Source organism: Streptomyces albiaxialis (assembly GCF_039530985.1).
Classification (GTDB): domain Bacteria; phylum Actinomycetota; class Actinomycetes; order Streptomycetales; family Streptomycetaceae; genus Streptomyces; species Streptomyces albiaxialis.
In genome coordinates, this window is record NZ_BAAAPE010000013.1 from 1 (window position 1) to 57,671 (window position 57,671).

The following is a 57,671-nucleotide window of genomic DNA, read 5'->3' on the forward strand; positions in this document are numbered from 1 at the left end:
GGCGCAGCCCGCGCCCGCGGCCCCGGCGCCGCCCGCGCAGCCCGCTCCGGCGCAGCCCGCTCCGGCTCCGGCTGCCACGGCCCCGGCGGCTCCGGCCGCCCCGGCCCCGGCGCAGGCCCCGGAGGGCGACGGCGCGTACGTCACCCCGCTGGTCCGCAAGCTCGCGTCCGAGCAGGGCGTGAACCTGGCCTCGGTCAAGGGCAGCGGCGTCGGCGGCCGTATCCGCAAGCAGGACGTCATCGCCGCGGCCGAGGCGGCCAAGGCGCAGGCTCCGGCGGCCCCGGCGGCCTCCTCCGCGCCGAAGACGCCGAAGCTGGAGGCCTCGCCGCTGCGCGGCCAGACCGTCAAGATGCCGCGCATCCGCAAGGTCATCGCGGACAACATGATGAAGGCCCTGCACAGCCAGGCGCAGCTCTCCACGGTCGTCGAGGTCGACGTCACGCGGATCATGCAGCTCCGGGCCCGTGCCAAGGAGTCCTTCGCGGCCCGCGAGGGCGTCAAGCTCTCCCCGATGCCGTTCTTCGTCCAGGCCGCGGCGGAGGCGCTGAAGGCGCACCCGTCGATTAACGCCCGGCTGAACGACGACGGCACCATCACGTACCACGACGTGGAGAACGTCGGCATCGCGGTGGACTCGGAGAAGGGCCTGATGGTCCCGGTCATCAAGGAGGCCGGGAACCTCAACCTGGCGGGCATCGCCCGCAAGACCGCCGAGCTGGCCAAGAAGGTCCGCGAGGGCGGTCTGGGCCCGGACGACATGTCGGGCGGCACGTTCACGATCAGCAACACCGGGTCGAGGGGCGCGCTCTTCGACACGATCATCGTGAACTTCCCGCAGGTCGCCGAGCTGGGCATCGGCGCCACCGTGCGCCGCCCGATGGTCGTCAACCACCCGGACCTGGGCGAGACCATCGCCATCCGCGACATGGTCTACCTGACCCTGTCCTACGACCACCAGCTCGTGGACGGCGCGGACGCGGCCCGGTACCTGAACGACGTCAAGGCCCGCCTGGAGGCCGGCGAGTTCGAGGGCGAGCTGGGGCTCTGAGCACCCCCGGCGACCTCTGAGCGGGAAACACAGCCCCGCCCGGTGCGAACCGGGCGGGGCGCCCTTCGTTCGTAGGGATTCCCTGAGCCGTACGGCCGATCCCCCCGGCATGTCTGCCGGGGGGATTTTCGTACTTACCGGTTCGTGGTCATATGACGACCACACGATTCAGACGGACTCGACGCGCCCGGGGCGTCGCCGCGGTGCTCATCGCCGCCGCGCTCCTCGGCTCCCTCGCGAGCTGCGGCGACGGCGGCGACGGTGAAGGTGACGGCGGCACCGTGCGCTCCTCCGGGGAGCACGGCCGGGCCGGGGACGCGGACCGCAGCAAGGGCAAGTCCCCGGCGGCGGCGCGGGCGGCGGAGGACGACGACGAGGACGACGAGGACGAGAAGCTGCGCCCCTTCTCGCTCGTCGCCACCGGTGACCTGCTCGTCCACGACTCGATCATCCGCCAGGCCAGGGCCGACTCGGGCGGCTCCGGCTACGACTTCCGCACGATGCTCGCGGCGGCCAAGCCCGTGGCGAGCAAGGCCGACCTCGCGATCTGCCACATGGAGACGGTCTACGGCGAGGATGACGGGCCCTTCAGCGGCTACCCGGCGTTCGTGACGCCGCCGCAGCTCGCGCGGGCCGTCAAGGACACGGGCTACGACTCGTGCTCCACGGCCTCCAACCACACCCTGGACGACGGCTCCGACGGCGTGGAGCGCACCCTCGACGCGATGGACGAGGCCGGGCTGCGGCACGCGGGCTCCGCCCGCTCGGAGGCCGAGTCCACCCGTCCGGCGATGTTGCGCGCGGGCGGCGCGAACGTCGCGCAGCTCGCGTACACGTACGGCACCAACGGCATCCCGCTCCCCGAGGACAAGCCGTGGACGGTCAACATGATCGACCGGGACCGGATCATCGCCGACGCGCGCGCCGCCCGTAAGGCCGGGGCCGACGTGGTGGTCGTCAGCCTGCACTGGGGCACCGAGTGGCAGGAGGCGCCCGATGCGACGCAGAAGTCGCTCTCGCGGAAGCTCACCGCGTCCCGGAGCGGCGGCCGCAAGGACATCGACCTGATCCTCGGCACCCACGCGCACGTCCCGCAGGCGTACGAGAAGGTCAACGGGACCTGGGTCGTCCACGGGATGGGCGACCAGATCGCCGGGAAGATGGACGACCCGCGCGGCACGATGGGGTCGGCGGCCCGCTTCACCTTCGCGCCGCCCCGCACCCGGGACGGCTCGTGGACCGTCCGCAAGGCCGAGTATCTGCCCTTCCTGATGGAGACCACGCCGCGTCACACGCTGGTGAACCTCGCGGCGCCCGCCGCCCGGAAGGCCGGTTACGAGCGGCAGCGCGCGTTTTCCACCATCACCGAGGCCGTGCTGAGCCGGGGCGCCGCGAAGGACGGCCTGCGGCTGGGCCGGTAGGTCAGCACGTCTCCCGGTACGGGACGTCCGGGAGCGAGGCCTTCCACTGGGCGGGCGTGAGGCCGCCGTGGGCGCGGGCGCAGACCCGGGGCGCGGCCTGTTCGGGGCTCGCGGGGAAGCGGCGTACGGGGGTGTGGGTCCCCGCGGCGTGGAGCGTGGCGCCGTCGGGGCTGAAGCCGAGGGCCGTCAGCGGGTCGCGGCCGGTGGGCATCGCGGTGCCCAGCGGCTGGTGGGAGGCGGTGTCCCAGAGGCGGAGGGTGCCCTCGTCGCCCGCGACGGCGAGGGTCGCCCCGTCCGGGGAGAAGGCGAGGGCGCTGACGGGCTCGGGGGTGGCGCCGCCGATGTCGCGGGAGGTGCCGGTGAGGAGGCCGAGGCTGCGGCGGCCCCGGCCGTCCCAGAGGGTGACGCGGCCGGACTCGTCGCCCGCGGCGAGGTAGCGGCCGTCGGGGCTGTAGGCGACGGTGCTCGTCTGGTCCTGGGTGAGGGCCCGGCGGAAGCGGCGGCCCGTGGCGGGGTCGAGGATGTGGCCCTGGGTGGTGGCGACCTCGTTCCGCAGCGGGTGCGGGGCGAGTCCGGAGCCGCCGGTGTGCCGCAGGACGCGCAGCCGCTCGCCGCCGCGGGTGTCCCACACCTCGACGGCCTCGTTCTCGGGGATGCGGGAGACGAGCAGGGTGTGGCCGTCGCGGGCGAAGGCCATGCCCTCCGCCTCGTTGAGCCGGTGGCGGTCCCTGCCGCGCGGGGTGAGGTCGAGGGCGCGGACGCGGCGCTGGCGCTGGCTGTCCCACAGCTCGACGCGGTCCCTGGAGCCGCCGGTCTCCTGGGGGCTGCTGACGCCGTAGGCGAGGGTGCGGCTGCCGCCGTTGAAGGCGAGCAGGGGTGTGCAGTCCAGGGCGGGTTCGCCGGGGGCGGTGCGGCTCCCGGCGGGCGGGTGGCAGCCGGGGGACGGCAGGCGGTCGACGACCTGGCCCGTGCGGCCGTCGCGCATCTCGAAGACCACGTCGTTCCCGGTGTGCCGGGCGGTGGCGAGGCGGCGCCCGTCGGGGCTGAAGACGGCGTACGGGGCGCCCTTGCCCCGGTGCCGGTCCCGGTGGACCCCGGCGAGCGAGAGGGAGCGGACGATCTGGCCCTTCCCGGCGAGGTAGCGGATGACGCCGTGCTCGGCGTCGATGCCGATGTCGCCGACGAACTCGCTGACCAGCGGGTAGCGCAGGATCGCCCGCCTGGGCCCGGCGCGGCGCCAGACGACCAGTTCCTCGGTGTCGGTGGCGGCGATCAGCTCGCCGTCGGTGCTGACGGCCATGGAGCTGAGGCCGCGCAGCCCGTACGAGCGTCCCGCGCGGCCGGTGCGCGCGTCGCGGGCGTGGATTCCCTCGCCGTCGAGGGAGAGCAGGTCGCGGCCGTCGGGCGTGAACTCGACGGTGGTGCCGCGGCAGGCGGCGCGCCGGGCCTTCTCCGGCCAGCGGGACCCGGCGCGGGCGGGCTCGGCCGGGGAGTCCGGCCCGGCGCCGGGGTCCAGGTGCCACAGTTCGAGCGGGCGGCCCTCCGCGCAGACGGCCGCCAGCGCGCCGTCCCGGGAGAGCGCGGCGGTGGGGCCGTCCTGCCGGGTGGGGAACCGTCGTTCGAAGAGCTTGCGGCCCCGGCGTACGTCCCAGAAGGCGAGGGCGTCGTGGTCGGGCGTGTCGTCGCTCAGGGCCAGGACGCGGCCGTCGTGGCTGAGCCCGACGGGCCTGCCCCGGGCGCCGCGCAGGTGCCGTGCGGGCGCGCGGCGGGTGAGGTCGCGGGCGCTGATCCGCATCTCCTCGTCGCTGGTGACCAGCGTGCGGCCGTCGCGGCTGAGCAGGGAGCCGCCGGAGGAGGTGGGGTCGGCGCCGGTGCCGGGGCGGGCGGAGATCCGGCGGTGGTCCGGCACGTTCCAGCGCTCCAGCCTGCGGCGGTCGGTGCTGACGACGGTCCTGCCGTCGGCGCTGAGGAACCGCTCGGTCTCGCCCGCCGAGTCGCCGCCCTGCGTGCCGCCGGGCAGGGTCAGCGCGTCGGACTCGGGCTGGGAGAGCGCGCCGAGCAGCGCGGAACGGGTCTCGGGGGTGTCCGCGAGGCGCCAGGCGGCGACGGACAGCCGCATGGCGCGCCGGGGTTCGGAGATCCGCATGCTGTCGGCGACGGCCGCGATACGGCGGGCCTCGGCCTCGATGTGCTGGCGGTCGTTGGTGCGGGTCTGCTGCCAGGCGACGACGCCCGCGAGCATGGCGAGGACGAGCAGCGCGCACAGCGCGGCGGCCCCGCCGCGCAGCCGCCGCCGTTCGCGGAGCCGGGCGCCCTGGCTGGCGGTGAGGAACTCGCGCTCCAGGCGGCTGAGTTCGCCGTCCTCGGCGGGCAGCCCGGCGAAGCGCTCCTCGACGGCGGTGAGCCTGCTGCCCCGGTAGAGCGCGCCGGGGTCGCGGGCCAGCTCCTCCCACGTACGGGCGGCCTCGGTCAGGCGGCGGTGGGCGCGCAGCCGGGCGCGGTCCTCCTCGATCCAGGCGCGCAGCCGGGGCCAGGAGGTGATCAGGGCCTCGTGGGCGAGGTCGACGGTGTCCTCGTCGAGGGTGAGCAGGCGGGCGCCGGCGAGGCGTTCGAGGACGAGGGCGGTGTCGGGGCCGTCGTCGGCGCCCTCCGTGGGGGCGAGTTCGTCGCGGGCGGCGGGGCGGCGGGTGTCGCCGGAGCCCTCGCCGGGGGCGATGAGGCGGAGCAGGATGCGGCGCGCGAGGGTGGCCTGCCGGGGTGACAGCTCGGAGTAGACGCGCTCGGCGGTCTGGGCGACGGCGCCGTGCACGCCGCCCGCCGCCTCGTAGGCGTCCAGCGTGAGCGTACGGCCCTTGCGGCGGCGCCAGGTCTCCAGCAGCACGTGGGACATCAGGGGCAGGCCGCCGGGTTCGCCCTGGGTCTCGTTCACCAGCCGGGCGGTGAGGGGGCGTTCGACGAGGAGGCCGCGTGCCGCGGCGGGGCGGACGATGGCCTCGCGCAGCTCGGCGGGGCTCATGGGGCCGACGAGGAGATTGGCGTCCCGCAGCGCCTCGGTGAGGCCGCGGTGTTCGGCGCAGCGCCCGTAGAAGTCGGCCCGTACGGCGATCACGACGCGCAGCCGGCTTCCGGGGTCGCGGGCGGCGAGGAGGCGGCCGAGGAAGCGGGAGCGTTCCCCGGGGTCGTGGCAGAGGGTGAAGACCTCCTCGAACTGGTCGACGAGCACCCATGTCTCCCCCTCCCCCTCGGCGGCCACGAGCGCCCGCGCGTGCGTACGGTCGGGGTGCGGCCCGGGGGTGAGGATCCGCACCGCGGCGGGCCGCCCTCCCCCGGCGCAGGCCCTTTCCCCGCGGCACTCCCCGCAGCACTCCTCGCGCGCTTCCGCCCGGTGGCCCCCGGCGTCCCGTCCGCCATCCCGTCCGCCGTCCGCCGCACCCCGGAGCCGGGGTATGAGGCCCGCGCGGAGGAGGGAGGACTTGCCGCTGCCGGAGGGGCCGAAGACGGCGGCGAAGCGTTTGTCCCGTACGAGGTGGAGGAGTTCGGCCGTCAGGGCCGTACGGCCGTGGAACGCGGCCTCGTCGCCGGGCTCGAAGCGGGCCAGGCCCCGGTACGGCGGCTCCTCGGTCTCCTCCTCCGGCGGAGTGGGCGCGGTCGCGCGCGCCGTCTCCTCCTCCGAGGCCTCGCGCCAGCGCCGCTCCCACTCCTCGCGGTCGCCGCCGCACGCGGTGGCGTAGGCGAGCGCCACGGGCAGCGACGGCAGCCGTTCGCCCGCGGCGGCCTGGGAGAGCGTGGTCACGGAGTAGTCGCAACGGGCCGCGAGCCGGCGGTAGGTCGGACCGCCCGCCTCCTGGCGGAGCTTGCGCAGCTCGTACGCGAAACGCTGGACCGGGCCCTCCGCCGGATCGACCGGCGATTCCCTGCGCCCCACCTCTCGGGTTCCCCCTTTGCCCCTTTGCCCCCGTCTTCCCTTGTTCCCCCGGTCTGCCGCCACCGTACGGGAATTGTTCGGCCCGCTGGTCAGGGGGTGCCGAACAACCGGAAGACGGCTGGAATCGGTGCGAAGCGCACGGCGGGGAGCCGTGCGGACGGCACACGCAGGGGGCTGACCACATGCCTGACGAGGGGGACTCGAAGACCGCGGGGGAACCCGGGGAAAGGCCGGGGGAAGAGGCGGCGCGCACGCGGGCGCCCGACCACCGCTCGGCGGTGCGTCGCATGCTGTGGGGGACGGTGGTGGCCGTCGCGGCCACGGCGGGACTGATCGCCGTCACCGTCCCCCTCAGCGCCTCGGGCGACGACGCCGACGGGCGCGGGGACGCGCGCGGGACGAACACCTCGGCGTCCCGGGAGGGGGAGCCCGCCCGCGCGGAGGCGGCGCCCGATCAGGACGAACCGGGGCAGGGGCGCGAGCCGTTGACGGCCAGTGAGCGGGAGAAGGCCACGAAGGCGGCGCTCGCGGGGGACACCTCGCTCCGCGCGACGAGCGAGGACGTGAAGGGCGAAGAGGGCCCGCCGCAGCACCTGTCGACCGATCTGTCCGACGAGGGAAGCGGCGGCCGTACGGCGGAGGTCTACTTCTACGACTACAAGGACGACACCGCCGTCCACAAGACGGTCGATCTCGCCACCGGCAAGGTGACCGCCTCCGAGAAGTCGAGGAACACCCAGCCGCCGCCGTCCCTGACGGAGGCGCGCGCCGCGGCGTCGCTGCTGGTGAAGGACGAGCTGGGCGCGGGGCTGCGGGCGGACTACGAGCGCGCCAGGGGCGAGAAGCTGACCCGCGACACACAGCTCGCCGTGCGCGGCCTGACCTACCGCCCGCACGACGACCCGGCGGGGCCGCTCGCCTCCTGCGGACAGGAGCGCTGCGTACGGCTGTTCACGCGGGTCAAGGGCGGCCCGTGGATCGACACCAAGAACTTCGTCATCAACCTCAGCGACCGGTCCGTGCACCGGATCGGCACCGACTGAACGGGGAGCCACGACACATGCGCACAGGACAGACTCCCGGCAGGGCCCGCACGACGCGCAGGACGGCGGCCCTCGCGGCCTCCGCCGCCGCGGTCCTCACCGTTCCCGCGCTGGCGGCCGTTCCCGCGACCCCGGCGGCGGCCGCGCCCGGCGCCCCGAACCCGGACTGCCGTACGTCCAACGCCATCCAGCAGACGATGCGCGGCGGCGTGTGGCGGATGTGCTGGCACACGACCAGCACGGCCGGACTGGTGCTGGAGGACATCTCGTTCCAGCCCAAGGGCGAGGCGAAGCCGATCAGCGTCCTCAAGAGCGCGAAGCTCGCGCAGATCCACGTGGCGTACGACAACGCCGCGGCGGAGTACGAGGACCTGACCGAGATGACGCTCGGCGACTACCCCGAGCCGCTGCGCGGCAAGGACTGCCCGGGCGGCACGCTGAAGAAGATCCCCCGCGTCGACGACGAGGCGGACGAGCCGCGCCACAAGATGATCAACGGGCTGTGCGTCACCACGGCCGAGCGCGGCTTCGCGTACCACGGCAACAGCGGGGACATCGGCGAGGCGACCGACAAGAAGGACGCCGAGCAGGGCCAGGACCTGGTGATCTACACGGTCAACTCGGCGGGCTACTACCACTACATCAACCAGTGGAACTTCTCCGACGACGGCACCATCACGCCCAAGGCGGGCGCCACCGGCAACCTCTCGCCCAGTGACTTCGACGCGTCCGACGGCCAGGGCTGGCCGGTGGGCAAGGGCGGCGCGAAGGACCGCGCGGTCAGCCACCACCACAACATCTTCTGGCGGCTGAACTTCGGCCCGGACGGCGCCCCGGGCCGCGTCGAGCAGTACGACACCAAGCACACCGGCTCGAAGGACGGCATCCCGACCTATCGGACCTCGCGCACCCGGGTCGCCAAGGAGAAGGGCGGCGACACCAGCCCCAAGGCGGCACGCTGGTGGCGGGTGGTCAGCAAGAAGGGCAAGAACGCGGACGGGCACGCCCGTTCCTGGGAGCTGGTGCACCACAACCCGCGCAAGTACGCGGGACGCCCGTTCACGAAGTACGACGTGTACTTCACGCAGTACAAGAAGAACGAGCAGTACGCGAGCGGCAACAACGACTTCGGCCGGGGCCGCCCCGCGCACGTCGGCAAGTTCCTGAACGGCGAGCAGCTCAAGCACCCGATCGCCTGGGTGAACGTGGGCTTCCACCACATCGCGCGCGACGAGGACCAGACCCCGATGCCGGTCCACTGGCAGGGCTTCTCCGTCGCCCCGCGCGATGTGACGGCCATGAGTCCGCTCACACCGGACCGGCTGCGCAAGCCGCAGTACAACGGCGAGCCGCAGTTCCTCGGCGAGGAGTCGGCCCGCCGCTGAACCGCCGGCGGGTCTCCCGGTGCCGCTCCGCGGCGCGTACCGTCGCTCACACTCACCGCGACGGAGTGGCACCGGGTGCCGGGGTGGGTCGTATCGTCTAGGGCACCGTCCCTGCCGCTAGGAGCGCCCATGATTCCGGCCGTCGTCCATTCCCTGCGCGAGCAGATCCGCGAGCACATCGTGGAGGGCATCGTGAGCGGGCGGTGGAAGCCCGGGGAGCGGATCGTGGAGCGGCGGATCGCGAGCGAGCTGGAGGTCAGCCAGACGCCGGTGCGCGAGGCGCTGCGGGAGCTGGAGACGCTGCGGCTGATCGAGTCGGCGCCGAACAAGGGCGTCCGGGTGCGCGAGCTGAGCCGGGCCGACCTGGAGGAGATCTACCCGGTGCGGGCCGGTCTGGAGCAGATCGCCGCCGAGCTGGCGGCGCCGCGCCTGGCGGGCGACGTCTCGGCGCTGCGCCCGCACGTGGACGCGCTGTACGAGGCGGACCGGCAGGGGAACGGCGAGGCCCAGGTGCGGCACACCGTCGCCTTCCACCGGGAGCTGGTGCGCGCGGCGGGGAACAGCGTCCTGCTGCACACCTGGGAGAGCCTGGGCATCGAGGTGTGGACGGCGCTCTCGATCCGCTGGCTGGGCACGGTGCAGCAGTCGTACGCGGAGGAGCACGAGGCCGTGCTGGCGGCGCTGGAGCGGGGCGATCCGGGGATCGGGATGCTGGTCAAGCAGCATGTGCTGGGCTGCGCCCCGGCTCCGCGCCCGTAGTCCGGACGACACTTCCGTCCGTAGGCCAGAACCTGACACGGAGTGCCCGTTTTCAGGGCACGGAATGCCAATTTCGCCCTGCGGGCGTTTTTTACCCCCGGATGCTTTGATCGATCATCGATCACGGGCGTAAGGTCACTTCGTTGGGTCCCCCTGTCCTGCCCAGTCAGGGTCGCTCCCGTCCCCCGGGAGCCCTCTCCCGACCGCACAACGTGTCCGCCCGTCCGGAAGGTGGCAACCATGCCCGATGCCGTACGCCCGCCGCAGCCCAGTGAGCTGGACCAGCTCCCGGACCGCGACCCCCAGGAGACCGCCGAGTGGCGGGAGTCGCTCGACGCCGTGACCGCCCATGCGGGCGAGGAACGGGCCGCCTACCTGCTGCGCCGCACGGTGGAGCACGCCGAACGGAGCGGGCTGCCCGTCTCCGGCCCGCTGGAGACGGAGTACGTCAACACGATCCCGACCTCCGCCGAGCCCGACTTCCCGGGCGACGAGGCCATGGAGTCCCGGATCACCGCCTGGAACCGGTGGAACGCGGCGGCCATGGTCACCCGCGGCAGCCGTGACGGCCTCGGCGGCCACATAGCGACCTACGCCTCGGTCGCCTGGCTCTACGAGACGGGCTTCCAGCACTTCTTCCGCGGCAAGGAGGGCGCCGACGGCGGTTCGGGCGACCAGCTCTACCTCCAGGGCCACGCCTCCCCCGGCATCTACGCCCGCGCTTTCCTCGACGGCCGCCTCACCGAGGCCCACCTCGACCGCTTCCGCCGCGAGGCCGCGCCGGGCCCGGTCGAGGGCCTGCCCTCGTACCCGCACCCGCGGCGCCTCCCCTGGCTGTGGGAGTTCCCGACCGTGTCCATGGGCCTCGGCCCGCTCTCCGCGATCTACCAGGCGCGGTTCAACCGCTACCTGCACAACCGCGGGATCAAGGACACCTCCGGCTCGCACGTGTGGGCGTTCCTCGGCGACGGCGAGATGGACGAGCCCGAGTCGACCGCCGCACTCGCCCTCGCGGGCCGCGAGCAGCTCGACAACCTCACGTTCGTCATCAACTGCAACCTGCAGCGCCTCGACGGCCCGGTCCGCGCGAACTTCAAGATCGTGCAGGAGATGGAGTCCCAGTTCCGCGCCGCGGGCTGGAACGTGATCAAGTCGCTGTGGGGCTCCGCCTGGGACGAGCTGTTCGCGCTCGACACCACGGGCGCGCTGGTCCGCCGGCTGCGCGAGGTGCCGGACGCCCAGTTCCAGACGTACGCCACGCGCGACGCCGGCTACATCCGCGAGCACTTCTTCGGTGCGTCGCCGGCGCTGGCCGAGCTGGGCAGGCTGGTCACCGACGACAAGATCGTCGAGCTGTTCCAGACCTCGCGCGCCGGTCACGAGCCCCGCAAGGTCTACGCGGCCTACCGCGCGGCCGTCCAGCACAAGGGCGCGCCGACCGTGATCCTGGCCCAGACCGTCAAGGGCTGGACCCTCGGCCCGGGCTTCGAGTCGCGCAACGCGAACCACCAGATGAAGAAGCTCACCGGCAAGGAGTTCCGCGCCATGCGGGACCTGCTGGAGCTGCCGATCCCGGACAGCAAGCTCGACGACGAGATCGTGCCCTACGTCCACCCGGGCCCGGACTCCCCCGAGGTGCGCTACCTCCAGGAGCGCCGCGCGGCCCTCGGCGGCCCGGCCCCGGCCCGCAAGGTGCACCCGGTGGGCCTGCCGACGCCCGCCGAGAAGCCGTTCGAGGCGCTGAACAAGGGCTCCGGCTCGCAGGAGATCGCCACCACGATGGCGTTCGTCCGGCTGGTCAAGGACCTGATGCGGGACAAGGAGACCGGCAAGCGCTGGGTCCCGATCGTCCCCGACGAGGCCCGCACCTTCGGCATGGAGTCGCTCTTCCCGTCCGCCGGGATCTACTCCCCGCTGGGCCAGACCTACGACCCGGTCGACCGCGACCAGCTCCTGTACTACAAGGAGGCCAAGGACGGTCAGATCCTCAACGAGGGGATCACCGAGGCGGGTTCGCTGGCCGACTTCACGGCGGCGGCGACGTCGTACGCGACGCACGGCGAGCCGATGATCCCGTTCTACATCTTCTACTCGATGTTCGGGTTCCAGCGGACCGCCGACCAGTTCTGGGCGCTCGCCGACCAGCTCGGCCGAGGCTTCGTCATCGGCGCCACGGCGGGCCGTACGACGATGACGGGCGAGGGCCTCCAGCACGCCGACGGCCACTCCCACCTGCTGGCCTCCACCAACCCGGCGGCCGTCTCCTACGACCCGGCGTTCGCCTACGAGGTCGGCGCCATCGTCAAGGAGGGCCTGCGCCGGATGTACGGTCCGGACGCGGACCAGCAGGAAGACCTCTTCTACTACCTGACCGTCTACAACGAGACGAAGGTCCAGCCGCCGATGCCCGAGGGCGACGGCGTGGAAGAGGGCATCCTCAAGGGCCTCTACCGCTTCCGTGAGGCGGACGCCGCCGGGCTCGGCCTCGCGGAGGACGCCCCGCGCATCCAGCTCCTCGCCTCCGGCACGGCGATCCACTGGATCCTGGACGCGCAGAAGATCCTCGCCGAGCAGTGGGGCGTGGCCGCCGACGTGTGGTCCGCGCCGTCCTGGACGGAGCTGCGCCGCGAGGCGATGGACTGCGACGCCGCCGCGCTCCGCGGCGAGCAGCGCGTCCCGTACGTCACCCGTGCCCTCTCCGGCGCCCCGGGCCCGGTCCTGGCCGTCTCCGACTGGATGCGGGCGGTTCCGGACCAGATCAGCCCCTGGGTCGAGCAGGACTGGTCGTCGCTGGGCACGGACGGCTTCGGCCTCTCCGACACGCGTGACGAGGCCCGCCGCCACTTCGGCGTCGACGCCCAGTCGATCGTGGTCGCGGCCCTGGCCCAGCTCGCCCGCCGGGGCGACGTCAAGCCGGACGCGGTCCGCCGCGCCGCCGAGGCCTACGGCCTGGCCTGAGCCTCCCCGCTCCTGGCCGCGTTCGGCCCCTCACCCGTCTCCGGGTGAGGGGCCGAACGCCGTTGGGGCCCGCGGTGGTCTCAGTCCGACTCAGTCCGCCTCAGTCCCCCTCAGTCCGACTCCGGCACGTCCGGGTGACGGCGGAGGTTGAGGATGGCGGCGACGAGGCCGCCCCAGACGATCACGATGGCCGTGGTCATCATCACGATGGCGCCGGTGGACATCAGCGTGCCTCCTTCTCTGCCTGGGCCGGTGTGTCCTGGTCGGTGGCCGGAGCTCCGCGCCAGGGGATCAACGAGATCAGGATGCCCACGAGCAGGGCACCGCCCGCGACGCCCCAGCCCGCCCACGCGAGGAAGCTCGTCGGCATACCCCCGTAGTTCTCGTCGAGCTCCGTGCGCAGGCTGTCGACCATCATCCAGCCGAGCACCAGCGGGGTGATGACCGCGAGGCACACCCGCCACCACAGGCCCAGCCGGAGGGCCGAGGTCTCGTCGGCGTGGGCCTGGAAGAACGACAGCTTCCGCAGCACCCAGCCGACGACGATCAGGAAGGCGAGCGCGGCCAGCACGATGCCGTACTGGTTGATGAAGTGGTCGCAGGCGTCGAGGATGTGCAGCCCCGCGTCGGTGGGGAAGACCGCCAGGGACGCGACCGCGGTCACGCCGCCGACCGTCAGGACGGCGGGGAGCCGGCGCATGCCGGTGCGGTCCTGCACGGACGAGACGATGACCTGCACGATGCTGATCAGCGAGGTCAGGCCCGCGATCGCCAGCGAGAGGAAGAAGAGCACGCCGAAGAAGGGGCCGCCCGGCATCTCGGAGATGATCGCCGGGAAGGCGATGAAGGCCAGGCCGACGCCGCTCGCGACGACCTTGTCGACGGCCACGCCCTGCGCCTGTGCCATGAAGCCGAGCGTCGCGAAGACGCCGATGCCCGCGAGGATCTCGAACGAGCTATTCGCGAAGCCCGCGACGAGCGCCGAGTTCGACAGGTCGGCGCGCCGTCCCAGGTAGGAGGCGTAGGTGACCATGATGCCGAAGCCGATGGACAGCGAGAAGAAGATCTGCCCGTAGGCCGCGATCCAGACGCTGCCGTCGGTGAGCGCGTCCCAGTCGGGCGAGAACAGCGCGTCGAGCCCCTTCGACGCCCCGTCCAGCGTCAGCGCGCGGATCACGAGCGCGACGAAGAAGACCAGCAGCATCGGCATGAAGATCTTGTTGGCCCGCTCGATGCCGCGCCGCACGCCGAGGGCCAGGATGACCAGCACCACCGCCCACACGAGGAGCAGCGGCCAGAAGACGCCGCCGACGAACTCGGAGGGCCCGCCGGGCTTCGCGGCCGCGTGCAGGAACTCCCCGCCGAAGAAGGCCTCGGGGTCCTTCCCCCAGTCCTTGCCGAAGGAGAAGCCCGTGTACCGCACGGCCCACGCGACGATGGTGGCGTAGTAGGTGGCGATGACGAAGCAGATGGCGACCTGCCACCAGCCGATGGCCTCGGCCGGGCGCGTGAGCTGCCGGAAGGCCGCCGGGGGCGACTGCCGGTACTTGCGGCCCACCGTGTATTCGAGAATGAGCAGCGGAAGCCCCGCCGTCAGCAGTGCGATCAGATAGGGCAGCAGAAAGGCTCCGCCGCCGTTTTTGTACGCCTCGGCCGGAAAACGCCAGATGTTTCCCAGGCCCACGGCCGATCCGATCGCGGCCAGCAGGAAGCCCGTTCTGGAGCCCCACTGCTCACGATTTTCCTGTGCCATATCCCGTTCCTAGATCGATTTTGAACTTACGGAACGTTAACAGCGGGCAAGATACCCGGCGAGGGACGAGGCACAATGCTCACCATGCGAGCATCCCGCCTGATCAAAATGGTGCTCCTTCTCCAGGCCCGCCGCGAGATGACCGCCGCCGAGCTGGCCGAGGAGCTGGAGGTGTCCGAGCGGACCGTCTCCCGCGACGTCCTGGCCCTGTCCGAAGCGGGCGTCCCGGTCTACGCGGACCGGGGCCGTACGGGCGGATACCGGCTGGTCGGCGGGTACCGCACGCGGCTGACCGGCATGGGCAGGAGCGAGGCGGAGGCACTGTTCCTGTCCGGAGTGCCCGGCGCGCTGCGGGACATGGGGCTCGACGACGTCGCGTCGGCGGCCCGGCTGAAGGTCTCGGCCGCGCTGGACCCCACGCTGCGGGACGTGCAGGACAGCACGGCCCAACGCTTTCACCTGGACGCGCCGGGGTGGTGGAACGAGCCGAAGACGCCGCCCCTCCTGCCGGACCTCGCGGACGCGGTCTGGTCGGACCGGCGCGTCCTCGTGCGCTACCGCCGCAAGGACGGCGAGGTCGAACGGGAGCTGGAGCCGTACGGGCTCGTGCTCAAGGCGGGCGTCTGGTATCTCGCGGCACGCACGGACGGCTCGTGGCGGGTGTACCGCGTGGACCGCTTCACGGAGGTCGAGCGGGGCGCCGAACGGTTCGAGCGGGACCCCGAGTTCGGGCTCGCGGAGTTCTGGGCGGACAGCTCGGCCGAGTTCGCCCAGGGGATCCTGCGCGCCGAGGCCACGCTGCGGCTGACCCGGGACGCCGTACGGCGGCTGCCGCACGTCACCGACCGCGCGTCCGCCGGGGAGGCGCTCGCGGCGGCCTCCCCGGCGGACGAGGACGGGCGGGTCGTGGTGACGCTGCGCGTGGAGAACGACGAGGTGGCCTTCAGCCAGCTCTTCCAGCTCGGCCCGGAGTGCGAGGTGCTGGCGCCCGCGTCACTGCGCGAGCGCTTCGCGGACGCCGCCCGCCGCACGGCGGCGCTGTACGGGCCGGGGACGGCCTAACGCGGCGCGCCCCCCGTACGTCCGCCGCCCGCGTACGCCCGTACGCCCGTACGCCCGTCACCCCCGTACGCCCGTCACCTGTACCCCGTCACGTCCGCCGGCTTGCCCGCGTGTTCGACCTCTTCGAGGTAGCGCCAGGCGTCCGGTGCCGAGCCGTCGACGTCCGTGAAGCCGTAGACCTGGGCCAGGCCGCCGCTGGAGAGCGAGCGGCCGTTCCAGCGTGCGACGTCCGGGTCGCCCGCCAGCGCCGCCAGTGCCCGCCCGACGAACGCCGGGGACTCCGAGATCGCGAAGTGCGGGTCCTTTTCGCAGCCCTCGCGCCACTGCTCCTCGGTCACCTCGAAGTGCGTGTCGAGCATCGCCTCCGAGCGCAGCCACCCCGGCGTGAGACAGACGGCGGTCGCGCCGTACTCCTCCAGTTCCCGCGCGAGGTTACGGGCCATCCGCAGCGGCGCCGCCTTCGCGAGGTCGTAGTAGAAGGGCTCCCGGTAGTGCGCGCCGTTGAACTCCTCGGTGCCGTCCGTCACCTCGACGACGAGTCCGCCGCGGTTCCGGATCAGCAGCGGCAGCGCGTACCGGCTGGTGATCAGATGTGCCTCGACGCCGAGGCGCAGGACCCGCAGCCCCTTCTCCAGGTCGTGCTCCCACAGCTTCTTGCCCCACTCGACGAGGTGGTCGCCGCCCCAGGCGTTGTTGACCAGGATGTCCAGGCGGCCCTGCTCGCGCTCGATCCGCGCGACGAGGGCCTCGACCTGCTCCGGTTCGAGGTGGTCGGTGCGGACGGCGACGCCGGTGCCGCCCGCCTCCGTCACCAGTTCGCCGGTCCCCTCGATGGTCTCGGTCGTCCGGCCGATCTCGCTGACGGAGTCGCGTGTGGTGCGCCCCGTGACGTAGACCGTGGCTCCCGCGCGTCCCAGCTCCACCGCCATCGCGCGCCCCGAGCCCCGGGTCGCCCCCGCGACCAGGGCGATCCTGCCTGCCAGCGGCTGTTCTCCGGTCATGCGTCGGTCCTCTCGTGTCGTTCCGCGTGCTCCGCCTCCGACGGTGTCACCGAAACGCGACAACCTCTGTCGGGATTGACGGATAACGACACAGCCGCATCTGGCGCACTCCACGTGCGTGACAGGGCCTCAGGCCCGATGCTGAGGGCGTGATGGACGAGATGGAGTTCTGGGAGCTGATCGATTCCACCCGCGAGGCCGCCGAGGGCGACCCCGAGGAGCAGACGGACCTGCTCGTGGAGCGGCTGGCCCAGCTCGATCCGGACGCCGTGACGTTCTTCGCCCGGCACTTCGAGGCCCGTTACAGCCGCGCGTATCAGTGGGACCTGTGGGCCGCCGCGTGGATCCTGCTCGACGGCGCGAGCGACGACGCGTTCGACGCGTTCCGCTGCTGGCTGATCGGCCAGGGCCGGGAGATCTTCGAGGGCGCCGCGCACGACGCGGACTCGCTCGCCGACCTGCTGCCCGCCTTCGACGAGGAGCTGGACGGCGACGCGGAGGACCTCGGCTACGCGGCCGACGAGGCGTACGAGCAGCTCACCGGCACCGTCCTGCCCGACCTCGGCCTCCCCGAGCCCCCGTCCGACCCGGAGGGCGTGCCGCTGGACCTGGAGGACAGCGAGGCCCTGGCGGAACGGTTGCCCAAGCTCTGGCAGCGGTTCGGCACCCGCCGCTGACCACGGCCTACGACCTGACCTCGTCCAGATAGCGCGCGCAGCGCCCGAGCAGCTCGACCAGGGCCGCGCGCTCCTCCTCGCTGAACTCGGCGGACAGCCCGCGCTCCACGCGCACGGCCCGCTCGTCGGCGTCGGCCAGCGCCTTCCGGCCGCTCTCGGTCAGGCGGGTCTCCAGGACGTTCCGGTGCCACTCGTGCGGGGTGCGCTCGATGAGGCCGCGCTCCTGGAGGTTCTTCAGCAGCGTGTTCATCGTCGGCGGCGTGACCTGGCAGGCCCGCGCGAGCGCCGCGGCGGGCATCCCGGGGTGCTCGGCGAGCTGGAGCAGCGCGGCGTACTGCGGCACGGTCAGCCCGGCGGGCTTGAGCACGGCGTGCTTGGTGGCGTTGAGGGCCGTGGCCGCGCTCTTGATGTGGGAGCCCAGGCGTTCCGGTACGGGCATCGAGGTCATCTGCGCATCGTAACGACCACATGGAGAGAAGCACCTTGACGAGCATTAGTACTCTAATTATCGTCAGTGCCCATCTCACTATGAAGAGTCATCCGATCGACAGAGGGCGAACATCTGTGACCACCGCCAAGCTCCGCACTCTCGCCGCCGCGACGGCCGCCGTCGCCGCCTCGCTCGCCACGGCCGCCCCCGCGAGCGCCACACCGGGCCCCATGCCGGGCCCCACGGTCACCACCGCGTACGTACTCCCGGGCGACCGCGTCTATCCCGAGGGCATCGCCGCCGACCCCCGTTCGCACGACGTCTACGCCGCGTCGTGGCAGGACGGCACCGTCTACCGCATGGCGCCAGGCCACCGCGTCGCCGAGCGCTTCCTGCCCCCGGGCGCCGACGGGCGGCACACCGCCAACGGCCTCAAGGTCGACCGCGCGGGACGGCTCTGGGTCACCGACCACACCACCGGCGTCGCCGTCTACGACACCCGCACCCGCCGCCTGCTCGCCCGCTTCGACGTGCCCGAGCCGGACCGCGCCGCCTTCGTCAACGACGTGGCGCTCACCCCCGACGGCACCGCCTACCTCACCGACAGCACGCGCGCGGTCGTCTACCGCGTCACGCCCCGCCAGTTGGCCCGCGCGCGGGCGCACGACGGGCGCGGCACGCTCACGCCCCGGTACGACCTCGCGGGCGAGGCGACCGCGCTCAACGGCATCGTCGCCGCCCCCTCCGGCCGCTTCCTCCTCACCGTCGACATGGAGAGCGGCGCGCTCTTCCGCCTCGACGCGGGCTCGGAGACGTTCCGTCCCGTCGCGCTGCGCGGCGGCGACCTGCGCCAGGGCGACGGGCTGGAGCTGCGCGGCCGTACGCTGTGGGCCGTCCACAACCGGGACCACGCCCTCAGCCGCTGGCACCTCGGCGACGACGGCCGCACGGCGCGCCAGGAGCGCCGGGTCACCGACCGGCGGCTCGCGCTGCCCACGACGCTGGTCCGGGAGCGGGGCGAACTCCTCGTCGTCCGCTCGCAGTTCGACAAGGGCGGCCCGATGGGGCCCGGCACCCCGGACACTCCCTTCTCCATAGCGGCCGTCAAGGGCCTGTGACGCGAGGGGTTCGGGGCAGGATGGCCCCATGCGTATCGCAGTCACCGGCTCGACCGGACTCATCGGCTCCGCGCTCACCCGATCCCTGCGCGCCGAGGGACACGAGGTCGTACGGCTCGTACGGCGTCCCGCCGCCGCTGCGGACGAGGCCGAATGGGCCCCCAAGCGCCAGTACGTGGACACGGCGGGCCTCGCGGGCTGTGAGGCCGTGGTCCATCTGGCGGGCGCGGGCGTCGGCGACCGGCGCTGGACGGAGGCCTACAAGCGGGAGATCCGCGACAGCCGCGTCCTGGGCACGACGGGCCTCGCGAAGGCCCTCGCCGGGCTGGACGAGCCGCCGCACACCCTCCTCGTCGGCACGGCCGTCGGCTACTACGGCGACACGGGCGACAACGCCGTCGACGAGTCGGCCCCGCCCGGCACCGGCTTCCTCGCGGACGTCTGCCAGGAGTGGGAGGCCGCGGCGGCTCCCGCACAGGAGGCGGGCATCCGCACGGTGTTCGGCCGTACGGGCCTCGTCGTCTCCCGGAAGGGCGGCGCGTGGGGCCGTCTCTTCCCCCTCTTCAAGCTCGGGCTCGGCGGACGGATGGGGAACGGCCGCCAGTACTGGAGCGCCATCGCGCTCCACGACCACATCGCCGCGCTCCGCTTCCTGCTGGAGGAGAGCGAGCTGTCGGGCCCGGTCAACCTGACGGGCCCCGAGCCGGTGACCAACCGCGAGGCGACGGCGGCCATGGGGCGTGTCCTGCACCGGCCCACGCTCTTCACGGCCCCGGCCCCGCTCCTGAGGCTCGCCCTCGGCGACTTCGCGACCGATGTCCTCGGCAGCCAACGGGTGCTGCCCAGCCGTCTGCTGGACGCCGGCTTCACGTTCGCGTTCCCCACGATCGACGAGGCGATCCGCTCCGCGCTGAGCGATCCCGCCGGTTCCTGAGCAGGAGGTGCCCCTCGCTGCGCGCCGCAGTCCGCGCGTGGATGGTCGGCTGGGCACGCAGTTCCCCGCGCCCCTGGGGCCTCAGGGGCGCGGGGAACTGCGCGAGCAACCGGAACGGACCCGCGGTCTGCGACGCTCCGACAGGGGCACCCCCTGCCCAGAATCCGGCGGCATCCACACGTGCACCCGTGCGCGGGGCGTGACGACTGTCGGCCATCACGCCACTGCGTAGAGTCGTCGTCAACTGAGGTATTTCTCGCTCCGGTTGGGGCATCAGGAACGCATCGGCAAGGCACCGGGCACCGGCACAGCACCGCGCGTCGACGACGGGGAGGCACCGTGCTGATCAGCAGCGCACGCGCAGGCAACGGCCGTACGGAAGGCGCGGAGGGCGGTGAGGTCGCCGAGACCGTCGATGTCGTGATCGTGGGAGCCGGGCTCGCGGGCCTCGCGGCGGCCCACCGGCTCACCAGGGCCGGGCTGAGCGTCACGGTGCTGGAGGCCACCGCCCGCGTCGGCGGCAGGATGGCGACCGAGCGCGTGGACGGCTTCCGGCTCGACCGCGCGCCGGGCCTGCTCAGTCTCGGCCCGGACGCCGAGGAGTTCGAGCAGCTCCCCGCGCTGCGCCCACTGGCGCTCCGCCCGTTCGCGCCGGGCGCCCTGCTGCACGCGGACGGCCGTACGCTGCGCGTCGGCGACGTGCCGCGGCACCCCCTCCCCGGCCCGGGCCCCGCCCGTACGCGCACGGGCCGTCCCTCACGTACGGGCAGGGCGGGGCGCGCGGCGAGCCTGATACGCGCCGACCGGCGCACGAGGGGCACACGGGGCGCACTCACGGCGGCGCGCGCGCTGACGGGGGCGCGCAGCCGGGCCGACATGTCCGACGCGCTCGACCTGGCGCGGCTGCGCACCGCGCTCGCCCGGCTCGCCGACCAGTCCCCCGAGGGTCTGCTCGCGCGGCCCGAACTCCCCGCCGCCAAGGCCCTCTCGACGCGCGGCCTCCCCGCCCGAACCGTGGACTCGCTGATCCAGCCGCTGCTGACCGCACTGCTGTCCGACCCCCAGCTCGTCACCTCCAGCCGGGTAGCCGACCTGACGCTGCACGGCTTCGCGCGCGGCGGACTGTGCCTGCCCGCCGGGGGCCAGTCGGCGGTGCCGGAGCTGCTGGCGGCGGCACTGCCGCCGGGGAGCGTACGGACGCGGGCGCGTGCCCTCTCCGTGAGCACGCACGCGGTGGCGACGGAGGAGCACGGGACGTTCCCGTGCCGCGCGGTGCTCGTCGCGACGGGCGCGCGCTCGGCGGCGGAGCTGCTGCCGGGGCTGCGCGTACCGGACTTCCACCCGGTGACCGTGCTGCACCACGCGGCGGACGGTCCGCTGCCGCACGGCCCGTCGTTCGTGGTGGACGCGGACGGCGCGGCGCGCGGGCCGCTCAGCCACACATGGGTGACCTCGGCCGTCGATCCCTCGCGCGCGATGCCGGGGCACACGCTGGTGACCTCCGTCGTGCTCGGCCCGGCGACGGCCGAGCCCGCGCGGGTGCTGGACGAGGCGGCACGGCCGCAGCTCGCCGCGCTCTACGGCGCGCGCACCGAGGGCTGGGACCTGCTCGCCGCGTACCACGACCCGCACGCGGTCCCGGCGATGCCCGCGCCGCACGACCCCCAGCGTCCCGTACGGATGCTCGCGGGGCTCTACGTCTGCGGGGACCACCGCGACACGAGCACGGCGCACGGCGCGCTCACGTCCTCGGAGCGCGCGGCGGAGGAGATCCTGCGCGACTTCGGACGCCCGCCGCTCGCGGGCGACGCCCCCGTCGACGCGGCGGCCTGAACCCTCGTCACACCACCCCCTCCAGAATCGAACACACTTCCCGAACTCCCGGATGACCAGCGGGTTTTGTCAGTGGGCGCGGGTATTATTGGAGTAGTTCGTGAGAGGATCACCGACGCTCTGGAGGAGGCTGTCGATGACCGCTGTGAGCACGCTTCAGCGCCCGCTGCCCAAGATGTCGACCCTGCCGGTCCTGCCGAAGAAGCCGCTCCCCGCGGGCCGCCCCCGGGAGTGGTACGAGACCCATAACCGCCAGCTCAAGGCCATGCGCATCGCCATAGCACTGCTCGACACGGGGATCTACACCCCGGAGCAGGCGCACAACCGCGCCATCCGCGCGACGGCGGCCCGTATCGGCGTGCACCCGCCGTCCCTGACGACCTGCCGCCTGGTCCGGGCGCTCCTGCCGTAGCGCCCTTCTCCACGTCGTTAATCCGCTAGCGCCAGCCCCATGAAGGGGTTACGGTCCTGTCCGGCCAGCAAGGCACGGGCACGGAGGGGACCAACATGACGGCGACAGAGGGCAAGCGGGGAGACGGCCCGGCCCTCCTCGCGGCGGGAGTGACCGTCGTGCTGTGGGCCTCCGCCTTCGTATCCATCCGGAGCGCCGGGGAGCATTACGCCCCCGGCGCTCTGGCGCTCGGCAGACTCCTGTCGGGCGCCGTCGTGCTGTGTGCCGCGCTGCTGATCCGCCGCGAGGGACTGCCCCCGCGCGGCGCGTGGCGCGGCATCGCCGTGTCCGGCGTCCTGTGGTTCGGCGGGTACATGGTCGCGCTGAACTGGGGCGAGCGGCTGGTCGACGCCGGCACCGCCTCCATGGTCGTGAACGTCGGCCCCATCCTCATGGCCGTCTTCGGCGGCTGGCTCCTGAAGGAGGGCTTCCCGCCGAAGCTGCTCGCCGGGATGGGCGTCTCCTTCCTCGGCGCGGTCGTGGTCGGCCTCTCGACCTCGGGCGGCGGCGAGGGCGCCTCGCTGACCGGCGTCCTGCTGTGCCTGGTCGCCGCCGTGACGTACGCCGCCGGTGTCCTCAGCCAGAAGCCCGCGCTGGCGTACGCCTCGCCGCTCCAGGCCACGGCGTTCGGCTGCCTGATCGGCGCGGTGGCCTGCCTGCCGTTCTCCGGCCAACTGATCACGCAGATAGGCGAGGCCCCGCTCTCCAGCACCCTCAACATGATCTACCTGGGCGTCTTCCCCACCGCCCTCGCCTTCAGCACCTGGGCCTTTGCCCTGTCCCGCACGACAGCGGGCCGCATGGGCGCCACGACCTACGTCGTCCCCGCCCTCGTCGTCCTCATGTCCTGGCTCGCCCTCGGCGAGGTCCCGGCCCTCCTCACCCTCGCGGGCGGCGCTCTGTGCCTCGCGGGAGTGGGGGTCTCCCGACTCCGGGGCCGGACCCCGCGGCCCGCCCCGGTTCCGGAGACGGTGGAGGCGGCGGGCACGCAAAGCGCGGCGGAGACGGGCGAGACGACGGCCCCCGCCGCCTCGCCCCGCTCCTAGCGGGGTGTCCCCCTAACGCCGTCCCGTGAGCGCCGGGGGCCGTGCCGCTGAGGTGCCCAGGCCCGCGGGGCCGTCGAAGGGCCAGGTCGGGGAGTTGTGGCGGCGGAGGTCCTCTTCGCGGTAGCGGCGGACCTCGCGGTGCCAGTTGAGGATGCCGGACATCCAGTTCTCCAGCTCCGTGACATAGCCGCGCAGGAGGGCGCGGGCCTCCTCGTCGAGGCCGAAGTCGTCGTAGAGCACGGGGAGTTCGTGCGCGGCGACGTGCTGGAACTGGCGGAGCCGCGAGCGCATGAGGTCGCCGACGATCCCGACGCCCGTCGGATAGTCGCAGTCGAAGAAGTTCTGGACGACGAGCACGCAGTTGTGGATCTCGCCCTCGAACTCGATCTCCTTCTGGTACGAGAAGACGTCGTTGAGGAGGCAGGCGTAGTCCGCCGCGGCGTTCTCCAGGGAGCGGACGGGGCCGCTGTCGTAGATCTCGTCGGGGACCGCGGAGCCGTGGCCGATGCGGCACAGGCTCATCGTGAGGTCGGAGCCGAAGGTGAGGCGGCGCATCTCCAGATAGTCGACGGGGTCGGGGATGCGGTTCTGCGCCTGGTTGCCCAGCTCCCACAGCCAGGCGTCGGCCATCACCTCGACGGCGCGGCGGAAGCGGCGGCGCCCGGCCTCCGTCATCGGGCCCGCCGTCCGCCCCCACAGGTCGGCGAGCGCCCGCTCGAAGGCCGTGGCGGGGACGGCACGGGGGCCCGCGCCGGGGGCCGCGCCAGGGGTGGCTTCGGGGCCCGTGGCGTCGAGCGGCATGAAGTCGAGCGGCATGAAGAGGCCCAGCCGCTCCGTGCACGCCTTCGCGCCCGCGAGGTCGCGGCTGCGGCCGAAGCGGACCGGGTAGTAGTCGTCGCCCCAGGTGCCCCAGGCGAGCCACTGGGAGGCCAGGTCGAGCGCGTCGGCCGTGCCGTCGGGGTGGAGTCCGGCGGCGCACAGCGGCAGGTCGTAGTCGCGGAGCTTGGCCTCGTCCCAGAGGACGCCGCCGGGCACGTCGGGCTGGGGCTCCAGCAGGCCCATGGCGTGCGCCCAGGGGACGATCCGCTCGCGCGCGCCCGCCAGATGCGGGTTGAGCCGGAGGGTGAACGGCATCGCGAAGTCGGGCAGCCGGGAGGGCCCGGTGCGCCGGTGCGGGACGTGGGTGAAGGAACGGGCGCGGTGCGCGTTCGTACGCCGCGCCGCACCGGCCACGTCCACGGCCGAGGTGCCGGGCCCGGCGGGGATGTGGAGGGGGCCGGGAGCCGCCTGGGCGGCGGTGCCGCCCCCGTTCATGTAACGGCTGGAGCGCATGTGCCATTCGTGGCCGCCGGACTGCCAGTCCTGGAGCCCCTTCGTGTACGCGGCGATGGCCGCGCCGTCCAGCGGGGACAGGCCCCGCTCGGCGCAGAGCGCGGGGACCTCGGTGAGCGCGGTGTGCTCGAACTGCTGCATACGGGACGTCAGCAGATCGTTGACCGCCTCCGCGGCCTCCTGGGTGGAGCAGCCGAGGAAGGTCTCCAGGACCAGCACCCCGTTGCTCAACTCGCCCTCGTCACCGACCTCGCGCTCGTACGAGAACAGGTCGTTGCGCAGGTGGACCGCGTCGGAGAACGTGTCGCGCAGGACCTCCAGCGGGCGCGCGTCCGCCACCGCCGCGGGGACCTCCGCGTGCTCGGAGAACTCCACGAGCCCCGCCGACCAGGGCGCGCCGCCGACCTTGCGGCGCATCTCGATGTACTCGACGGGGTTCGCCACCCGGCCGATGTTGATGTTGGACAGCTCCCACAGCGACTCGTTGAGCAGATTCTCCGTGCTGCGCGCGAAGCGGGCCCGCCAGGCGTGCGACATCGCGGGCACGGTGCGGGCCCACAGGTCCTTGAGCCCGGCCTCCACCTGGTTGACCGGCTCGGGGGCCTCCTGTCCGCCCTCGGAGGGCAGGACGAGCGGCATGAACGCGGGCAGCCGGTCGAGATAGGCCTTGCCCCCGGGGCGGTCCTGCGTCCGCTTGAACTCCTCCAGGAAGTGGTCGTCGAAGAAGAAGACCCACACGTACCAGTCGGTGATCAGCGACAGGTCGGGGCCGGAGGCGTCGGGGTGGGTGTAGGCACACAGCAGGGCGTAATCGTGCGCGTCGAGGTCCCGCTCCTCCCAGACCCCGGAGCCCTCCAGCATCCCCATGCCCCGCGCCCACTCCTTCGAGTGGGCACGGGCCTCCTGGAGATGGGGGTTCAGCCGGGCGGGGTACGAGAGATAGAACTCGGGAAGCTCGAAGGGCTGTTGGGACATGGCCACAGCTCTACCCTGTGCCCCACGGGCTCAGCTCACTCGAAAGAGTGCTCCTCCTCCGTGGCCCACCGGGCAGTTTCTGCAAGGTTTCGTCAAGCTCGGCGCAAGACTTCCGTCCGTCCGGCCGGGCACCCCCCATCCGCACGCTGTTCGACGACGACAGGAACGTTGGGGGAGAGAATGTCCGATCCGGACATCACACGGGAGAGTGCGGTGCTACGGGACGGGAAGGGGTGGATGCCCGAGCACGACCGCAAGAAACTGCTGGTCATCGTCCACACCGAGGTGTACGGGAAGCGGCTTCAGGACCTGTTGCCGCTCCTGGAGTCGGACCTGCGGATCGAGGTGGCCTTCACCGTGGCGCCGCACGCGTTCAACGGGGGCACCACCCGGTTCCTCCGGTCGCTCGGGGCCACGGTGGTGAGCTGGGAGGAGGCCGTGCACGGCTCCTACGACCTCGCGCTGGCCGCTGGTTCCCAGGGCACCGAGCAGGTACGCGCCCCGCTGGTCCGGCTCTCGCACGGGGCCGGGCAGATGTCGCTGACGCGCCGTTCACAACTGCGCCCCGGGGAGCCCCGTGCCCCGCGCGGCGTCACAGGGAGGGGGTATCTGACCTGGTCCGGCAGGGTCGTGCCGAAGGCGGTGGTGCTGGCCCACCACGAGGACCTGGTGGAGCTGGAGCGCTGGTGTCCGGAGGCGCTCCCGGTCGCCGAGGTCGCCGGGGATCCCTGCTACGACCGCATCCGGCGCAGTCTGCCGCTGCGCCGTGACTACAGGCGGGCGCTGGGCCTGGACCCCGGCCGGAAACTCGTCCTGGTCTCGCTGTCCTGGGGGGAGCGTTCGTCCTTCAGCCGGCTCGGCGCCTTCCTGCCCCGGCTGCTGGCGGAGCTGCCGCGCGACGAGTTCCGTGTCGCGGTCCTCGTGCACCCCAATGTCTGGTCCCGCTTCGGGCCCTGGCAGGTGCGCGCGTGGCTGGCCGACTGCAACAGGGCGGGAATCAGCGTCCTGCCGCCGGAGACCGACTGGCGGCAGCCGCTGATCGCGGCGGACTGGATCATCGGGGACTACGGGTCGGTGACGCTGTACGGCACCATGACGGGCGCTCCGATCCTGATGACGCACTTCCCGTACTGGGACGCCAACCCGCAATCGCCCGGTGTCGACCTGGCGCTGACGGCCCCGGCGCTCTCACCGTCCCGCCCGCTGGCGGAGCAGCTCGCCTTCGCCGCGGAGGAGTACCGGGCCGAGGCCCACGCGGACATCGCCGCCCGCGTCTCCTCCGAGCCGGGCCGCTTCAACCACAATTTCCGGCGACTCATGTACCGCGTGCTGGGGTTGGGGCAGCCCGCCTATCCGCCCGCCACGGAGCCGTTGCCCCTCCCCGCGCCCCTGGAGGGCGCGGTGTGGGAGTCCGGTCACGAGCCGTGGGGGGAGGCCGTGTGAGCGCGGACGTCGTGTACGTCGATCTCGACGCGTTCCGCGGGGAGCGCGTGCGGCAGTGCGCGGACGTGCTGTACGGCACGGGCCGGCACGACGCCGTCGCGCTGCTGCGGCGGTACCCGGGGTGCCTGTGCGTCACCCTTCGCGGGCCCGGCGGGGTCTGTACGGCCGTGACGCGGGGTGGTGAGCGGGCCCGGGTCGCGACGGGCGCGAGGGAGCTGTCGGCGGGGGAACACGCGCTGCTCGCGGCGCTGTTGCACGCCTGGCTCGTGCGAGGGCTGCCGCTGGACACGTTCGGCGACTTCGTGGACCGTCGGCTCACTCCCGGTCGGACGGCCCGGGCGTCAGCCGCGCCCGGAGCCGCTCCACCCTCTCCGTGTCCCGGGGACTCTGCGGGCCGTAGAGGGTGAGCGCCTCGTCGTAGTGGCGACGGGCCGCCTCGGTGTCGTTCCGGTCCTCCGCGGTCAGGCCCAGCATCTCCAGCACCCGGGCCTGCCAAGGAACGGATCCGGCTGACCGGAACTCATCGAGCGCGGCGCGGAGCAGTCTCTCGGCCTCCGGGAAGTTCCGCACCGTGCGATGCGCGTGCGTCCGGCCAAGGAAGGCAAGGGCCCGCGCGGCGTCGTACGCGTCCTGGAGGCCGAGGAGTTCGGACCGGGCCTGTGCGAAGTGGCCCCGAGCCTCCTCCGCACGGCCCCTCGCGAGGGCCACGTCGCCCAGGGACAAGCGGGAGAGCGCGACTCCTCGCGGGTAGCCGATCTCCTCCCGCCGGGTGAGGGCTGTCCGGAAGAGGGAGGCTGCCTGCTCCAGCCTCCCCGCGAGCCGGTGGGTCTGGCCGAGCCCGTGCACGGCCTGAGCCTCGGCACGCCGGTCCTGTCGGTCACGCGCGTCCTGGAGAGCGCGGGTGAACCAGGTCTCTGCCTCGTCGAGCTGCCCAGCGTTGCGCAGGGCGGCGCCGCCGGTCGTCAGCATCTGGCTGACGCCTTCCGCCTGCCCCGCGTGTTCCGCGGCGGCCAGTCCGAGACGGTGCGCCTCGATCCACAGGTCGTACGGGCGCGAGCGCAGGAAGAACGGCTGCATCGCGTCGGCCAACTGCCAGCAGGTCGCGTGCCAGCCGCGTTCGGCCGCGGTGCGCACGGCCCGCATCAGCCGGGCCGCCTCCTCGTTCAGCCACCGCAATGCGGTGTCGCCGTCGGGGAACTCCAGGACGTGCCGGGGCGGATAGGCGTAGTCGCGTCGGAGCGGCCGGTGGCCGGGTACGAGGAGCGAGCGTACGGGGGTCGCCGTGGCCAGGTACCAGTCGAGGACACGCCGCTCCGTCTCCGCCCGTACGGCCCCGGGGTCCTCCTCTTCCTGCGTGGCCCGTCGCGAGGCGTGCAGCCGGGTGAGGTCGTGGAAGCGGAAGCGGGTGTGGCCCGTCGCGGGATGGACGCCCGCCTCTTCGAGGAGGTTCGCCTCCAGGAGGCCGTCGAGCAGCCGGTGGGCCTCCCGCAGGTCGAGCGCACACCCGGCTGCGGCCTCGAAGGTGGTGAACATCCCGGCGGGCAGCAGGCCCAGGAGCCGATAGCCCCGGGCCAGGTCCGGGGCCAGCGCACGGTAGGAGTCGTCCAGCGCCGTATCCACAGCTCTGTCCCCTTCCAGACGGAGCACTTCCAGTCGGTCGAGCTGCCGCTGCATCACACCTGCCAGCTCCGCGAACGTCCGCTCGGGCCGGGCTGCCATCCGTGCCGCGACGACACACACCGCGAGCGGCAGTCCCGCGCACAGCGTCACCACCTGGTGGGCGGCGCGGGGTTCCCGGGCGGTGCGCAGGCCGCCCGCCCGATGACTCAGCAGTTCCACGGCCGCCTGGGAGGAGAGCACTCCCAGGTGGTGGAAGGCCGCGCCGTCCACGGCCAGGCCGCTCAGCCGCCGACGGCTGACGACGGCCGTCAGGCTGTCCGCCTCACCGAGGAGGAGGGGGCGGACCTGCGCGGCGCTCACCGCGTTGTCCAGCACCACGGCCAGCCGCCGCCCCGCCGTCAACGACCGCCAGAGCGCGGCCTGTTCCGCCAGCTCCACGGGCACCTGGTCGTATCCGAGTGCGCGGATGAACTGCCCGAGCACCTCGCCCGGACTCCGCGCGGTCTCCAGAGAATGGCCGCCCATGTCCGCGTAAAGCCGCCCGTCGGGAAAGGAATCCCGTAAAGCCCCCAGCCAGCGGGAAACCAGTGTGGTCTTCCCCACCCCCGCGGGGCCGGTAATGGCGATCAGCGGTGGACCGGCGCCACGATGACGGCTCCGCAATTCCTCCAGTTCCGCCACGTCACACTCCCGGTCGATGAAATGGCCGGGAACAGGCAGCAGTTGCTGCGGTACGGGAGGGTCCGCGCGGTGGCCGGAGGGCGCCGCGTGCACATGAACGCCTCCGCTGATCTCCCGCGCCTGGACGAGCGATCCGGATATCGACGCACCCTCCATCACATTGGCATGGCCGATGCCGGACGGACCAAGAGCACTCACCCAGGTGCGGAGTGCTTCCATGGCCTCGGGCCGATTGCTCACCCGCGTGAGCAGGCGCTCCGCCAAGGCCGAGTACGAAGCCGGGGGCGCCGATTCCACAAGAACACCCGACAACTCGTCCCGTATGGCGTCATCGGGCTCGTCGAAGATTCCGCTTACTATCTCCCGAAGGCTCTCCCGACTGTGTGGCCGATGAGCGGCGACAGCCAGTGCCGCGGCGAGTTCCCGGGATGTGAGCGGGCGCATTCCTTCACCCCTCCGGTGATGGATCGCTCATGGGGATCCCCAAGCGCAGGGAAGCTACCCGCGAGTCCGACACCGCAGACCGGCTGCTTGCTGACGGTGGGTCATTTCAGCCAAGAAGAGGGATCAAGAGTGGCTGCCTGGTGACCGGAGTTGACAACATGTCATCCTCTTTTGGCAAAGGGAGGCCATCGCCCGGCAAAGAGCGAGCAAGTCGAACCGGCGAAGGGAACGCTGGTGGACTTCGAGATCGTGATCTTGGGACCGATCGGCATACGTGCGCGTGGACACCACGACGCGCTGGGCTCGGCGAAGGAGCGCGCGCTGCTCGCGGCACTCGCCGTCGACGCCGGCCGGTCCGTCCCGCTCGACGCGCTGACCCAGCGCCTCTGGGACGACGACCCGCCCGGGAAACCCCGGGCCAGCCTGCACTCCTACGCGGCCCGGCTCCGGCGGCGCCTGCGGGACGCCACCGGGGGCGAACGCCTGGTCCAGCAGGCCCACACCTACTGTCTCGACGTCGCCCCGGAGTCCGTGGACAGCTTCCGGTTCCAGCGGCTGACCGAGCGCGCCCGCACCGCCGCATCCGGCGACGAGGCGCGGACGCTGGGCGCGTTCCGCGAGGCGGAAGCCCTGTGGCGGGGTGAGGCTCTTGCGGGGCTGACCGGTTCGTGGCCTGAGAACGTTCGTATGCGACTGGAATCGCAACGCTTCGCGGCGCAGCTCGATCGCGCGGCTCTTGAGCTCCGCATGGGGCACTTCACCGGGCTGGTGGCCGAACTCAGCAGCCTGCTGGAGCAGCAGCCCACGGACGAGACCCTCACCGGCCAGCTCATGGTGGCGCACTACGGAAGCGGCAGACAGGCCGAGGCACTGCGGCTCTTCGAGACACTGAGACAGCGGCTCAAGAAGGAACTCGGCACTGATCCGGGAACACCCTTGAGGCGCATCCACCACCTCATCCTTCAACAGGAACCCGTAGAACGGATCCTCGATCCTTCGAAACCGCGTGCCGCCCATGTCACGGCCGGGGAGGGGAAGAAACCCAACAACATCCCGGCACATGGTGACCTCGTGGGGAGAGAGGCCGAGTTACGCACGCTGCAGGAGTTACCCCAAGGAGCTGTCATCACGCTCCAGAGCATTTCCGGAATGGGCGGCGTCGGAAAGACCCTGCTGGCCTTCCACGTCGGACGCCGGCTCAGCCCGAGATTTCCTTCCGGGCAGATATACCTCGACCTGCGCGCGCACTCTGCGGGAAGGAAGCCGCTCACCCCTTCAGCCGCCCTGACCTCTCTCCTGAGAGCGATGGGATTCTCGCCCAAGGCTCTCCCCCGAGGGCTGGACGAACTCACGTCACTGTGGCGGAACACGCTCAGCACCCGTCAGGCCATCGTCATTCTCGACGACGCCGCGAGCGACGAGCAGGTCCGCCCGCTCCTCGTCCAGGACTGCCCTTCTCTCTTCATCATCACCAGCCGGAACCGGCTGGGGCATCTTCCCGGAGCCCGGTCGGTCCTCCTCGACGTACTCCCTCTCGAAGACGCGACCGCGCTCTTCACCGGACTCATCGGCCCGGCCCGGTCCCGGAACACCGACCCGGACGATGTGGCACGCATCGTCGAATCATGCGGGCGGCTTCCTCTCGCCATCGAACTCGCCGCAGGCCGGCTCAATTCCCGACCGGCGTGGACAGTGCGCTATCTCGGCGAGAAGATCGCGCGCAGCAAGCAGAGACTCGGCGAGATCCGCGACGGGCAGCGCGAGATCCACCATGTCTTCTCGCTGTCGTACAGGACCCTGACAGAACAGCAGCGGTCCGCCTTCCGCCGACTCGGGCTCCACTGGGGAGCGACCTTCACCTCGCACACTGCCGCGGCATTGATCGATGAACCGCTCGACCAGACGGAGCGGCACATCGACGCCCTCCTGGACAGCCATCTTCTGCAAGAGCCCGAACCCGAGCGCTATCGATTCCATGACCTGCTCGGCGAATACGCGCTGACGCTCGTCCGTGACACACCGGGGGAACCGGAAGCCGCATTGCGCAGACAGGCCGATTTCTCCCTCGCCTGCGCCGCCCGGGCCGACGCCCTCGCTCATCCCCGTCGCCCCCGCTTCCCCCTGGAGCACGCCGCCGTCGCCCGCGAACTGCCCCAGTGGACCGAAGCCCGGGAGGCGAAGGCGTGGTTCCGGGCCGAGGCCGGCGCCCTCATCTGCGCCGAGCACTACGCGCGCGCCCACGGCCTCCCCGGGCCGGCGGCCGAACTCGCCCACGCCCTCGCGTCCTTCCTGGACACGGAGGGCCTGTGGCACGAGGCGGCGGTCATGCACGGCCACGCCGCCGACCACTGGCGCTCCGGCGGAGCCCGGCGGGCCGAGACCCTCGCCCGGATCGACCTGAGCATCGCGGAGGCCCACGCGGGGCAGTACGCGCAGGCGGCGGCCTCCGGGCAACAGGCACTGGCCCTGGCCCGTTCGCTCGACGACCCGGACTCCACCGCCGAGGCGCTGCACCAGCTCGGAATACTCCACTGGCACCGCGGCGAATATCCCGTGATGCGGGAATTGCTGCAAGAGGCGCTGGACATCCGCACACGCTCCGGAGACACCTGGGGGCAGGCCCGCAGCACCAACACGCTGGGAATCGCCCATCTTCATCTCGGAGATCCTGTCGCGGCTTCTCGACATTTCCGCGACGCCCTGTCCTCCTTCCGGGAATCCGGTGATATGCGAGGTGTCTGCCAGTCCTTGAACAACCTGGCGGAGACCCAGGTCCACATCGGAGAGCTGGATTCCGCACGCGAATCGTTCTCCCGTGTCCTGGAGATATCCATCGAATCGGGGAGCCGCTCCGAACAGGCGATGGCACGGCTCAATCTCGCCAACACGTACCGCATTCCGGAGGAGCTGGAGTCAGCGCTGGAGCTCTACGGCATGGCGCTCACCTCATTCCAGCACCTGGGCGATAGGCGAGATGAGACCATCACCCTCATCTCCATCGGGAACGCGCTCCAACGAGCCGCCAGATACGAGGAATCCTTGGCGCGGCACAGCTCCGCGCTGGATTTGGCACGGAGCCTGGGTGCGGGCCTTGAGGAGGCGCAGGCGCTTCGCGGAATCGGCTCCGCCGAGCATCGCCTGGGCCGACTCGACATGTCCGAACAGCATCTCACAGAAGCCATCACCCTGGCTTCCCGCATCCAGTCCCCCGAGGAAGAGGCACGCGCCTGCGACGCGCTCGCCGAGCTGAAATGGGACGCAATGCGGATTGATGTGGCGTATTCCCTCTGGCAGCGGGCGCTTGGCATATTCAAAAAATTTGACAGATCCGAATCCGAGCGCATCGAGGGACGCTTACGCGGGGTCGCTCAAACTTACTGATCCGTTAATAAACATTCCACTTGCGGCATACCCTTGCGGATGCTCCGACGTTGCCGTTACCGTCTGCGCTCGAAAGATCGTCGCGACGTTCCACACCGGATCATCCCGAAGGAAATACAGCACGATGCACATGGATATGTCCCCCCAGGGGGAACAGCCTCCGTCAGCCGTTCACCGTCAGGAGAACGAGCAGAGCAAGACCGCTCAGCCCTCTGCGTCCGAGGAGGGAATGAAGAACCCCGCCTACTTCGGGCCGCCCGTCTGCATGCCCTCCATAACGAGGACCGACCCCGCCACCTGAACCTCCTACCCCTCAGGTTGTGACCCCGCGGCACGGGCGTACTCCCCCGGTTGCGGGGTCGCGGCCATGGGGTGCGCCCGAGGCCGGACGCACGGTGCGGGGGTGCGGCCTACGCTGGGTGTATGGGTTCCGGCGTGCTCTCTCGTCCAGGTGTGGCGCTCGCGGGTGGGGTGTTCGTGCTGGTGGCCGGGGGCACCGTGCCCATTCTGGCCAAGGGGCGCGACGAGGCGTGGCCGACGACGGTGTTCGGGTGGGCGCTGATCGTCGTGACCTGCGGCGCGCTCGCGTTCAGCGGGCGGCGGCCCGTCGGCGTCGCGGCGCTGACGCTCGTCACCAGCGGGGCGTACTACCTGACCAGTGCCTACGACGGGCCGCTGCTGCTCGCCGTGATCGTCGCGCTCTACGTGGTCGCGGCGCGGGGCCTGCTCCCCGCCGCCGTGGTGCTCGCCGCGGTGGCGCTGCTCAGCACCGCGGCGGGGACGGCGGCGGGGAACGACGACGTGAACAACGTCGCGCTGTTCATGTTCGCCGGGTGGCTCGTCGCGACCGTCGCGCTCGGCTGGGCGCGGCACAGCCGCCTCGCGTACGCGCGCGAGGCCGAGCGGCACGCGGCCAGCGAGGAGCGGCTGCGGATCGCGCGCGAGCTGCACGACAGCATCGGGCACCATCTCTCGCTGATCAACGTCCAGTCGGCGGCGGCCCTGCGGCGGTTCCGGAAGGACCCCGAGCGCGGGGCGCGCGGCGCGGGCGAGGCGCTCGGCGCGGTCAAGGAGTCCAGCAAGGAGGCGCTGCGCGAGCTGCGGACGACGCTCGGCGCGCTGCGCGACGGCGACGAGGCGGCTCCCACGGCGCCCGTGCCCGGCCTGGACCGGGTGGACGAACTGGTCGCGTCGGCGCGGCGGGCGGGGCTCGACGTACGGGTCACGACGACCGGTGGCGGTGACGACGGCGGCGACGGGCCGTTGCCCGTCGAGGTGGACCGGGCCGCGTACCGGATCGTGCAGGAGGCGCTGACGAACGTGAGCCGGCACGCGTACGCCACGGACGTCGCCGTCCGGCTCGCCCGTGGGCGGCGCGAGCTGGTGGTGGAGGTCGTGGACGACGGGCGGGGCCCCTCGGGGGCGCTGTCCGGCAGCGGCATCTCCGGTATGCGCGAACGTGCCCGTGCGCTGGGCGGCGAGCTGACCGCCGGGCCCGGCGAACGGGGCGGCTTCGCCGTACGGGCGCGGCTGCCGCTCGCCTCTTCCGCCCTGCTGAACGGAGCCCCCTCCTCATGATCAAAGTCCTGCTCGTGGACGACCAGCGGCTGGTGCGTGCCGGGTTCCGCTCGATCCTGGAGGACGAGGACGACCTCGACGTCGTCGGGGAGGCGGGCGACGGCGAGGAGGCCGTCGCGCGGTGCCGCGCGGTGCGGCCCGACGTCGTGCTCATGGACATCCGGATGCCGGGCACGGACGGGCTGGAGGCGGCCCGGCGGATCGCCGCCGACGCGTGGCTGAAGGACGTGCGGGTCGTCATGCTGACGACGTTCGACCTCGACGAGTACGTGTACGCGGCGCTGCGCGCCGGTGCCAGTGGCTTCCTCGTCAAGGACACCGAGCCGGAGGAGCTGGTGCACGCGGTGCGGGTTGCCGCGCGGGGCGACGCGCTGATCAGTCCCGGGGTCACGCGGCGGCTGATCGCCGAGTTCGCCGGGCGGGTCGCCCCGCCCGGGCCCTCGCCCCGGCTCAACGCGCTCACGGAGCGCGAGCGGGAGGTGATGCGGCTCGTGGCGGAGGGGCTTTCCAACGACGAGGTCGCGGGCCGGCTTACGCTCAGTCCTGCTACGGCTAAGACTCATGTGAGTCGGATCATGACGAAGCTGAGGGTTCGTGACCGGTCCCAACTGGTCGTCCTCGCCTACGAGTCAGCCCTCGTACGCCCAAGTTGGCTGAACCCCTGAGCTCCGGTTACCCCCCACGCCCCTAACGGGGCAAGCCCCGCTTCTCCCTCCCGCTCGCTGTGCTTGGGAGGTCTGCGCGGAGGCGCAGGGCTGGCAAGCGCAGCCCCCTTCGCCGGGTGCCCCGCGATGAGGGCTGGGTACGGGGTGCCCCGTGCCGTGCTTCGCAGGCTGCGGCTGCGCCGTGGCCGCTCGCGCAGTTCCCCGCGCCCCTGGAGGGGGCAAGCCCCGATGTGTTGTGACCGGTCGCGCCCCGCGCGGCGGAGCCGCACATCAGGCACAGGCCCGCGCCCCTGAAGGGGCAAGCGCTGACAGGGCGCGACTGTGGGGGTAGTGGGGTGTCAACTGTGGGGGGATGGGTGAGGGCGTGGGGGCGGCTCACGGTGGGGGGATGACTCAGCTACGTACCTCGCCCCTCGCACGCCTCGCATTCTGGGCCCAGCGGCATCGCTGGACCGCACTGCTTCTGTGGGTGCTGGTGGTGGGGGCCATCACCGTGGGCGCGCAGGGGGCCGGGAGCGACTACCGGAACGACTTCTCGCTGCCCGGCACCGACTCGCAGGCCGCGACCGACCTGCTGGAGAAGCACGGTTCGGCGCAGGCCGGGGACAGCGTGTCCGTCGTGTTCGAGGGGGACGACCTGCCCGGCGAGCGCGCCGCCGTCGAGCGGACGCTCGACCGCGTACGGGGGCTGCCGAGCGTCACCGGCGTCCGCAGCCCGTACGGCGACAGGTCCGCCGTCTCCCCGGACGGGGACATCGCGTACGCCACCGTCACCCTCGACGGCAAGGCCGAGAGCGTTCCGAAGGAGGACGTCCGGCGGATCATCGACACCGCCCGTGAGGCCGACGGGAACGGGCTGCGGGTCGAGGTCGGCGGCGAGGCCGTGCGCGGCGCGGAGGAGGGCGGCGGCGGGGCCGCCGAGGGCGCGGGGATGCTCGCGGCCCTCGTGATCCTCGTGCTGCTCTTCGGCTCGCTCGTGGCCGCCGCGCTGCCGCTGGTGACGGCGCTGTTCGCGGTCGGCGGGGCGGTCGGGCTGATCGCGCTGGCCTCGCACGTCTTCACCGTCGCCGACTTCACGCCGCCGCTGATGATGCTGGTCGGGCTCGGGGTGGGCGTCGACTACGCCCTGCTGGTCTTCTACCGGTACCGGCACGAACTGCTCCGGGGCGCGGGCACCTCGGCCGCGACCCGTACCGCCCTCGACGCCGCCGGCCGCACCGTCTTCTTCGCGGGCTGCACCGTGATCATCGCCCTGATGGGGCTGGTCGCGCTGGGGCTGGGGGCGTTGCAGGGCGTGGCTGTGGCCGTCGCGCTCACCGTGCTGGTCACCATGGTCGCCTCGCTGGTGCTGCTGCCCGCGCTGCTCGCGGTGGCCGGGCACCGGATCGAGCGGCACGTGCGGGCCCGTGCGGAACGGGCGCTGGCCAAGGGCCGGGCGGAGGGGCGGCGTTGGCGGGCGCTGGCCGAGGCCGTGCAGCGGCGCCCGCTGCCCGCGCTGGCCGCGGCGGTCGTCGCGCTGCTCGCGCTCTCCGCGCCCGCGCTGGACATGCGGCTCGGCTTCGCCGACGCGGGCAACGATCCGCGCGGCTCGACCAGCCGCGAGGCGTACGACCTGCTCGCGGAGGGCTTCGGGCCCGGGTTCAACGGGCCGCTCGTGGTGGTGAGCCGGGGCGGCGCGGAGGCCGCCGGGGAGCTGCGGGCCGCGCTCGCCCGTACGGACGGGATCGCCGCCGCCTCGCCGGTGCTGCCCTCGGAGGACGGCGCCGTCTCGACGGTGCTCGCGTTCCCGGAGACGGCCCCGCAGGACGAGGCGACCGCCGACCTCGTGCACCGGCTGCGGGACGACGTGCTGCCGCCGGTGACGGCGAGGACGGGCGAGAAGGCTCTGGTCGGCGGGTCCACGGCCGCCGCGCTGGACTTCGCGGACTCGGTCTCGGACCGTATGCCGCTGTTCGTGGCGCTGGTGGTGGGGCTGTCCGCGCTGCTCCTGCTGGTGGTCTTCCGCTCGGTGCTGATCCCGCTGAAGGCGGCGCTGCTGAACCTGCTGTCGATCTCGGCGGCGCTGGGCGCGGTGACGCTGGTCTTCCAGGAGGGCTGGTTCGGCGCGGAGCCCGGGCCCGTCGAGGCGTTCATCCCGGTGATGATCTTCGCGATCGTCTTCGGGCTGTCGATGGACTACGAGGTCTTCCTCGTCTCCCGCATCCACGAGGAGTGGGAGCGTACGCGCGACCACCGGCTCGCGGTCCGCGAGGGGCTGGCGGCGACGGGGAAGGTGATCACGGCTGCGGCGGCGATCATGATCGTGGTGTTCGCGGCGTTCGTGCTGAGCCCGGACCGGATGCTCCAGCAGTTCGGGCTGGGGCTGGCCGTCGCGATCCTGCTGGACGCGGTGGTGATCCGGTGTCTGATCGTGCCCGCGGTGATGCGGCTGCTGGGCGCGCGCGCCTGGTGGCTCCCGGCGGGCCTCGCCCGCCGCCTGCCGGAGGTCGCGCTGGAGCGCCGGGAGGAGCGCGAACGCGCCTGACGGGGCTCCACCGCTGGTCGCGGGGTATGGAAGACTGCCTGTGTTCATTCGAGGCGGCAGAGGCCAGGAAGCCGGTGCGAACCCGGCACGGTCCCGCCACTGTGACCGGCGGCGCTCCCCCAGGGGCGTCCGCCGGGAGTCAGATACTGGTCTGCCGCCAACCTCACCAGGTCAGGGGACGCGGATCCCCTTGAGGAGGCAGGCATCGTCATGTCCCGTGCCCTGCGCACCCGTGCGCTTCTCGCTTCGCTGCTGCTCATACCGGCATCCGCCCTCGCGGGGTGCGCGTCGTCCGCCGACGACAAGGACGGCGGCAGCGGCAAGGCGCCGGAGGGCTTCCCGTACACGGTCACGAACTGCGGCGTGAAGACGACGTTCGAGAAGCCGCCCGAGCGGGCCGTGACGATGAACCAGAACACGACGGAGATCATGCTCGCCCTCGGTCTCCAGGACCGGATGGCGGGCACCGCCTTCCTCGACGACAAGATCGTGCCGGAGTACCGGAAGGCGTACGACAAGGTCAAGGTGCTGGCCAAGGAGTACCCGTCCAAGGAGACCCTCCTCGGCGCGAACCCCGACTTCGTCTACGGCGCGTACCCCTCGGCGTTCGAGAAGGGCGAGGGCCGCGAGCGCCCCGCCCTCCAGGACAGCGGGGTGAACACCCGGCTGGCCACCGAGAGCTGTGCGAAGGGCCGGGTCGGGGTGCCGCAGCTCCAGAAGGAGATCCGGGAGGTCGCCCGCACCTTCGGCGTCCCGGAGCGGGCCGAGAAGCTGATCGAGAAGCAGGACCGGCAGCTCGCGGCCACCGCCGAGCGGCTCAAGGGCGCGGAGAAGACACGGGTGTTCGTGTACGACAGCGGTGACAACGCGGCGTTCACGGCGGGCGGCAAGGGCATCGGCAACGAGATCATCGAGCGCGCGGGCGCCGAGAACGTCTTCTCCTCCGTCGACAAGCCCTTCGGCGACGTCTCCTGGGAGAAGGTCGTCGAGAAGAACCCCGACACCATCGTGATCTACGACTACCGGGGTACCTCCCTCGCCAAGAAGAAGAAGCGGCTCCTGAACGACCCCGCGCTCAAGGACGTACCGGCGATCAAGCACAAGCGGTTCGCCGTGATGCCGCTCTCCTCCGTCGTGGTCGGGCCGCGCGTGCCGGACGCGGTGGACGAGCTGGCGCGCCAGCTCCACCCGGAAAGCTACGAGCAGGGCCGCGCGAAGTGAGCGCCCGGGCCGTGCCCGGTCGGCTGCGGTTCGCGCTCCTCACCACCTCGCTGGCCGCGCTGCTGGTCGCCGGGGCCCTCGCGAGCCTCGCGCTGGGCTCCGTCCGTATCCCCGTCGGCGACGTGGTGGCCGCACTGACGGGCGGCGCCGAGCCGGGCCCGTTCACGACGATCGTGCGGGACGTGCGGCTGCCGCGCGTGCTGCTCGCGGCGGTCGTCGGGGCCGGGCTCGCCGTCGTCGGCACCGTGCTCCAGGCACTCGTACGGAATCCGCTGGCCGATCCGTTCCTGCTGGGCATCTCCTCGGGCGCCTCGACGGGCGCCGTCCTCGTCGTCGTCTTCGGCGTCGGCACGCTGACGATGAACGCGGGCGCGTTCGCCGGGTCCCTGTGCGCGCTCGTCGCCGTCTACGCGATGGCGCGGCGCGGCGGCGTGCTGACGACGGGGCGGCTGGTGCTGGCCGGGGTCGCGATCCAGTACATCCTCTCCGCGCTCACCAGCCTCGTCCTCGTGACGTCCTCGAAGACCGAACACCTGCGGGAGATCCTCTTCTGGACGCTCGGCGGGCTGGGCGGCGCGCGCTGGAACAGCCTGCCGCTGCCCGCCGTCGCGATGCTGCTGGGCCTGGTCGCGCTGATGGCCCTCGCCCGTCCCCTCGACCTGCTGCTGGCGGGCGAGGAGAGCGCGACCGTGATGGGCCTGGACACCGGCCGGTTCCGCGCCGCCGTCTTCCTCCTGGCCTCGCTGGTGACGGCCGTGCTCGTCGCGGTGAGCGGCGCGATCGGCTTCGTCGGCCTGATGGTGCCGCACGCCGCGCGGATGGTCATCGGCGCCGGACACCGCGCGCTGCTCCCCGTCTCGGCCCTGGGCGGCGCCGCGTTCCTGGTGCTGGCCGACCTCGCGTCCCGTACGGTCGCCGCGCCGGAGGAGATCCCCGTCGGGGTCCTCACGGCGCTCACCGGCGGCCCGTTCTTCCTCTGGCTGCTGCGCCGCAGCCAGCGCACCGAGGGGGTCCCGTCATGAGCGCGTCCCTGGCGACCGAGGACGTGACGTACTCCGTCGACGGCCACCGCCTGCTCAACGGCGTCTCGCTGGAGGCCGCGCCCGGCGAGACCGTCGGCGTCGTCGGCCCCAACGGCAGCGGCAAGACGACGTTCCTGCGCTGCGTCTACGGCACCCTGCGCCCCGCCTCCGGCCGCGTCCTGCTCGACGGCGAGGACGCGGTCGCGATGACGGCCCGGCGCCGTGCCCGGCACGTGGCCGCCGTCCCGCAGGACGCGCAGGGCGTCGCGGGCCTCACCGTGCGCCAGGTCGTGGCGATGGGCCGCTCGCCGCACAAGAGGTTCTGGGAGGGCGACACCGTCCGGGACGAGGAGTTCGTACGGGACGCGCTCGCGCGCACCGGCGCGGCCGGGCTGGCCGGGCGCCGCTTCGAGGAGCTGTCCGGCGGCGAACGCCAGCGCGCCCTCGTCGCCCGCGCGCTCGTCCAGGAGCCCGTGCTGCTCGTCCTGGACGAGCCGACGAACCACCTCGACGTCCGCTACCAGCTCGAACTCCTCGGCCTCATCCGCGACCTCGGCACCACCAACCTCCTGGCCCTGCACGACCTCAACCTCGCGGCCACGTACTGCGACCGCCTCTACGTGCTGCGCGAGGGCCGCGTCGTCGCGGGCGGGAAGCCGGGCGAGGTCCTCACGGAGGGGATGCTCGCCGAGGTGTACGGGGTCCGCGCCGAGGTCACCGAGCACGCGGTGACGGGACTCCCGACGGTCGTCTATCTGGGCGTGGCCCCCGGGGAGGCCGAGTGACGCCGCTGGACGAACTCTTCCTGGACCACGGCCCCCGCTACGACCTCGCCGTCGGCACGCCGGACCCCGGGGACGGCGGCTGGTTGCCGTGCGACCGTCTGCTCGACCCATCCGGGGCCGAGCTGGGCGTCCTCCTCGACGCGGAGACCGGCTCCAGCGGCCACCGCACCGCGCACGCCGCCGCGCTCACGCTGATCGCGGTCTACGCGGGCCGCGTCACGGCCGCCGCCGTCCTGGACTGGGCCCTGCACGGCCGGGTGTGGGACGTACGCCCGGAGAACGTCCTGGTCCGCCCCGCCGCGCACGGCATCGGCGGCGTACGGCTGCGCGAGGCGCGCACCCTGGACCCCTCCCTGACCGCCCTGCACTCCGCCGTGCTGCACACGCACCTGCTGCCGCTGGCCGACGCGCTGCACGCCCGTACCCGCGCCGGACTGCGCCAGTTGCGGGGCGGCGTCGCGCACGGCTGCGCGACCGCGCTGTGCGCCTCGCGCGGGGCCGTACACGAACTGGCCCCGCGCTGGGCCGAGTTCAGCGCGGGTACCTGCCTGGAGCCGCTCGGCGAGGTGGTCGAGGTCGCCGGGCACCTCCGCTATCTGCGCCGCACCTGCTGCCTCTTCTACACGAGCGCCGAGTCCGTCCGCTGTGCGAGCTGCTGCCTGACGCCCCGGGACGAACGCATACGGGCGTACGCCCGTTCCGTCCTCACCCCTCCTCCGCCAGGGCGGCGATGAGCCGTTCGGCCGTCGCGATGTTGCAACGGCCCAGATCGAGCAGCGGCTCCGTGAGCGTGTCGGTGCACGAGGAGAGGTCCACGCGGAGGGACGGCAACAGTACGTCCACATGCGCGAGCGCCGCCCGCAACCGCCGGGACACGTCGTCTGCTTCACGGAGCTTGATCACGGTAGACCGCATAGGGGGCGCCTTTCTGAGGAGGGCCTGAAGAGGGATCTTCACTTTCCGTGGTCCCAGCATCGCGCTCCGGGCATGATGAGAGGAGGGAGCCGACCGTGCAGGTGCAGTTGTCAAGAGCTGAAAGGCAGATGATGGCGGCAGAGAACGAAGTCGGCGCCGACTTCAAGAGCAACCCTCGCGTCTCGACCCTCGCGTATTTCGGCACGGAGTTGCGGATCAAGAGGGAAGAGGCCGGTCTCTCCCAGGGCGCCCTGGCCGAGCGCCTGTTCTGTGACCGCTCCCTGGTCTCCCGGGTGGAGTCCGCCGAGCGCGTACCGACGGAGGAGTTCGCGCAGCGCTGCGACGAAGTGCTGGGCACAGGCGGCTCGTTCCAGCGCCTCTGGCCGATCGTGATTCAGCACGCGTATCCGGACTGGTTCCGGCCGTTCGTGGAACTGGAGCAGGACGCGACAGAGATCTGGAACTTCGAGAACCAGGTGATCCCGGGGCTGCTGCAGTCCGAAGAGTACGCGCGGGCCCTGTTCGCCGCGGCCCGCCTGCCCAACACGGACGAGTTGGTGGCGGCCAGGATGACCCGGCAGGACATCCTGGGACGGAACAACCGCGCCCGGCTCTGGATCGTGATCGACGAGAACGTGCTGCGCCGTGCGGTCGGCGGACCGGCGCTGATGGCACGGCAGTTGCGGGTGCTCCTGGACGCGGCGGAGGACAGTCGGACCATCGTCCAGGTCGTCCCGTACGAAGTGGGTGCACACGCGAGCATGGCGGGCGCCTTCGCCGGTCTCACCATGGACGCGGGGGCGGACGTCGTCTACGTCGACGGCCGTGCGCGCGGCCATGTCACGGCTGCTCCGGAGCATGTCGCGGACTACCGCTATGCCTATGATCTGCTGCGAGCGGACGCGCTCTCCCCCAAGGCATCACTCAGCATGATCGCCGCAGCGGCAAAGGAACTATCTCCATGATCAGCGCGGCCAACTGGCGCAAGAGCAGCTACAGCAATCAGAACGGCGGCAACTGCCTCGAAGTCTCAACCAGCTTCACCGGCAACGCCGTCCCTGTCCGCGACTCAAAGGACCCGCAGGGGCCCGCCCTGCTCATCCCGGCGGACGCCTGGCACGCGTTCGTGTCGGGGATCAAGAACGGCGGCCGTCAGGCGGAGAGCGCCTGAACGAGCTGACGGGCACGGGTCTCCTCGTCCAGAAGCTCCTGGACGAGGGGGCCCGTTCCCTTGTCGCCGTCGAGGTACTGCTCGACCGGGCGGGCGTCCGACGCCAGGTGGACTCGGCCGCCGGAGCGCAGCGCCTCGTGGACGGAGGCGTGGTCGAGGCCCAGGCGGGCCAGCCGCTCGCCTCCCTCGTACCGGGAAGCGACGTCGGAGTCGCCCTCCTGGGCCAGGTGCGGGTAACGGAGCGCGACCTCGTGGGTGGCGAGGACGGCGAGCAGCACATGCTCGGTGCCGACCGCGTCAGCGGCAAGGCGGCGGGCCTGCTCGTAGGTCTCCATCCTGACCCACCAGGCGGGCCGCGCCGCCCAGTTGATGCCGGCGCGCTTGAGCAGCCACCGGGACCACCACGGCGCGCGGCGGTAGTGGCTGTGGCCGAGGAGGATGTCGCGGGTGGGGTGCAGCAGGGGGGCGAGGTCGTCTGCCGGGCTTCCGGCGCCCCCGTCGAGGCGGGCGAGTACGGCCTCGGGCGGGACTCCGCAGGTGTCCAGCATTTCCACGGCGCGGTTGTCCCCCGCCAGCAGTCCGCGCAGCAGATGTTCGGCGCCGAACTTCGCGGCGTCCTCCTGCCGGGCGAGTTCCCTGGCGGAGGTCAGCGCCCTGCCCGCCGCGCCCGTGTAACGGACGCGCTCCTCGCCCTCGTCCCCCAGGATGTCCTTCTCGGAGACGGCGCCCTCCGGGTCGTCGTCGGCGCTCCACGCCTCCTCCCGGTCCAGGCGGTCCCGCAGGACCGACAGGAGCGTGACCTTGGTCGCGCCTTCGGCCGCGAGTGCTTCGCGGGCCGCTCCCTTGGCCGTGGTGATGCCCGCCAGCAGGTGTTCGCTGCCGATGGGGCCCCCGGCACCGGACCGCGCGCCACGTGCGGCCCCCAGGATTCCCACGATGTTCCAGTCGGGTGACGTGGTCGCTGTCATACGGCCTTCCTCTTCTCCGCTGTCCTGCGCAGCAGCCTCCCCGACCCCGCGCGGAGACCGCATCGCCCCGAAGAAGGATTACTTTCGTCAACGCCGGCGGTTCAGCTCCCGGCCGTCACGTCGGCAAAGGCCCGTACGTGTTCCGCGAACGAGCGGGGCGCGCGGCCCGTGAGGCGGGCGACGGCGTCGGTGACGCGGTCCTCCGCTCCCCCGGCGATCGTGCGGTCGATCTCCGCGAGGATGCCCGCGAAGTTCTCGGGAACGTCCCGTGCCCAGCGCTTCTTCAGCTCCTCCGCCGTGAGGGAGCGGTGGCGCACCTCGCGGCCGGTGAGTTCGGTGAGCGTACGGGCGATGTCGTCGTACGAGAGGGCCTCGGGGCCGGTGAGGATCCAGTCCGTGTTCGGCGGTTCCGGGACGGTCAGCGCGTGTGCGGCCACGGCGGCGATGTCGTCGGCGTCGATGAAGCCGACCCGGCCGCTGCCGGTGGCCGAGACGATCTCGCCGTGTGCGCGGACGGACTCGGCCTGGAGGTGGTCGCCCGTGAAATTCTGCATGAACCAGGAGGGCCGCAGGACCGCCCACTCCTCGAACTCCTCGGGCAGCGCCTCGTGCACGGGGCCCGTCGCCGGGCCGCCGGGTTCGATCGGGGAGGAGCTGAGCAGCACGGCCCGGCGCACGCCCGCCTTCCGGGCGCGGGCGAGGAAGGGGAGCATCACCTCGCCGGGGTGGGTCGCGCCGACGGGCGGGACGAGATAGACGGCCTCGGCACCGGCCAGCGCCGGGTCGTGGGTGGCGGGGTCGTACCAGTCGAAGGGCACGGGGGCGGTGCGGCTCGCGGCCCGTACGGGACGGCCGGTCTCCGCGAGCGCCGCGACGACGCGGCTGCCGGTGGTGCCGGTCGCGCCGGTGACGAGGACGGTTCCCTTGCGGTCAGGCACCGGTGCGCTCCCATCCGGCACGCAGGGAGGCGGGCGCGTCCAGCGGGTTCCAGTAGTCGCGGTAGCGGGTGATGCGGCCGTGCTCGTCGACCGTGAGGAAGACGACGTACGAGAGCGCGAACGGCTCGTCCGTGGCGACCGCGCGTCCGGCGGAGCTGAACTCCACGACGGCCGTGCGGGGATCGCCCGTCGTGTGGATCACGATGTCCTTCAGCTCGTGCACCTCCATGTGTTCGGGGAAGGGCCGCATGTAGGCGGCGATCCCCTCGCGCCCCTCGACCCGGCGCGGGGCGCCCTCGGGTGCGTACGGGAATTCCATGACCCCGTCCTCGGCGAACAGGCCCGTCCACGCGTCGAAGTCGTTCTGCTCCAGCAGGCGGAGTCCCTCGCGGAACACCTGCTCGGGGGTGGCGGTATCGGTCATCGTCGGCTCCTCGCCTAGAATGCGGACCGTCGGTCCGTTACGACTCCGACCATACGGACCGCCGGTCCGCATTGCAAGTGACAGCAAGTGACAGCAGGCCCTTGCCGGGCAGAGGGAGTGACCGGGATGCGCGAGCCCCGCAGCCGTGCCGACGCCGTGCGCAACAGGGAGGCGGTGCTCGACGCGGCCGAGGCCCTCTTCGTGCGCGAGGGCCTCGCGCAGGTGAGCATGAACTCCGTCGCGGCGGCGGCCGGCGTCGGCAAGGGCACGGTCTTCCGCGCGTTCACCGACCGCGCCGGGCTCCTCCAGGCGCTCGCCGGGCGGCGGACGGCGCCCCTGCAGGAGGCCGCGGCCGAGGGCCCCGCGCCGCTGGGCCCGGGCACGCCGCCGCGCGAGCGGATCCCGGCGCTCCTGGACGCCGTCGCCCGCGCCAAGCTCGACAACCTGAGCCTCTACGTCGCGCTGGAGGAGACGGGCTCGTCGAGCCCGTACCGCGTGCCGTCGTACGGCTGGTGGCACGGCACGCTGCGCGGGGAGCTGGAGAAGCTGACCGACCCGGCCCACGCGGGATTCCTCGCGCACGCCCTGCTGGCGGCGGTCCGCGCGGACCTGATGACGCACCTCGCGGTGGAGGAGGGAATCCCGGCCGAGGAGATCAGGGAACGCCTCGCGGCGTACGTGGAGTCGGCCCTGCCGTAACGCGCCGCGCCGCGCCCGGGGCCACGCCTCAGGGGCGCAGCTCGAAGGCGTACAGCCCCTTCTCCCCCACCACGGCGAGGCCACGGCCGTCGGGCAGCCACACGCAGTCGGACGGGATGCCGCTGACGCGTACGAGCGCGACGGAGCGACCGCTGCCACGGCTCGCCACGCGCACAGCCCGGTCCTCCTCGCCGACGCTCGCGAGCCAGGCGCCGTCGGGCGAGATCGCCACCGCGCTCACCCCGCCGGTGTGCCCGGTGAGGGTCGCCGTGCACGCGCCGGTCGCGACGTCCCACAGCCGCACGGTCCCGTCCCCGCCCGCCGTGGCCAGCCATGTCCCGTCCGGGGCGACCGCGACCCCGTTCACCTCGCCGGTGTGCCCGGCGAGCGTCGCCGTACGGGCCCCGGTGGCGACGTCCCACAGCCGTACGGTCCCGTCGTGGCCGGCGCTGGCAAGCCATGTGCCGTCCGGCGCGAACGCCAACGACCGCACGCAGCCCGTGTGTCCGGTCAGCACGGCCGTACGGGCGCGATCGGCCGTGCCCCACAGCAGTACGGCTCCGTCGTGTCCGGCGGCGGCCAGCCGTCGTCCGTCCGGCGCGACGGCCACCGCGTTCACCTCGTCGGAGCGCCCGTCGAGGGTGGCGTTGCACGCGCCGGTCGCGACGTCCCACAGCCGCACGGTCCCGTCGTACCCGGTGGAGGCCAGCCACGCCCCCTCGGGTGCGAACGCCACCGCCCGCACCGCGTCGGTGTGCCCGGTCAGGGTGGCGAGGCAGTCGCCGGTGGCCGCGTCCCACAGCCGTACGGCCGCGTCGTCACCGGCGGTCGCCAGGCGCGTGCCGTCCGGGGACGCCGCCACGGCACATGCCCAACTGGCCTGCTCCCGCGCATGGGTGACGTCCGGTGCCGTGCCGTGGCTCCTGTCCCAGATCCGTACGGTCCTGTCGTCTCCGGCGGTGACGAGCCACGCGCTGTCGGGAGCGAACGCCACCGCCCGCACCGGGTCGGTGTGCCCGGTCAGGGTGGCGAGGCAGTCGCCGGTCGCCGCGTCCCGGACCCGCACCGTCTCGTCGTGGCCCCCGGTGGCCAGGCATGTCCCGTCGGGCGCGGCCGCCACCGCGTGCACCTCGCCGGTGTGGCCCGCGAGTTCGGTGGTGGGGAGGGTGCCTCCGGGCTTGTGCCAGACGCGTACGGTCCCGTCGTCCCCGGTCGTGACGAGCCACGCGCCGTCCGGCGCGAACGCCGCCGACAGCGACCAACCGGTGTGGCCGGTCAGCGTGGCGGCGCAGGTCGCGGTCGCGACATCCCAGATCCGTACGGTCCCGTCGTCGCTGGTGGTCGCGAGCCGGGTGCCGTCGGGCGAGACCGTCACCGAACTCACCGCGTCGGTGTGCCCGGTGAGGGTGGCCGTGCACGCGCCCGTCTCGATGTCCCACAGCCGCACGGTGTCGTCGTTGCTTGTGGAGGCCAGCCACGTGCCGTCCGGCGCGACCGCCACCGACCGCACCCTGCCGGTGTGCCCGGTGAGAGTCGCGGTGCACGCGCCCGTCGCCACGTCCCACAGCCGCACGGTCCTGTCGTTGCCGGCGGAGGCCAGCCAGGTCCCGTCCGGTCCGATCGCCACCGACCGCACCTGGCCGGTGTGCCCCGTCAGGACGGCGGTACAGGCGTGCGTGGCGGCATCCCACAGCCGCACCGTTCTGTCATGGCCGCCGCTGGCGAGCCACGTCCCGTCCGGCGCGACCGCCACAGAGAGCGGGAGGATCGGGTGTCCGGCGAGGGTGGCGGTGCACTCGCCGGTCGCGACGTCCCACAGCCGTACGTTCTCGTCATTGCTGGCGAGGGCGAGCCACGTGCCGTCCGGGGCGACCGCCATCGCCAGCGGAGCGCAGAAGAGCCCGAGGTGGGCGAGGTCGATGACGGCCGAGCACGTTCCGGTCGCGGCGTCCCAGATCCGCACCTTCTTGTCGTCGCCTCCGCTGGCGAACCACGTGCCGTCCGGCGCGACGGCCACCGCCCGCACCCAGTCGGTGTGTTCCGCGAGAGTCACGGCGGGACGCATGCCGTCGGCCTTGTCCCAGATCCGGGCGGTCGCGTCCTTGCCGACGGCGGCGAGCCAGGTCCCGTCCGGCCCGATCGCCACCGACCTCATGTCGTCGGCGCGCCCGGTCAGTGCGGCGACGCAGGCCGCGGTCGCGACGTCCCATACCCGTACGGTCCCGTCGTCGCCCGTGCTGGCCAGCCAGGTGCCGTCCGGGGCGACCGCCACCGACCGCACCCAGTCCGTGTGGCCGGTCAGCGCGGCCGTACAGGTCGCGGACGCGACGTCCCAGAGCCGCACCTTCGCGTCGTCGCCCGCGGTGGCGAGCCACGTGCCGTCCGGGGCGACCGCCACCGACCGCACCCAGTCGCCGTGCCCGGTGAGGGTCGCGGTGCACGCCCCGGTCGCGACGTCCCACAGCCGTACCGTCTCGTCGGCGCCCCCGGTCGCGCACCAGGTGCCGTCCGGGGCCACCACCACCGCGTTCACCTCGCCGGTGTGCCCGGTGAGGGTGGCCGTACAGACGCCGGACGCCGCATCCCACAGCCGTACGATCCCGTCGTCGTCGGCGGTCGCGCACCAGGTGCCGTCCGGCGCGACCGCCACCGCGTTCACCTCGGCGGTGTGCCCGGTGAGGGTGAGCCGCAGGGCTTCGACGGGGACATCGGGCAGGGGCCACCGGTTCGCCAGGAGGGGCCGCAGGGACGGGTCCTGCCGGCGGGCGAGGACCTGGTCGTGCCAGTGGGAGGACGGTTCGAGGCGGCTGTGCAGCACGTTGGCCAGCGCGTGGGCGGGGTCCGTGGGGGTGAGGAGGTCGGCTGCGCGCGCGACGGCGCGGGTGCGCGCGGCGGAGGCGGGGGTGGGCGCGGGGACGTGCCGCAGGTCGTTCACGGGCGCGGTGGGGCCGCGCTGTACGAGGCGGGCCTCCACCCAGCGCAGGTCACCGGCCACCGCCTCGGCCCCGTCCGCCCGTCCGGCGGCGACCAGGTGCCCGATCAGGTTGTCGAGGAGGTAGCCGTCCTCCAGCAGCCACCAGGCCCGGCCGGGGCCGGGCGCGGAGGGCGCCAACGGCTCCGCGACGGGGAGGGTTTCGGCCACGGCATCCACCAGGCGGGCGTGGAGCGCGGTCAGTTCGGTTCCGCCCAGCAGGCCGCGTACGTAGTCGCGGATCACGTCGTGGAGGCTGACCGTGCCGCCGTTGTCCGGGGTCAGGGACACCAGCGAGAGCCGCGCCAGGTCCCCGCACAGCGTGCGGGCCTCCTCCTCGGAGAGCCCGCCGGTGGCCTGCCAGAGGCGGGCGACGAGGGGGACGGGCACGGCCTCGTCCTCCGCGAACATGCCGAGTTCCGCGAACCGGGCGGCGCCGCCGGGTGGGAGGAGGGCGGTGGCGGCCTCGACCGTGGCGCGTACGGCCTCGCTCCTGCGCTTGGGATCGTCCAGGTCCCACCTCTCCGGCCCGGAGGGCGGATCCACGGCCGCCGGGCCCTCCGCGCGTAAGCGGCGCAGCACGTGCGCGGCTCCGGCCTCGGGGGCCACGCCCGTGCGGACCTGACCGGCGATCAGCCGGTTGGTCAGGCGGAGCAGCAGGGGCCACCGGCCGGTGGCGCGCAGGAGATCGCGGACGACGGGCTCGGGCAGCCGGGGCAGTTCCCGGGTCAGGAGGGTGCGGGCCTGGGCCTCGGACATCTCGTCGACCCGGATGGACCGGGCGTCGGCGGGGAGCAGCGCGGCGACCCGGGTGGTGACCAGGCGGACGCAGGAGGCGCCGCCCAGGAGGAAGGGCGCGAGCTGCTCGCTCTCCCAGACGTCGTCGAGGACGAGCAGGGTGCGGGGGCGCTCGTCCAGCAGGCGGCCCAGGTGGGCGCCCGCGAGGGCGGGGTCGTCGAACTCCTGGGTGTCGCCGGTGAGGAAGCGGGTCACCTCGGCGACCTTCGCGGAGATCGCCGCCGGGCCGCGCACGTCGCGGCCGACGGTGACCATGTAGACCCGGCCCCGGTAGCGCCGCCGGACGCGCGGGCCGGCGCACACGAGGGCTGCGAGCGTGGTCTTGCCGAAGCCTCCGGCGCCGTACAGGGACGTGGTGATCCCCAGCACGGATCCGGGGCTCCCGCGCGTACGTCGGCGCCCGGTACGTCGGCGCCCGGCGCCACAGACGGCATCGACGGCCAGGGCCGCCTCGCTCCGGTCCACCACCCAGTCCGGGACCTCGGGCCCGGCGGGAGGCGGCGGGTCACCCGCGGCCGCTCCGCCCCGCTCCTGCCCGGCGACGGCGAGGCCGGTGAGCGCGACCGTCAGCACGCCCAGCACCCCGAGGGAGGCCCACGGGTGCTCGCGCAGGACGTCCAGGCCGAGCGGCCAGCTCCCGTCGCCGGTGGCGGCGTTGGCGGCGAGCGAGGCCAGCGTGCCCACCACCGCTCCGGCACAGGCCGTCGTCACGACGACCGCGACACGCGCACGCACCACCGCACCCCCATGAACCACGCCGAACGCCCGACACTACCGGCGGCGCGGCGGGAGGTCCCGATCGGAGATCGTCTAAGGTAAGGCTAACCTTAGCCACGCTGGCTGTCCCCGATCCCGGAGCCCTCAATGACTCTGCCCAGACGCACCCTTCGCCGTACCGCCCTCCGGGCCGCCGCCACGCTGGGGGCCGCGGCCCTGCTGCTGACCGGCTGCGGCTCCGGCTCGGACTCCGGGTCGGACGACAAGGAGAAGACCTCTGCCGAGGGGGGCGGCACCCGGACCGTGAAGGACGCGACCGGCAAGGCCGTGAAGGTCCCGGCCCACCCCAAGAGGATCGTGACCCTCACCCAGGAGGACCTGGACGCGGTGCTCGCGCTCGGCGTCAAGCCCGTCGGCATCACCAACGGGCAGGGCATGAACAAGCCCCCGGCCTACCTCGCCGACAAGGTCAAGGGCACGAAGGTCGTCGGCAATCTCCTCCAGCCCGTCATGGACAAGGTCATCGCGGCCAAGCCCGACCTGATCCTCGCCGGGGACATGCAGGACGAGCAGATGCTCAAGCAGCTCCGCGAGATCACTCCGGCCACGCTCGTCACCATGGCGCCCACCGACGACTGGAAGCTCTCCTTCCGGGGCGTCGGCAACGCCGTCAACAAGCTGCCCAAGGCCCAGAAGGTCATCGCCGACCACGAGGCCGCCGCGAAGGAGGCCGGGAAGAAGCTCGGCAAGGAGAAGGGTGCCGAGGTCTCCATCGTCCGCTGGAACCCGGACGGCCCGAGCTGGATGGAGAAGAAGCAGTTCGCCAGCGGGATCGCCCTGGAGATGGGCCTCAAGCGCCCCAAGTCCCAGGACAAGGACGGCAACGCGCACGCGCCCGCGCTCAGCCTGGAGAAGATCGACGAGATCGACGGCGACTGGCTCTTCCTCTCGACGCTGACCTCCGACGGCGACAAGGCCCTCAAGGACGTGCAGGCCAAGCCCGCCTACAAGGACCTGAAGGCGGTCAGGGCCGGGCACGCCGTGACGGTGGACGGCTCGGTCTGGTCCACCCGGGGCGGACCGCTCGCGAGCGAGGTCGTGATGAACGACATCACGAAGGCCCTCACGAAGAAGTCCTAGTCCCTGCGCCCCGGAGGGGCGCGGGACTGTGCCGATATGCGGCTCCGCCGCGTGACCGCGCACAACCGTGCCCCGAAGGGGCGCGGGGAACCGCGCGAGCGACCACGACGCACTCGCAGCCCGCGAAGCACAGCCCGGGGCAGCCCGAACCCCGGCTCTTGTGCCGGGTCAGAGGGGCGCGGCCCCGAAGTCCGGTTGCCCCGCACTCGCGGAGGCCGCGTCGGCCGCCGTCCATGCCATCCCCACCGCGCCGTCGAACAGCGCCTGTTCGGCGGCCGGTGAGAGCGCGGCCTCCGCGAACGCGGGCTCGTGAGGGCCGCACGCCCCGCCGCTGATGTCGAGCACGGGATGGATGGCGGGCACGGCGTGCGAGACGTTGCCCATGTCCGTACAGGCGAAGGGCTCGCGGCGCTCCGGCGCCGGGCGGCCCAGCGCGCGGGCGTTGGCCTCCCACAGCGCGGTGAGCGCGGGGTCGCTCCGGAAGTCGAGATAGTCCGGCTCAGGCCGGGTCAGGGCGACCTCGCAACCGGTCGCCAGCGCACCGGCGCGAAAGCACGCCGAGACGCGCTCGCGCAGCTCGCGCAGGTCCTCGGCGGCCAGGGCGCGTATCTCGTACTCGGCGGTGGCGCGTTCGGGGATCGCGTTGGGCGCGTCGCCCGCGTGTGTGGTCACGCCGTGCACCCGCCACTGCGGCGGGAGCTGCTGGCGCAGCAGGCCGAGCGCGACCTGCGCGACGGTGAGCGCGTCGGCGGCGTTGCGGCCCTCGTGCGGATCGAGGCTCGGGTGCGCGGACCTGCCGGTGAACTCGACAGAGAGCGTGCCGAGCGCGAACGAACGGAAGTCGGCCACGTCGAACGGGCACGGGTGCACCATCATCGCCGCGTCCGCGCCCTCGAAGGCCCCGGCCTCCAGCAGCAGCGCCTTCCCCGCGCCGCGCTCCTCGGCGGGCGTGCCCAGCACCCGTACGGTCAGGCCGAGTTCGGCGGCGTGCGGGGCGAGCGCGAGCGCCGCGCCGACCCCGGCGGCGGCGATCAGGTTGTGCCCGCAGGCGTGGCCGAGGCCGGGCAGCGCGTCGTACTCGCAGGCGAGGACGACGGTGAACGGGCCGTCGCCCGCCGTCGCCTCGAACGCGGTCTCCAGCCCGTACGCCGGGGCCGTGACCGCGAAGCCGTGCGCGGCCAGCAGGTCGGCGCACCAGCGCGCCGCCCGGTGCTCGCCGAACGCGGTCTCGGGGTGGGCGTGGATGCGGTGGCTGAGGTCGAGCAGCGCCGCGCTGTGCGCGGTGACGCGGTCGAGCAGGGCGGTCTTGATGTTGGTCATCACGCCACAGAAGATAGCTTAGGCTAACCTAAGTTTTTCCTGGGTTCGGGATCTTCACGGGAGTTGTCACCTTCATGCACGCGCGCCGTCCACTGCCCCTGCTGACCGCCCAGGCCGGAATCCACTACGCCCAGCAGCTCGCGCCCGGCAGCACCGCGTTCCAGACCGCCGACCGCGTCGAGATACGCGGCGCGCTCGACGCCGGCCGGTTCGTCACGGCGCTGCGCCGCACCGTCGAGGAGGCCGAGACCCTCCGTCTCCGGGTGACGGACGACGCCGCCCAGTTCGTCGAGCCGCTCCCCGAGGACTGGAGCCCGCACGTCCTCGACGTACGGGACGCGGCCGACCCCGAGGCCGAGGCGACGGCCTGGATGGACACCGAATCCGCAACGTCCGACGGTCTGATGGCCCAGGCCCTCCTCCGGCTCGCCGACGACCGCTGGTGGTGGTACCAGCGCGTCCACCACGTCGCCGTCGACGCCTACGCGCTGCGGCTCATCGGCGAACGTGTCGCCGAGCACTACACCGCGTCCGCGGAGGGCCGGGACCCGGCCCCGTGCGCCTTCGCGCCGCTGGGCGACCTGGTCGAGGACGAGCGGGCGTATCTGGCGGGCGAACAGTACGCCGCGGACCGCGCGTTCTGGGCCGAGCGGATGGCGGACCGAGGGGACACGGCCCCGCCCACCCTCGCCACCGCCGAAGCCGCCGCCGGTGAGGAGCTGCTGCACCGCGTCGTCGACCTGGACGGCGAGGCGTTCGAGCGGATCTCGCGGGCCGCCGAGGCCGTCAGGGCGACCTGGGCCGAACTGGCGCTCGCGGCGACCGCCGGGTATCTGCACCGGGTGACCGGCGCCGAGGACGTGGTGCTGGGGCTGCCGTTGACGAACCGGCGGGGAGCCGCCGCGCTGCGGACGCCCGCGATGACCGTGAACGTCCTGCCGCTGCGCCTCGCCGTACGCCCCCGCGACACCGGCGCCGAACTGCTGCGCCGCGTCGTGCTGGAGATGCGTGCCGTCCGCCGCCACCAGCGCTACCCGCAGGCCGACCTGCGCCGCGACCTCGCGCTCTCCTCGGCGGACACGCCGCTGACCGGGCCGATGGTCAACCTCAAGCCGTTCGGCACCGACCTCGGCCTCGCCGGGCTCACCGGCACCGTGCACAGCCTCGCCGCCGGGCCCGTCGAGGACCTGTCGCTCGGCTTCGCGCCCGGCCCAGGCGGCGGGCTGCGCGTCACCCTCGACGCCCGCGCCGGACGCTACGACGAGGACGCGCTCGCCCGGCACGAACGCGGCCTGCTCACCTACCTCGACGGCCTCGCCGGGCTGCTGCTCGACAGCCCGGTCACGCCCGTCGGCCGCCTCGACGTGCTCGGGCCGGAGGGCGTACGGGCGGCGACGACCGGCCGTAGCGAACCGCCCGCCGCCCGCACCGTCCCCGCCTCGCTGGCCGCGCAGGCCGCGCGTACGCCGGACGCCGTGGCCGTTCGGGCCGCCGACGGCACCCTGACGTTCGCCGAACTCGACGCCGCCGCCGACGCGTTGGCGCGGCGGCTGCACGCGCTCGATGCCGGGGGCGAGCACGGGGGCGAGCACGGGCTCGGGCGCGGGCGCGCGGTGGCGCTCGCGCTGCCGCGCGGCACGCACATGGTCACCGCGCTCTTCGCCGTGCTGCGCGCGGGCGCCGTCTGCCAGCCCCTCGACCTCGGGCACCCGGAGGAACGGACGCGGGCCGTGCTGGAGGACGCGGCGCCGGTGTGCGTCGTGGGCACGCGGGCGACGCTGGACGCGCTGGATGCGGGGAACGCGGTGACGCTGGCGCTGGACGAGCCGGGGGCCGGACCGGCGGACGGCCTGGCGTGGGACGGGCCCTCGCTCGACGACCCCGCGTACCTCATCCACACCTCCGGCTCGACCGGCCGCCCCAAGGGCGTGCTCGTCACGCACGCCTCGCTCGCCAACCTCCGCGACGGGCACGCCGAGGACCACATCGCGCCCGCCGTCGCCCGTACCGGACGCGACCGGCTGCGGGTCGCGCACAGCGCGTCGTTCGCGTTCGACGCGTCCTGGGACCCGCTGCTGTGGATGGTCCACGGGCACGAACTGCACCTGCTGGACGACGCGACGTACCGGGACCCGGCCGCGCTCGCCGCGTACGTCGAGGCGCACCGCGTGGACTACCTCGACGTCACGCCCTCGTACGCCGAGGCGCTGCTCGCGGAGGGGCTGCTCGCGCCCGGGCGGCACCGCCCCGCCGTCCTCGTCGTCGGCGGCGAGGCCGTCTCAGGGTCGCTGTGGGAGCGGCTGACGGTGGACGAGGGGCTGCACGTCATCGACCTGTACGGGCCGACGGAGGCCACGGTCGACGCGTACTACCGGGTGCCGGGCGCCTCAGGGGTGGTGGGCCGTCCTGTGCGGGGCTCGCGGGTGTACGTCCTGGACGCCGGCCTCCGCCCGGTGCCGGAGGGCGGGACGGGCGAGCTGTACCTCGCCGGGGCGTGCCTCGCGCGCGGCTATCCGGGGCGCCCGGACCTGACCGCCGAGCGGTTCGTCGCCGACCCGTTCGGGGCGCCCGGCGACCGGATGTACCGCACGGGCGACCTCGTACGCCGCGCCGCCGACGGCCCCCTCGCCTTCCTCGGGCGCACCGACGACCAGGTCAAGATCCGCGGCTTCCGCATCGAGCCGGGCGAGATCCGGACGCGGCTCGCCGCCCACCCCCGCGTCGCGCACGCCGCCGTCGTCACGCGTGAGGGCCCACACGGGAAACGGCTGCTGGCGTACGCCGTGCCGGACGCGGAGAACACGCCCCCGGGCCCCGCGGAGCTGGTGGACCACCTCTCCCGTACGCTCCCCGCCCACATGGTGCCGAGCACCGTCACCGTCCTGGACTCCCTGCCGGTCACCGCCAACGGCAAGCTCGACCAACGGGCGCTGCCGGAGCCCTCGGCCGAGGGAGGAGAGGAAGCCGGCGCCTCTCAGGACCCGTTCACGGAGCTGGTGTGCGGGGTCTTCGCCGACGTCCTCGGCATGGACGTGCCGCCCGCGCCCGGCGCCGGGTTCTTCGAACTGGGCGGGCACTCGCTGCTCGCCGGACGCCTCGCGGCCCGCCTGCGCGAGGACCTGGGCGCGCGCATCGGCCTCGCGGACGTCTTCCGGCACCCGACACCGGCCGCGCTCGCGGCCCGGGTGCGCGCGACGCGGGAAGGAGCGGACGTACCGGAGGAGCTGCGCGTGCTTCCGCGCGCGGCGGACGGCCCGACCGAACTGCCCCTGTCCCCCGCGCAGCAGCGCCTCTGGTTCCTCCAGCGCCTCGAAGGCCCGAGCGCCACGTACAACATCCCGCTCGTCCTCACCCTCGACGGCCCCCTGGACCGGGCGGCCCTGAGCGCGGCCCTCACCGACCTCGTCGCCCGCCACGAGCCCCTGCGCACCCTCTACCCGGACGACGACGGCGGCTGCCAGCTCGTGCTGCCGGCCGGGGGCGAACGGGCGCGCGTGGAGCCCCGGTTCGCGGCGCCGGAGGAGCGGCTCGCGGACGCCGTACGGCACGGCTTCGACCTCGCGTCCGAACTCCCGCTCCGGGCCACGGTGTTCGAGGAGCGCGCGGAACGGCACACGCTCCTTCTCCTGCTGCACCACATCGCGGGGGACGGCGCGTCGATGACGCCGCTCGCCCGCGACCTCGCGACCGCCTACACCGCGCGCGTCCGGGGCACGGCGCCCGGGTGGGCACCGCTCCCCGCCCAGTACGCGGACGTCGCCGACCGGCAGCGGCGGGCGCTCGGGGCGCCGGAGGCACCGACGCCGTTCGCCAAGGAGCAGCTCACGTACTGGAAGCAGGCCCTCGCCGGGCTGCCGGACCAGCTCGAACTGCCCGCCGACCGGCCGCGTCCGGCCGTCGCGTCCACGGACGGCGGCACCGTGCCGTTCGCGCTCGACGCCGCGACGCACGCCGCGCTGCGGAGGCTGGCCCGGGCGAGCGGGGCCAGCGTGTTCATGACCGTGCAGGCCGGGCTCGCGGCGCTGCTGACGCGGCACGGCTGCGGCACGGACATCCCCCTCGGCACACCCGTCGCGGGCCGGGACGACGACGCCACGGCCGGGCTCGTCGGCTTCTTCACCAACACCGTCGTGCTGCGCGCGGACACCTCCGGCGACCCGGACTTCCGTACGCTCCTCGCGCGCGTCCGCGCCACGACGCTCGGCGCGTACGAGCACGACACGCTGCCCTTCGACCACCTCGTGGAGCACCTCAACCCGCCCCGCTCGCTCTCCCGGCACCCGCTCTTCCAGACGATGCTGGCCTGGCAGTCGGTGCCGGACGGGGAGTTCGCGCTGGGGCCCGAGCTGACGGCGGCGATGCGCGCCGTGCCGTCCGGGACGGCGAAGTTCGACCTCACGCTGAACGCGGGCGAACGGCCGGGCGGCGGGATCTCCGGCTTCCTGGAGTACCGCACCGACCTGTTCGACCGTACGACCGCGCAGGCGCTCTCCGACCGGCTCGCGCGGCTGCTCACCGCCGCCGCCCGGGAGCCGGACACCCCGCTCGGGCTGCTGCCGCTGCTGAGCGCCGAGGAGCGGCACCGCGCGGTCGTCGAGTGGAACACCCGTCCCGCGCCGCCGCCCGCCGCGCCCGTCACGCTCGCCGAGGTGTACGAACGGGCCGCCGCCGCGCACCCGTCGCGTACGGCCGTCACCTGCGGGGACGCCTCGCTGACGTACGCGGAGCTGTCCGCGCGCGCCCAGCGGCTCGCCCGGCTGCTGGCCGCGCGCGGCATCGGGCCCGGCTCGGTGGTGGCGCTGGCGCTGCCGCGTTCGACGGAGCTGGTGACGGGGCTGCTCGCGGTGGCGCTGTCGGGCGCCGCGTATCTGCCGCTGGACCCCGGCTATCCGGCCGACCGGCTCGCGTACATGCTGGAGGACGCCCGCCCCGCCGCCGTCGTGACGGACGCCGCGACGGCGCCGGAACTTCCGGACCACGACCTGCCGGTGATCACCGTGGACGGCGGCGAGGACGGGGCGGCCGAGACGGCCGAGGCGCACGGCGGCGGGCCGCTCACCGACGACGACCGCACCCGGCCGCTGACGCCGCACGA

At 73.1% G+C, this 57,671-nt stretch carries 40 protein-coding genes and 1 riboswitch (1 of these 41 running past the window's edge); of the genes, 27 read left to right on the forward strand and 13 right to left on the reverse strand.

What is annotated here, in order from left to right:
- A partial coding sequence (gene sucB, locus ABD343_RS23675) for a 2-oxoglutarate dehydrogenase, E2 component, dihydrolipoamide succinyltransferase (protein WP_344531327.1) occupies window positions 1-1,048 on the forward strand: 1,048 nt, incomplete at its 5' end.
- 152 nt (window positions 1,049-1,200) lie between these two features.
- Window positions 1,201-2,469, forward strand: a complete 1,269-nt coding sequence (locus tag ABD343_RS23680; protein WP_344531328.1) for a CapA family protein — start codon at window positions 1,201-1,203, stop codon at window positions 2,467-2,469.
- A 1-nt stretch (window position 2,470) separates the two neighbouring features.
- On the opposite strand, the gene ABD343_RS23685 is transcribed toward ABD343_RS23680, so the two are convergent.
- Complete coding sequence (locus ABD343_RS23685; RefSeq protein ID WP_344531329.1) at window positions 2,471-6,394, reverse strand: nSTAND1 domain-containing NTPase; 3,924 nt, start codon at window positions 6,392-6,394, stop codon at window positions 2,471-2,473.
- Window positions 6,395-6,576: 182 nt separating this feature from the next.
- On the opposite strand from ABD343_RS23685, the gene ABD343_RS23690 reads away from it, so the two are divergent.
- The 4 genes from ABD343_RS23690 (at window position 6,577) to aceE (ending at window position 12,539) form a co-directional block, all read left to right on the forward strand.
- Window positions 6,577-7,437, forward strand: a complete 861-nt coding sequence (locus ABD343_RS23690) for a hypothetical protein (RefSeq protein ID WP_344531330.1) — start codon at window positions 6,577-6,579, stop codon at window positions 7,435-7,437.
- Between the two features lie 17 nt (window positions 7,438-7,454).
- Window positions 7,455-8,822, forward strand: coding sequence for a copper amine oxidase (locus ABD343_RS23695; RefSeq protein ID WP_344531331.1), 1,368 nt, complete (start codon window positions 7,455-7,457; stop codon window positions 8,820-8,822).
- Window positions 8,823-8,951: 129 nt separating this feature from the next.
- Window positions 8,952-9,581 carry a GntR family transcriptional regulator gene (locus tag ABD343_RS23700; RefSeq protein ID WP_344531332.1) on the forward strand — a complete coding sequence of 210 codons (630 nt, stop codon included), beginning with the start codon at window positions 8,952-8,954 and terminating at the stop codon, window positions 9,579-9,581.
- Window positions 9,582-9,821: 240 nt separating this feature from the next.
- Complete coding sequence (gene aceE, locus ABD343_RS23705) at window positions 9,822-12,539, forward strand: pyruvate dehydrogenase (acetyl-transferring), homodimeric type (RefSeq protein WP_344531333.1); 2,718 nt, start codon at window positions 9,822-9,824, stop codon at window positions 12,537-12,539.
- A 110-nt stretch (window positions 12,540-12,649) separates the two neighbouring features.
- Here the strand turns inward: aceE and ABD343_RS23710 are convergent, their stop codons facing one another.
- Both ABD343_RS23710 and ABD343_RS23715 read right to left on the reverse strand, forming a co-directional pair.
- Window positions 12,650-12,763, reverse strand: coding sequence for a methionine/alanine import family NSS transporter small subunit (locus ABD343_RS23710; protein WP_344531334.1), 114 nt, complete (start codon window positions 12,761-12,763; stop codon window positions 12,650-12,652).
- Window positions 12,763-14,292 carry a sodium-dependent transporter gene (locus tag ABD343_RS23715; RefSeq protein ID WP_344531335.1) on the reverse strand — a complete coding sequence of 510 codons (1,530 nt, stop codon included), beginning with the start codon at window positions 14,290-14,292 and terminating at the stop codon, window positions 12,763-12,765. The genes ABD343_RS23710 and ABD343_RS23715 overlap by 1 nt, the downstream gene beginning before the upstream one ends.
- An 84-nt stretch (window positions 14,293-14,376) precedes the next feature.
- Here ABD343_RS23715 and ABD343_RS23720 point away from each other — a divergent pair, with 84 nt between their 5' ends.
- The gene (locus ABD343_RS23720; RefSeq protein ID WP_344531336.1) at window positions 14,377-15,354 is read left to right on the forward strand and encodes a helix-turn-helix transcriptional regulator; all 978 of its coding nucleotides are present in this window, start codon (window positions 14,377-14,379) and stop codon (window positions 15,352-15,354) included.
- A gap of 74 nt (window positions 15,355-15,428) precedes the next feature.
- On the opposite strand, the gene ABD343_RS23725 is transcribed toward ABD343_RS23720, so the two are convergent.
- On the reverse strand, window positions 15,429-16,355 hold the full coding sequence (locus ABD343_RS23725) for an SDR family oxidoreductase (protein ID WP_344531337.1): 927 nt from the start codon (window positions 16,353-16,355) through the stop codon (window positions 15,429-15,431).
- 152 nt (window positions 16,356-16,507) lie between these two features.
- Between ABD343_RS23725 and ABD343_RS23730 the strand changes: the two genes are divergently transcribed.
- Entirely contained in the window at window positions 16,508-17,032 is a 525-nt protein-coding gene (locus ABD343_RS23730; RefSeq protein WP_344532216.1) for a DUF4240 domain-containing protein, read from the forward strand.
- 7 nt (window positions 17,033-17,039) lie between these two features.
- On the opposite strand, the gene ABD343_RS23735 is transcribed toward ABD343_RS23730, so the two are convergent.
- On the reverse strand, window positions 17,040-17,480 hold the full coding sequence (locus ABD343_RS23735; protein ID WP_344531338.1) for a MarR family winged helix-turn-helix transcriptional regulator: 441 nt from the start codon (window positions 17,478-17,480) through the stop codon (window positions 17,040-17,042).
- A 116-nt stretch (window positions 17,481-17,596) separates the two neighbouring features.
- On the opposite strand from ABD343_RS23735, the gene ABD343_RS23740 reads away from it, so the two are divergent.
- The 5 genes from ABD343_RS23740 (at window position 17,597) to ABD343_RS23760 (ending at window position 22,844) form a co-directional block, all read left to right on the forward strand.
- On the forward strand, window positions 17,597-18,580 hold the full coding sequence (locus ABD343_RS23740) for a superoxide dismutase (protein WP_344531339.1): 984 nt from the start codon (window positions 17,597-17,599) through the stop codon (window positions 18,578-18,580).
- Window positions 18,581-18,608: 28 nt separating this feature from the next.
- A complete protein-coding gene (locus tag ABD343_RS23745; RefSeq protein ID WP_344531340.1) occupies window positions 18,609-19,514 on the forward strand; it encodes a TIGR01777 family oxidoreductase in 906 nt (301 codons plus the stop codon).
- A 339-nt stretch (window positions 19,515-19,853) separates the two neighbouring features.
- Complete coding sequence (locus ABD343_RS23750; protein WP_344531341.1) at window positions 19,854-21,347, forward strand: FAD-dependent oxidoreductase; 1,494 nt, start codon at window positions 19,854-19,856, stop codon at window positions 21,345-21,347.
- Window positions 21,348-21,483: 136 nt separating this feature from the next.
- Window positions 21,484-21,759, forward strand: coding sequence for a hypothetical protein (locus ABD343_RS23755; protein WP_344531342.1), 276 nt, complete (start codon window positions 21,484-21,486; stop codon window positions 21,757-21,759).
- Between the two features lie 95 nt (window positions 21,760-21,854).
- Window positions 21,855-22,844, forward strand: coding sequence for a DMT family transporter (locus ABD343_RS23760; protein ID WP_344531343.1), 990 nt, complete (start codon window positions 21,855-21,857; stop codon window positions 22,842-22,844).
- A 12-nt stretch (window positions 22,845-22,856) separates the two neighbouring features.
- On the opposite strand, the gene ABD343_RS23765 is transcribed toward ABD343_RS23760, so the two are convergent.
- Window positions 22,857-25,151, reverse strand: a complete 2,295-nt coding sequence (locus ABD343_RS23765; RefSeq protein WP_344531344.1) for a terpene synthase family protein — start codon at window positions 25,149-25,151, stop codon at window positions 22,857-22,859.
- Between the two features lie 237 nt (window positions 25,152-25,388).
- Here ABD343_RS23765 and ABD343_RS23770 point away from each other — a divergent pair, with 237 nt between their 5' ends.
- Window positions 25,389-26,594, forward strand: a complete 1,206-nt coding sequence (locus ABD343_RS23770) for a hypothetical protein (RefSeq protein ID WP_344531345.1) — start codon at window positions 25,389-25,391, stop codon at window positions 26,592-26,594.
- A 315-nt stretch (window positions 26,595-26,909) separates the two neighbouring features.
- Here the strand turns inward: ABD343_RS23770 and ABD343_RS23775 are convergent, their stop codons facing one another.
- The gene (locus ABD343_RS23775; protein ID WP_486387852.1) at window positions 26,910-28,739 is read right to left on the reverse strand and encodes a tetratricopeptide repeat protein; all 1,830 of its coding nucleotides are present in this window, start codon (window positions 28,737-28,739) and stop codon (window positions 26,910-26,912) included.
- Window positions 28,740-29,573: 834 nt separating this feature from the next.
- Between ABD343_RS23775 and ABD343_RS23780 the strand changes: the two genes are divergently transcribed.
- The 8 genes from ABD343_RS23780 to ABD343_RS23815 all read left to right on the forward strand — a co-directional run bounded on the left by ABD343_RS23780 (window position 29,574) and on the right by ABD343_RS23815 (window position 41,249).
- Window positions 29,574-32,720: an AfsR/SARP family transcriptional regulator gene (locus ABD343_RS23780; protein ID WP_344531346.1), complete on the forward strand. Its 3,147-nt coding sequence runs from the start codon at window positions 29,574-29,576 to the stop codon at window positions 32,718-32,720.
- A 423-nt stretch (window positions 32,721-33,143) separates the two neighbouring features.
- A complete protein-coding gene (locus ABD343_RS23785) occupies window positions 33,144-34,298 on the forward strand; it encodes a sensor histidine kinase (protein ID WP_344531347.1) in 1,155 nt (384 codons plus the stop codon).
- Window positions 34,295-34,963, forward strand: a complete 669-nt coding sequence (locus tag ABD343_RS23790) for a response regulator (protein WP_344531348.1) — start codon at window positions 34,295-34,297, stop codon at window positions 34,961-34,963. Before ABD343_RS23785 ends, ABD343_RS23790 begins: the two co-directional genes overlap by 4 nt.
- Window positions 34,964-35,351: 388 nt before the next feature.
- Window positions 35,352-37,487 (forward strand): MMPL family transporter, encoded by a 2,136-nt coding sequence (locus ABD343_RS23795; RefSeq protein WP_344531349.1) that lies wholly within the window; start codon window positions 35,352-35,354, stop codon window positions 37,485-37,487.
- A 14-nt stretch (window positions 37,488-37,501) separates the two neighbouring features.
- A riboswitch (cobalamin riboswitch) is annotated at window positions 37,502-37,656 on the forward strand.
- A gap of 41 nt (window positions 37,657-37,697) precedes the next feature.
- A complete protein-coding gene (locus ABD343_RS23800) occupies window positions 37,698-38,708 on the forward strand; it encodes an ABC transporter substrate-binding protein (protein WP_344531350.1) in 1,011 nt (336 codons plus the stop codon).
- A gap of 11 nt (window positions 38,709-38,719) precedes the next feature.
- Window positions 38,720-39,730 carry a FecCD family ABC transporter permease gene (locus tag ABD343_RS23805; RefSeq protein ID WP_425578287.1) on the forward strand — a complete coding sequence of 337 codons (1,011 nt, stop codon included), beginning with the start codon at window positions 38,720-38,722 and terminating at the stop codon, window positions 39,728-39,730.
- Window positions 39,727-40,515: an ABC transporter ATP-binding protein gene (locus ABD343_RS23810; protein WP_344531352.1), complete on the forward strand. Its 789-nt coding sequence runs from the start codon at window positions 39,727-39,729 to the stop codon at window positions 40,513-40,515. The genes ABD343_RS23805 and ABD343_RS23810 overlap by 4 nt, the downstream gene beginning before the upstream one ends.
- On the forward strand, window positions 40,512-41,249 hold the full coding sequence (locus tag ABD343_RS23815; protein WP_344531353.1) for a (2Fe-2S)-binding protein: 738 nt from the start codon (window positions 40,512-40,514) through the stop codon (window positions 41,247-41,249). Before ABD343_RS23810 ends, ABD343_RS23815 begins: the two co-directional genes overlap by 4 nt.
- Here ABD343_RS23815 and ABD343_RS23820 read toward each other — a convergent pair.
- Window positions 41,221-41,430, reverse strand: coding sequence for a hypothetical protein (locus ABD343_RS23820; RefSeq protein ID WP_344531354.1), 210 nt, complete (start codon window positions 41,428-41,430; stop codon window positions 41,221-41,223). The genes ABD343_RS23815 and ABD343_RS23820 overlap by 29 nt on opposite strands.
- 95 nt (window positions 41,431-41,525) lie before the next feature.
- Here ABD343_RS23820 and ABD343_RS23825 point away from each other — a divergent pair, with 95 nt between their 5' ends.
- Window positions 41,526-42,395, forward strand: a complete 870-nt coding sequence (locus ABD343_RS23825) for a helix-turn-helix domain-containing protein (RefSeq protein ID WP_344531355.1) — start codon at window positions 41,526-41,528, stop codon at window positions 42,393-42,395.
- Window positions 42,392-42,601 (forward strand): DUF397 domain-containing protein, encoded by a 210-nt coding sequence (locus ABD343_RS23830; protein WP_344531356.1) that lies wholly within the window; start codon window positions 42,392-42,394, stop codon window positions 42,599-42,601. The genes ABD343_RS23825 and ABD343_RS23830 overlap by 4 nt, the downstream gene beginning before the upstream one ends.
- Here the strand turns inward: ABD343_RS23830 and ABD343_RS23835 are convergent.
- The 3 genes from ABD343_RS23835 to ABD343_RS23845 all read right to left on the reverse strand — a co-directional run bounded on the left by ABD343_RS23835 (window position 42,583) and on the right by ABD343_RS23845 (window position 44,931).
- Complete coding sequence (locus ABD343_RS23835; protein WP_344531357.1) at window positions 42,583-43,569, reverse strand: Clp protease N-terminal domain-containing protein; 987 nt, start codon at window positions 43,567-43,569, stop codon at window positions 42,583-42,585. The two genes, ABD343_RS23830 and ABD343_RS23835, sit on opposite strands and share 19 nt — an antisense overlap.
- Before the next feature lie 101 nt (window positions 43,570-43,670).
- Complete coding sequence (locus ABD343_RS23840) at window positions 43,671-44,507, reverse strand: NAD-dependent epimerase/dehydratase family protein (RefSeq protein ID WP_344531358.1); 837 nt, start codon at window positions 44,505-44,507, stop codon at window positions 43,671-43,673.
- On the reverse strand, window positions 44,500-44,931 hold the full coding sequence (locus ABD343_RS23845; protein WP_344531359.1) for a nuclear transport factor 2 family protein: 432 nt from the start codon (window positions 44,929-44,931) through the stop codon (window positions 44,500-44,502). The genes ABD343_RS23840 and ABD343_RS23845 overlap by 8 nt, the downstream gene beginning before the upstream one ends.
- Window positions 44,932-45,057: 126 nt before the next feature.
- Here ABD343_RS23845 and ABD343_RS23850 point away from each other — a divergent pair, with 126 nt between their 5' ends.
- On the forward strand, window positions 45,058-45,630 hold the full coding sequence (locus ABD343_RS23850) for a TetR/AcrR family transcriptional regulator (protein WP_344531360.1): 573 nt from the start codon (window positions 45,058-45,060) through the stop codon (window positions 45,628-45,630).
- A gap of 28 nt (window positions 45,631-45,658) precedes the next feature.
- On the opposite strand, the gene ABD343_RS23855 is transcribed toward ABD343_RS23850, so the two are convergent.
- Window positions 45,659-50,134, reverse strand: coding sequence for an NB-ARC domain-containing protein (locus ABD343_RS23855; protein ID WP_344531361.1), 4,476 nt, complete (start codon window positions 50,132-50,134; stop codon window positions 45,659-45,661).
- 129 nt (window positions 50,135-50,263) lie between these two features.
- Between ABD343_RS23855 and ABD343_RS23860 the strand changes: the two genes are divergently transcribed.
- Window positions 50,264-51,256, forward strand: a complete 993-nt coding sequence (locus ABD343_RS23860; RefSeq protein WP_344531362.1) for an ABC transporter substrate-binding protein — start codon at window positions 50,264-50,266, stop codon at window positions 51,254-51,256.
- Between the two features lie 168 nt (window positions 51,257-51,424).
- Here ABD343_RS23860 and ABD343_RS23865 read toward each other — a convergent pair whose 3' ends face one another.
- On the reverse strand, window positions 51,425-52,576 hold the full coding sequence (locus tag ABD343_RS23865; RefSeq protein ID WP_344532218.1) for a M20 family metallopeptidase: 1,152 nt from the start codon (window positions 52,574-52,576) through the stop codon (window positions 51,425-51,427).
- Window positions 52,577-52,650: 74 nt separating this feature from the next.
- Here ABD343_RS23865 and ABD343_RS23870 point away from each other — a divergent pair, with 74 nt between their 5' ends.
- On the forward strand, window positions 52,651-57,671 hold the 5' portion of the coding sequence (locus ABD343_RS23870) for an amino acid adenylation domain-containing protein (RefSeq protein WP_344531363.1). Its footprint extends 2,269 nt past the window's final position; the window shows 5,021 of its 7,290 coding nt (coding positions 1-5,021); it begins with the start codon at window positions 52,651-52,653; its stop codon lies off the right edge, out of view.

What these genes read in the sequence shown, in the direction of transcription:
- ABD343_RS23800 (WP_344531350.1), top strand. Translation starts at nt 37,698, where the DNA reads ATGTCCCGTGCCCTGCGCACCCGTGCGCTTCTCGCTTCGCTGCTGCTC.
- ABD343_RS23725 (WP_344531337.1), bottom strand. Translation starts at nt 16,355, where the DNA reads ATGACCGGAGAACAGCCGCTGGCAGGCAGGATCGCCCTGGTCGCGGGG.
- ABD343_RS23835 (WP_344531357.1), bottom strand. Translation starts at nt 43,569, where the DNA reads ATGACAGCGACCACGTCACCCGACTGGAACATCGTGGGAATCCTGGGG.
- ABD343_RS23820 (WP_344531354.1), bottom strand. Translation starts at nt 41,430, where the DNA reads ATGCGGTCTACCGTGATCAAGCTCCGTGAAGCAGACGACGTGTCCCGG.
- ABD343_RS23790 (WP_344531348.1), top strand. Translation starts at nt 34,295, where the DNA reads ATGATCAAAGTCCTGCTCGTGGACGACCAGCGGCTGGTGCGTGCCGGG.
- ABD343_RS23745 (WP_344531340.1), top strand. Translation starts at nt 18,609, where the DNA reads ATGCGTATCGCAGTCACCGGCTCGACCGGACTCATCGGCTCCGCGCTC.
- ABD343_RS23715 (WP_344531335.1), bottom strand. Translation starts at nt 14,292, where the DNA reads ATGGCACAGGAAAATCGTGAGCAGTGGGGCTCCAGAACGGGCTTCCTG.
- ABD343_RS23710 (WP_344531334.1), bottom strand. Translation starts at nt 12,763, where the DNA reads ATGTCCACCGGCGCCATCGTGATGATGACCACGGCCATCGTGATCGTC.
- ABD343_RS23860 (WP_344531362.1), top strand. Translation starts at nt 50,264, where the DNA reads ATGACTCTGCCCAGACGCACCCTTCGCCGTACCGCCCTCCGGGCCGCC.
- ABD343_RS23850 (WP_344531360.1), top strand. Translation starts at nt 45,058, where the DNA reads ATGCGCGAGCCCCGCAGCCGTGCCGACGCCGTGCGCAACAGGGAGGCG.
- ABD343_RS23735 (WP_344531338.1), bottom strand. Translation starts at nt 17,480, where the DNA reads ATGACCTCGATGCCCGTACCGGAACGCCTGGGCTCCCACATCAAGAGC.
- ABD343_RS23765 (WP_344531344.1), bottom strand. Translation starts at nt 25,151, where the DNA reads ATGTCCCAACAGCCCTTCGAGCTTCCCGAGTTCTATCTCTCGTACCCC.
- ABD343_RS23695 (WP_344531331.1), top strand. Translation starts at nt 7,455, where the DNA reads ATGCGCACAGGACAGACTCCCGGCAGGGCCCGCACGACGCGCAGGACG.
- aceE (WP_344531333.1), top strand. Translation starts at nt 9,822, where the DNA reads ATGCCCGATGCCGTACGCCCGCCGCAGCCCAGTGAGCTGGACCAGCTC.
- ABD343_RS23775 (WP_486387852.1), bottom strand. Translation starts at nt 28,739, where the DNA reads ATGGGCGGCCATTCTCTGGAGACCGCGCGGAGTCCGGGCGAGGTGCTC.
- ABD343_RS23720 (WP_344531336.1), top strand. Translation starts at nt 14,377, where the DNA reads ATGCGAGCATCCCGCCTGATCAAAATGGTGCTCCTTCTCCAGGCCCGC.
- ABD343_RS23810 (WP_344531352.1), top strand. Translation starts at nt 39,727, where the DNA reads ATGAGCGCGTCCCTGGCGACCGAGGACGTGACGTACTCCGTCGACGGC.
- ABD343_RS23680 (WP_344531328.1), top strand. Translation starts at nt 1,201, where the DNA reads ATGACGACCACACGATTCAGACGGACTCGACGCGCCCGGGGCGTCGCC.
- ABD343_RS23760 (WP_344531343.1), top strand. Translation starts at nt 21,855, where the DNA reads ATGACGGCGACAGAGGGCAAGCGGGGAGACGGCCCGGCCCTCCTCGCG.
- ABD343_RS23845 (WP_344531359.1), bottom strand. Translation starts at nt 44,931, where the DNA reads ATGACCGATACCGCCACCCCCGAGCAGGTGTTCCGCGAGGGACTCCGC.
- ABD343_RS23865 (WP_344532218.1), bottom strand. Translation starts at nt 52,576, where the DNA reads ATGACCAACATCAAGACCGCCCTGCTCGACCGCGTCACCGCGCACAGC.
- ABD343_RS23785 (WP_344531347.1), top strand. Translation starts at nt 33,144, where the DNA reads ATGGGTTCCGGCGTGCTCTCTCGTCCAGGTGTGGCGCTCGCGGGTGGG.
- ABD343_RS23690 (WP_344531330.1), top strand. Translation starts at nt 6,577, where the DNA reads ATGCCTGACGAGGGGGACTCGAAGACCGCGGGGGAACCCGGGGAAAGG.
- ABD343_RS23755 (WP_344531342.1), top strand. Translation starts at nt 21,484, where the DNA reads ATGACCGCTGTGAGCACGCTTCAGCGCCCGCTGCCCAAGATGTCGACC.
- ABD343_RS23700 (WP_344531332.1), top strand. Translation starts at nt 8,952, where the DNA reads ATGATTCCGGCCGTCGTCCATTCCCTGCGCGAGCAGATCCGCGAGCAC.
- ABD343_RS23730 (WP_344532216.1), top strand. Translation starts at nt 16,508, where the DNA reads ATGGACGAGATGGAGTTCTGGGAGCTGATCGATTCCACCCGCGAGGCC.
- ABD343_RS23770 (WP_344531345.1), top strand. Translation starts at nt 25,389, where the DNA reads ATGCCCGAGCACGACCGCAAGAAACTGCTGGTCATCGTCCACACCGAG.
- ABD343_RS23795 (WP_344531349.1), top strand. Translation starts at nt 35,352, where the DNA reads ATGACTCAGCTACGTACCTCGCCCCTCGCACGCCTCGCATTCTGGGCC.
- ABD343_RS23830 (WP_344531356.1), top strand. Translation starts at nt 42,392, where the DNA reads ATGATCAGCGCGGCCAACTGGCGCAAGAGCAGCTACAGCAATCAGAAC.